This is a genomic window from Hansschlegelia plantiphila (genome assembly GCF_027922265.1).
In the GTDB taxonomy this organism is placed as follows: Bacteria; Pseudomonadota; Alphaproteobacteria; order Rhizobiales; family Methylopilaceae; genus Methylopila; species Methylopila plantiphila.
In genome coordinates this window covers 1-57671 of sequence record NZ_BSFI01000001.1, presented here as the reverse complement: position 1 = coordinate 57671, position 57671 = coordinate 1, and the positions used below count along the sequence as shown (strand labels likewise).

General features: G+C 66.0%; 48 protein-coding genes and 3 pseudogenes (1 of these 51 running past the window's edge). 14 read left to right on the top strand and 37 right to left on the bottom strand.

Annotated elements, in window-relative coordinates; all coding sequences use genetic code 11:
- The 3 genes from gyrB to dnaN form a co-directional block, all read right to left on the bottom strand.
- Positions 1 to 1322, bottom strand: partial view of a DNA topoisomerase (ATP-hydrolyzing) subunit B gene (gyrB, locus tag PKE75_RS00250; RefSeq protein ID WP_271166681.1) — the 5' portion only. The gene continues 1111 nt to the left of window position 1, outside the view; the window shows 1322 of its 2433 coding nt (coding positions 1-1322); it begins with the start codon at positions 1320 to 1322; its stop codon lies beyond the left edge, outside the window.
- Between the two features lie 263 nt (positions 1323 to 1585).
- Positions 1586 to 2752: a DNA replication/repair protein RecF gene (recF, locus tag PKE75_RS00245; protein WP_428979079.1), complete on the bottom strand. Its 1167-nt coding sequence runs from the start codon at positions 2750 to 2752 to the stop codon at positions 1586 to 1588.
- A gap of 168 nt (positions 2753 to 2920) precedes the next feature.
- The gene (gene dnaN / locus PKE75_RS00240; protein ID WP_271166680.1) at positions 2921 to 4039 is read right to left on the bottom strand and encodes a DNA polymerase III subunit beta; all 1119 of its coding nucleotides are present in this window, start codon (positions 4037 to 4039) and stop codon (positions 2921 to 2923) included.
- 294 nt (positions 4040 to 4333) lie between these two features.
- Between dnaN and PKE75_RS00235 the strand changes: the two genes are divergently transcribed.
- Entirely contained in the window at positions 4334 to 5125 is a 792-nt protein-coding gene (locus PKE75_RS00235) for a mechanosensitive ion channel family protein (RefSeq protein WP_271166679.1), read from the top strand.
- Between the two features lie 67 nt (positions 5126 to 5192).
- On the opposite strand, the gene dnaA is transcribed toward PKE75_RS00235, so the two are convergent.
- From dnaA to PKE75_RS00145, 18 genes are all read right to left on the bottom strand, one after another.
- Complete coding sequence (gene dnaA, locus PKE75_RS00230) at positions 5193 to 6671, bottom strand: chromosomal replication initiator protein DnaA (protein WP_271166678.1); 1479 nt, start codon at positions 6669 to 6671, stop codon at positions 5193 to 5195.
- A 60-nt stretch (positions 6672 to 6731) separates the two neighbouring features.
- Positions 6732 to 7175 (bottom strand): rhodanese-like domain-containing protein, encoded by a 444-nt coding sequence (locus PKE75_RS00225; RefSeq protein ID WP_271166677.1) that lies wholly within the window; start codon positions 7173 to 7175, stop codon positions 6732 to 6734.
- 686 nt (positions 7176 to 7861) lie between these two features.
- Complete coding sequence (gene rpsT / locus PKE75_RS00220; protein WP_271166676.1) at positions 7862 to 8128, bottom strand: 30S ribosomal protein S20; 267 nt, start codon at positions 8126 to 8128, stop codon at positions 7862 to 7864.
- Positions 8129 to 8263: 135 nt separating this feature from the next.
- Entirely contained in the window at positions 8264 to 9619 is a 1356-nt protein-coding gene (locus PKE75_RS00215) for an ActS/PrrB/RegB family redox-sensitive histidine kinase (protein ID WP_271166675.1), read from the bottom strand.
- A 103-nt stretch (positions 9620 to 9722) separates the two neighbouring features.
- Entirely contained in the window at positions 9723 to 10475 is a 753-nt protein-coding gene (locus tag PKE75_RS00210) for a metallophosphoesterase family protein (protein ID WP_271166674.1), read from the bottom strand.
- Between the two features lie 59 nt (positions 10476 to 10534).
- Positions 10535 to 10939: a penta-EF hand family protein gene (locus tag PKE75_RS00205; protein WP_271166673.1), complete on the bottom strand. Its 405-nt coding sequence runs from the start codon at positions 10937 to 10939 to the stop codon at positions 10535 to 10537.
- Between the two features lie 203 nt (positions 10940 to 11142).
- Positions 11143 to 12804 carry a polyhydroxyalkanoate depolymerase gene (gene phaZ, locus PKE75_RS00200; RefSeq protein ID WP_271166672.1) on the bottom strand — a complete coding sequence of 554 codons (1662 nt, stop codon included), beginning with the start codon at positions 12802 to 12804 and terminating at the stop codon, positions 11143 to 11145.
- 226 nt (positions 12805 to 13030) lie between these two features.
- Positions 13031 to 14161, bottom strand: coding sequence for an aminomethyl transferase family protein (locus PKE75_RS00195; protein ID WP_271166671.1), 1131 nt, complete (start codon positions 14159 to 14161; stop codon positions 13031 to 13033).
- A gap of 152 nt (positions 14162 to 14313) precedes the next feature.
- Entirely contained in the window at positions 14314 to 15354 is a 1041-nt protein-coding gene (locus tag PKE75_RS00190; protein WP_271166670.1) for a heme-dependent oxidative N-demethylase family protein, read from the bottom strand.
- Between the two features lie 108 nt (positions 15355 to 15462).
- On the bottom strand, positions 15463 to 16425 hold the full coding sequence (locus PKE75_RS00185) for a PDR/VanB family oxidoreductase (RefSeq protein WP_271166669.1): 963 nt from the start codon (positions 16423 to 16425) through the stop codon (positions 15463 to 15465).
- Positions 16422 to 17027, bottom strand: a complete 606-nt coding sequence (locus PKE75_RS00180; RefSeq protein ID WP_428979078.1) for a dimethylamine monooxygenase subunit DmmA family protein — start codon at positions 17025 to 17027, stop codon at positions 16422 to 16424. Before PKE75_RS00180 ends, PKE75_RS00185 begins: the two co-directional genes overlap by 4 nt.
- A gap of 67 nt (positions 17028 to 17094) precedes the next feature.
- Positions 17095 to 18717: a trimethylamine N-oxide permease gene (locus PKE75_RS00175; protein ID WP_271166668.1), complete on the bottom strand. Its 1623-nt coding sequence runs from the start codon at positions 18715 to 18717 to the stop codon at positions 17095 to 17097.
- Positions 18718 to 19053: 336 nt separating this feature from the next.
- Positions 19054 to 19314, bottom strand: coding sequence for a hypothetical protein (locus tag PKE75_RS00170; RefSeq protein ID WP_271166667.1), 261 nt, complete (start codon positions 19312 to 19314; stop codon positions 19054 to 19056).
- Positions 19298 to 19984 (bottom strand): hypothetical protein, encoded by a 687-nt coding sequence (locus PKE75_RS00165; RefSeq protein ID WP_271166666.1) that lies wholly within the window; start codon positions 19982 to 19984, stop codon positions 19298 to 19300. The genes PKE75_RS00170 and PKE75_RS00165 overlap by 17 nt, the downstream gene beginning before the upstream one ends.
- Before the next feature lie 5 nt (positions 19985 to 19989).
- Complete coding sequence (locus tag PKE75_RS00160) at positions 19990 to 21411, bottom strand: APC family permease (protein WP_271166665.1); 1422 nt, start codon at positions 21409 to 21411, stop codon at positions 19990 to 19992.
- Positions 21411 to 21581, bottom strand: coding sequence for a hypothetical protein (locus PKE75_RS00155; RefSeq protein WP_271166664.1), 171 nt, complete (start codon positions 21579 to 21581; stop codon positions 21411 to 21413). The genes PKE75_RS00160 and PKE75_RS00155 overlap by 1 nt, the downstream gene beginning before the upstream one ends.
- A 43-nt stretch (positions 21582 to 21624) precedes the next feature.
- Entirely contained in the window at positions 21625 to 22020 is a 396-nt protein-coding gene (locus PKE75_RS00150; protein ID WP_271166663.1) for a hypothetical protein, read from the bottom strand.
- Positions 22017 to 22313 carry a hypothetical protein gene (locus PKE75_RS00145; RefSeq protein ID WP_271166662.1) on the bottom strand — a complete coding sequence of 99 codons (297 nt, stop codon included), beginning with the start codon at positions 22311 to 22313 and terminating at the stop codon, positions 22017 to 22019. The genes PKE75_RS00150 and PKE75_RS00145 overlap by 4 nt, the downstream gene beginning before the upstream one ends.
- 472 nt (positions 22314 to 22785) lie before the next feature.
- On the opposite strand from PKE75_RS00145, the gene PKE75_RS00140 reads away from it, so the two are divergent.
- The 3 genes and pseudogenes from PKE75_RS00140 to PKE75_RS00130 all read left to right on the top strand — a co-directional run bounded on the left by PKE75_RS00140 (position 22786) and on the right by PKE75_RS00130 (position 28172).
- On the top strand, positions 22786 to 24147 hold the full coding sequence (locus tag PKE75_RS00140) for an NAD(P)-binding domain-containing protein (RefSeq protein WP_271166661.1): 1362 nt from the start codon (positions 22786 to 22788) through the stop codon (positions 24145 to 24147).
- A 203-nt stretch (positions 24148 to 24350) separates the two neighbouring features.
- Positions 24351 to 26600 (top strand): annotated as a pseudogene (locus tag PKE75_RS00135) (trimethylamine N-oxide demethylase); the annotation flags it as partial.
- 378 nt (positions 26601 to 26978) lie between these two features.
- Positions 26979 to 28172, top strand: a complete 1194-nt coding sequence (locus tag PKE75_RS00130; RefSeq protein ID WP_271166659.1) for an MFS transporter — start codon at positions 26979 to 26981, stop codon at positions 28170 to 28172.
- Positions 28173 to 28212: 40 nt separating this feature from the next.
- On the opposite strand, the gene PKE75_RS00125 is transcribed toward PKE75_RS00130, so the two are convergent.
- Entirely contained in the window at positions 28213 to 29748 is a 1536-nt protein-coding gene (locus PKE75_RS00125; protein ID WP_271166899.1) for an NADH-quinone oxidoreductase subunit M, read from the bottom strand.
- Between the two features lie 1379 nt (positions 29749 to 31127).
- On the opposite strand from PKE75_RS00125, the gene PKE75_RS00120 reads away from it, so the two are divergent.
- On the top strand, positions 31128 to 31334 hold the full coding sequence (locus PKE75_RS00120; RefSeq protein WP_271166658.1) for a hypothetical protein: 207 nt from the start codon (positions 31128 to 31130) through the stop codon (positions 31332 to 31334).
- Between the two features lie 129 nt (positions 31335 to 31463).
- On the opposite strand, the gene PKE75_RS17870 is transcribed toward PKE75_RS00120, so the two are convergent.
- A complete protein-coding gene (locus PKE75_RS17870; protein ID WP_428979086.1) occupies positions 31464 to 31889 on the bottom strand; it encodes a putative phage abortive infection protein in 426 nt (141 codons plus the stop codon).
- 50 nt (positions 31890 to 31939) lie between these two features.
- Positions 31940 to 32353 (bottom strand): hypothetical protein, encoded by a 414-nt coding sequence (locus tag PKE75_RS00115; protein WP_271166657.1) that lies wholly within the window; start codon positions 32351 to 32353, stop codon positions 31940 to 31942.
- 250 nt (positions 32354 to 32603) lie between these two features.
- Between PKE75_RS00115 and PKE75_RS00110 the strand changes: the two genes are divergently transcribed.
- Complete coding sequence (locus PKE75_RS00110; protein ID WP_271166656.1) at positions 32604 to 33848, top strand: flavin monoamine oxidase family protein; 1245 nt, start codon at positions 32604 to 32606, stop codon at positions 33846 to 33848.
- A gap of 88 nt (positions 33849 to 33936) precedes the next feature.
- Here PKE75_RS00110 and PKE75_RS00105 read toward each other — a convergent pair whose 3' ends face one another.
- Together PKE75_RS00105 and PKE75_RS00100 are read right to left on the bottom strand one after the other, a co-directional pair.
- Complete coding sequence (locus PKE75_RS00105) at positions 33937 to 35985, bottom strand: putative bifunctional diguanylate cyclase/phosphodiesterase (RefSeq protein WP_271166655.1); 2049 nt, start codon at positions 35983 to 35985, stop codon at positions 33937 to 33939.
- Positions 35986 to 36275: 290 nt separating this feature from the next.
- Entirely contained in the window at positions 36276 to 37202 is a 927-nt protein-coding gene (locus PKE75_RS00100) for a pirin family protein (protein ID WP_271166654.1), read from the bottom strand.
- Positions 37203 to 37640: 438 nt separating this feature from the next.
- Here PKE75_RS00100 and PKE75_RS00095 point away from each other — a divergent pair, with 438 nt between their 5' ends.
- The gene (locus PKE75_RS00095; protein WP_271166653.1) at positions 37641 to 38702 is read left to right on the top strand and encodes a GSCFA domain-containing protein; all 1062 of its coding nucleotides are present in this window, start codon (positions 37641 to 37643) and stop codon (positions 38700 to 38702) included.
- An 83-nt stretch (positions 38703 to 38785) separates the two neighbouring features.
- Positions 38786 to 39436 carry a hypothetical protein gene (locus PKE75_RS00090; RefSeq protein ID WP_271166652.1) on the top strand — a complete coding sequence of 217 codons (651 nt, stop codon included), beginning with the start codon at positions 38786 to 38788 and terminating at the stop codon, positions 39434 to 39436.
- Positions 39437 to 39816: 380 nt separating this feature from the next.
- On the opposite strand, the gene PKE75_RS00085 is transcribed toward PKE75_RS00090, so the two are convergent.
- The gene (locus tag PKE75_RS00085; RefSeq protein ID WP_271166898.1) at positions 39817 to 40551 is read right to left on the bottom strand and encodes an ABC transporter permease; all 735 of its coding nucleotides are present in this window, start codon (positions 40549 to 40551) and stop codon (positions 39817 to 39819) included.
- A 317-nt stretch (positions 40552 to 40868) separates the two neighbouring features.
- On the opposite strand from PKE75_RS00085, the gene PKE75_RS00080 reads away from it, so the two are divergent.
- Positions 40869 to 41756: a S1/P1 nuclease gene (locus tag PKE75_RS00080; RefSeq protein ID WP_271166651.1), complete on the top strand. Its 888-nt coding sequence runs from the start codon at positions 40869 to 40871 to the stop codon at positions 41754 to 41756.
- 1231 nt (positions 41757 to 42987) lie between these two features.
- Entirely contained in the window at positions 42988 to 43626 is a 639-nt protein-coding gene (locus tag PKE75_RS00075) for a hypothetical protein (RefSeq protein WP_271166650.1), read from the top strand.
- Between the two features lie 733 nt (positions 43627 to 44359).
- On the opposite strand, the pseudogene PKE75_RS00070 reads toward PKE75_RS00075, so the two are convergent.
- The 8 genes and pseudogenes from PKE75_RS00070 to PKE75_RS00035 form a co-directional block, all read right to left on the bottom strand.
- A pseudogene (locus PKE75_RS00070) lies at positions 44360 to 44710 on the bottom strand (cell wall hydrolase); the annotation flags it as partial.
- 522 nt (positions 44711 to 45232) lie between these two features.
- Positions 45233 to 45622 carry a DUF3597 domain-containing protein gene (locus PKE75_RS00065; RefSeq protein WP_271166649.1) on the bottom strand — a complete coding sequence of 130 codons (390 nt, stop codon included), beginning with the start codon at positions 45620 to 45622 and terminating at the stop codon, positions 45233 to 45235.
- 265 nt (positions 45623 to 45887) lie between these two features.
- Positions 45888 to 46133 (bottom strand): DUF333 domain-containing protein, encoded by a 246-nt coding sequence (locus PKE75_RS00060; RefSeq protein WP_271166648.1) that lies wholly within the window; start codon positions 46131 to 46133, stop codon positions 45888 to 45890.
- Positions 46134 to 46456: 323 nt separating this feature from the next.
- The gene (locus PKE75_RS00055; protein ID WP_271166647.1) at positions 46457 to 47842 is read right to left on the bottom strand and encodes an FAD-dependent oxidoreductase; all 1386 of its coding nucleotides are present in this window, start codon (positions 47840 to 47842) and stop codon (positions 46457 to 46459) included.
- Between the two features lie 10 nt (positions 47843 to 47852).
- On the bottom strand, positions 47853 to 48161 hold the full coding sequence (locus PKE75_RS00050) for a ferredoxin family protein (RefSeq protein ID WP_271166646.1): 309 nt from the start codon (positions 48159 to 48161) through the stop codon (positions 47853 to 47855).
- A gap of 70 nt (positions 48162 to 48231) precedes the next feature.
- A complete protein-coding gene (locus PKE75_RS00045) occupies positions 48232 to 50367 on the bottom strand; it encodes a molybdopterin-containing oxidoreductase family protein (RefSeq protein ID WP_271166645.1) in 2136 nt (711 codons plus the stop codon).
- Positions 50368 to 50782: 415 nt separating this feature from the next.
- Positions 50783 to 51448 (bottom strand): response regulator, encoded by a 666-nt coding sequence (locus tag PKE75_RS00040; RefSeq protein ID WP_271166644.1) that lies wholly within the window; start codon positions 51446 to 51448, stop codon positions 50783 to 50785.
- Positions 51445 to 52839 carry a HAMP domain-containing sensor histidine kinase gene (locus PKE75_RS00035; protein WP_271166643.1) on the bottom strand — a complete coding sequence of 465 codons (1395 nt, stop codon included), beginning with the start codon at positions 52837 to 52839 and terminating at the stop codon, positions 51445 to 51447. Before PKE75_RS00035 ends, PKE75_RS00040 begins: the two co-directional genes overlap by 4 nt.
- A 222-nt stretch (positions 52840 to 53061) precedes the next feature.
- Between PKE75_RS00035 and PKE75_RS00030 the strand changes: the two genes are divergently transcribed.
- Positions 53062 to 54849, top strand: a complete 1788-nt coding sequence (locus tag PKE75_RS00030) for a methanol/ethanol family PQQ-dependent dehydrogenase (protein ID WP_271166642.1) — start codon at positions 53062 to 53064, stop codon at positions 54847 to 54849.
- Positions 54850 to 54997: 148 nt separating this feature from the next.
- The gene (locus PKE75_RS17865) at positions 54998 to 55147 is read left to right on the top strand and encodes a hypothetical protein (protein WP_428979077.1); all 150 of its coding nucleotides are present in this window, start codon (positions 54998 to 55000) and stop codon (positions 55145 to 55147) included.
- Between the two features lie 97 nt (positions 55148 to 55244).
- On the opposite strand, the pseudogene PKE75_RS00020 reads toward PKE75_RS17865, so the two are convergent.
- Positions 55245 to 55364: pseudogene (locus PKE75_RS00020) on the bottom strand (formaldehyde-activating enzyme); the annotation flags it as partial.
- A gap of 190 nt (positions 55365 to 55554) precedes the next feature.
- On the opposite strand from PKE75_RS00020, the gene PKE75_RS00015 reads away from it, so the two are divergent.
- Positions 55555 to 56172 (top strand): TetR/AcrR family transcriptional regulator, encoded by a 618-nt coding sequence (locus PKE75_RS00015; protein ID WP_271166641.1) that lies wholly within the window; start codon positions 55555 to 55557, stop codon positions 56170 to 56172.
- Positions 56173 to 56176: 4 nt separating this feature from the next.
- Here the strand turns inward: PKE75_RS00015 and PKE75_RS00010 are convergent, their stop codons facing one another.
- Positions 56177 to 56422, bottom strand: coding sequence for a hypothetical protein (locus tag PKE75_RS00010; RefSeq protein ID WP_271166640.1), 246 nt, complete (start codon positions 56420 to 56422; stop codon positions 56177 to 56179).
- 159 nt (positions 56423 to 56581) lie between these two features.
- On the opposite strand from PKE75_RS00010, the gene PKE75_RS00005 reads away from it, so the two are divergent.
- Positions 56582 to 57671, top strand: a 1090-nt coding sequence (locus tag PKE75_RS00005; RefSeq protein ID WP_271166639.1) for a calcium-binding protein, incomplete at its 3' end; no start/stop codon positions are given.

The following is a 57671-nucleotide window of genomic DNA, read 5'->3' as shown; positions in this document are numbered from 1 at the left end:
CCGCCGGCCGAGTCGCCCTCGACGATGAACAGTTCGGCCTTGGCCGGGTCGCGCTCCTGGCAGTCGGCGAGCTTGCCGGGCAGCGACGCGATGTCGAGCGCGCCCTTGCGACGGGTGAGCTCGCGCGCCTTCTTGGCGGCCTCGCGGGCGGCCGCGGCCTCGACGACCTTCTGCACCACGATCTTGGCGTCCGCGGGATGCTCCTCGAGCCAACGGTTCAGCGCCTCGTTGACGAGGTTCTCGACCGCCGGCCGCACCTCGGACGAGACCAGCTTGTCCTTGGTCTGCGACGAGAATTTGGGGTCGGGAACCTTGACCGAGAGCACGCAGGTCAGGCCCTCGCGGGCGTCGTCGCCGGTGAGCGAGACCTTCTCGCGCTTGGCGACGCCGGAGGAATCCGCATAGCCGTTGATCTGGCGCGTCAGCGCGGCGCGGAAGCCCGCGAGATGCGTGCCGCCGTCGCGCTGGGGGATGTTGTTGGTGAAAACCAGCACGTTCTCGTGGTAGCTGTCGTTCCACCACATCGCGACCTCGACGCCGATGCCGTCCTTCTCGGACCGCAGCACGATCGGGGTGGTGATCAGCGGGTGCTTGGCGCGGTCGAGATAGCGCACAAAGGCCTCGACGCCGCCCTCGTAGAACAGCTCCTCGCGCTTCGGCTCAGGCCCCCGGGCGTCGGTCAGCACGATCTTGACGCCGGAGTTCAGGAAGGCGAGCTCGCGCAGCCGATGCTCCAGCGTGCCATAGTCGAACTCGCGCACCCCCGTGAAGGTCTCGAAGCTCGGCGTGAAGGTCACCTCTGTGCCGCGGCGGCCGTTGGAGGGGCCGTTCACCTTGAGCGGCGCGTCGGCGACGCCATGGGTGAACGACATCTCGTGCTCCTGGTCGTTCTGCCAGACGCGTAAGGTCAGCTTGGTCGAGAGCGCGTTGACGACAGAGACGCCGACGCCGTGCAGGCCGCCCGACACCTTGTAGGAGTTCTGGTCGAACTTACCGCCGGCGTGCAGCTGGGTCATGATGACCTCGGCCGCCGAGATGCCCTCTTCGGTGTGGATGCCGGTCGGGATGCCGCGGCCGTTGTCGGTGACGGTGCAGGAGCCGTCGGCGTTCAGCGTGACGCTGACCTCGTCCGCCCAGCCCGCCAGCGCCTCGTCGATGCCGTTGTCGATGACCTCGTAGACCATGTGGTGGAGGCCCGAGCCGTCATCGGTGTCGCCGATATACATGCCGGGTCGCTTCCGCACGGCGTCGAGCCCCTTGAGGACGCGGATCGAGTCCGCGCCATAATCTTCGGCGCCGCCGTTCGGGGTGATGTCGGTCATGAAGGTCTCTCGGTCGTCTTAAGGCTCGCCGCGAATTCAAGTCGGAGGCGTGGGATGTCGACCCATGCGAGCGGTGAGGAATCAGGAGATTCCCGATGGGCTTCTTCTACCCTGCGCGGCCGGGAAAAGCGAGTTTTCGGCCGTTCGCGGAGCGTTGCGGCGGGCGCCGCGCGGCGTCCGATTAACAGACTGAGAGATAATAACTTTTTTGCAATTTTCCACAGGGCGTTGCTGCGCGGCGCGCATGCCTCACGACAGACGGGTCACAAGTCGCGCGCGGCGCCGTCGGAAATCGCGAAAATCCGCGCGCGGTCGCCGAGTTCGGCGAAGGCCGCGGGATCGGCGCCCGTCAGCCAGACCTGGGCGCCGAGGGCGTCGAGGGCCGCATAGAGCGCCTCGCGGCGGAGCGGGTCGAGATGGGCCGCGACTTCGTCGAGCAGCAGCACGGGCGCCGCGCCGTCGAGCCGCGCGATCAGCCTGGCGTGCGCCAGAACCAGGCCGACCAGCAGGGCCTTCTGCTCGCCGGTGGAGCAGCGCTCCGCAGGCATGTCCTTCGGCGCGTGGCGGACCAGCAGGTCGCTCAGGTGCGGCCCCTCCAGCGTGCGACCAGCGGCGCGGTCGCGGCGGCGGGTCTGGGCCAGCCGCTGGCGGTAGCCGTCCTCGGCCTCGGTCGCCGGCCTGGTCGCCAGCTCCGCCTCGAGCGCGCCGTCGAGCGCGATGGCGGCCGAGGGGAACGGCGAGGCCGGGTCGTGGGTCTCCGCGATCAGCGCTCCGAGGCGGCCGACCGTCTCGGCGCGGGCGGCGGCGACCGCGACGGCGAGCTCGGCGAGCTCCCGCTCGATCGCGTCGAGCCAGCGCGGATCGGCGGCCTCGTCCTCCAGCAGGCGGTTGCGTGAGCGCAGCGCCCGCTCGAGGCCCGAGGCGCGGCCGGCGTGCTCGGGGTCGGCGGCCACCACCAGCCGGTCGAGAAACCGCCTGCGGTCGCCGGCGGGGCCGCGGAACAGGCCGTCGAGGTCGGGCGTCAGCCAGACGAGCCGCAGATGCTCGGCGAAGGCGCCGGCCGAGCCGACCGAGGCGCCGTCGATGCGGCAGCGCCTGCCGCCCTCGGCGCCCGGCTCGACGCCGGTGCCGAGCCGGGTCTCGCCGTCATCGCCTGCAAGCTCGGCGGCCACCGCCCATGAGCCGTCGCCCCCGACGCGCGCGAGCTCGCCATGCGGCGCGCGGCGCAGGCCGCGGCCTGGCGCGAGCAGCGAGATCGCCTCGAGGATGTTGGTCTTGCCCGCTCCGTTCGGCCCGACCAGCGCGACCGAGTTCGGGCCGCAGGCGAGGTCGAGCGCGGGATAAGAGCGGAAGTTCGTCAGCCGCAGCCGCGCGACGGCGACGCGGCGGGGCAGGGGCCGCTCGGTCTCCCTCGCCTCTCTTCGATCCAAGATAAACCTCCGTCGTCCTCCGGCTTGGCCGGAGGACCCATGCGTCAGCGTAGAGCTCGACGTCCGGCATGGGTGGTCCGGTCAAGCCGGACCACGACGGCGCGTTTTATGGCGAGGTGGAACGGCTCACTGGTCCCGGAGCGCACAGAGCGCCGCCCCGGCACGCGCTCACACCCGCATCGGCATCAGAACATAGAGCGCGGGCGCGTCGTCGCGGTCCTGGACCAGAGTGGGCGAGCCGGGGTCGGCCAATCGGATCAGCGCGGTGTCGCCCTCGAGCTGGCTCGCGATGTCGAGCAGGTAGCGCGAGTTGAAGCCGATATCGAGCGGCTCGGCTTCGTAGTCGACCTCGATCTCCTCCGTCGCGTTGCCTGAATCCGGATTGGTGACGGTGAGCACCAGCTTGCGGTCCGACAGCGACAGCTTCACGGCCCGGCCGCGCTCCGAAGAGATGGTCGAGACGCGGTCGACGGCGCTCGCGAACTCCGCGCGGTCGACGGTGAGGCGCTTGTCGTTGCCTGTCGGGATCACGCGGTTGTAATCGGGGAAGGTGCCGTCGATCAGCTTCGATGTCAGCACCGCGGCGCCGAGCGCGATGCGGATCTTCGACGGCGACAGCTCGACCGTGACCTCGCCCTCGGGGTCTTCGACCAGCCGCTGGATTTCGGCGACGGTCTTGCGCGGAACGATCACGCCCGGCATGCCCTTGGCGCCGGCCGGCGCCGGGATCTCGATGCGGGCGAGGCGGTGGCCGTCGGTCGCGACCGCGCGCAGCACCGAAACGCCGCCGCTTTCGGCGACGTGGAGATAGATTCCGTTGAGGTAGTAGCGGGTCTCCTCGTTGGAGATCGCGAACTGGGTCTTTTCGATCAGGCGGCGCAGATCCGCCGCCCCGATCTTGAAGCTCACCGGCAGTTCGCCCGCCGCGAGGTCCGGGAAGTCGCTGTCCGGCAGGGTCTGCAGCGTGAAGCGCGACCGGCCGGCGCGGATCACCAGCGTGCCGCGCTCGCCGCCCATCTCGAGCGAGACCTGGGACCCGTCCGGCAGCTTGCGGACGATGTCGTAGAACGTGTGGGCGGGCACGGTGGTCGCGCCGGCCTGCGCGACGTCCGCCGCGGCCGTCTCCACGATCTCGAGGTCGAGGTCGGTCGCCTGCAGCTTCAGCCCGCCTTCGCCGGCGCGCAGCAGGACGTTCGCGAGGATGGGAATCGTGTTGCGCCGTTCGACGACGCGGTGGACATGGGCGAGAGCCTTCAACAGGGCCGCTCGCTCGAGGGTCGCTCGCATTTTTCGTCCCGCTCCGTGGGGAATTCCACCGGTCGTTCGGCGCCTGGGATCGCCCTGCCGGCCCCGCGGCGCAGGGGGGACCCGCGCCGGGGCTGGCGACCTTATCAGGCCGCTTTCCCGTGACAAGCCGCGGCTTCGCGGGACGGGCCTATTCCGGCGCGTCGAGACCAGGAAACTTGGCGCGGGCGCCGTGACGCTGGCCGAAACCGTCCTATCTCAGTCCGTTCGCCGAACGCTCCGCGGGCCTTCGCGTTTGTGAGCCAAGCCTGCGCTCAAGCGAGAGGAGAGCAGATCATGCCTCATATACCCGTTGATTTCTCCATGCTGACCGGCCTCGCCGTGACCTACGGCGTCAGCGCCCTCGGCGCGATTTTCCTCGCCGTCATCGGCTTCTGGCTGTCGAACGTGGCCGAGCGCGGGGCGCATAGCCTGCTGCTTGCGACCAAGCATATGGACGTGACCGTCGCCGGCTTCCTGTCGAGCCTCGTGCGCTACGCCGTTCTCGCGATCGTGCTCGTCGCGATTCTGCAGGTCGTCGGCATTCAGGCCACCAGCCTCATCGCGGTGCTGGGCGCCGCGTCTCTGGCCATCGGCCTCGCCCTGCAGGGGACCCTGTCGAACATGGCGGCGGGGGTCATGCTGCTGCTGTTCCGGCCGTTCCGCGTCGGCGATCGCATCGAGGTCGGCGGCAAGAACGGCGAGGTCCGCGACCTCAATCTGTTCTTCACCGAGGTCGCGACCGCCGACAACGTCCAGGTGCTGATCCCGAACGGCTCGGTCTGGGGCAACGCCATGACCAACTTCTCGAAATATCCGAACCGCTTCGTCGAGACGACCATCACGGCCCACAACGGCGACGCCGACGCCACGGCCGCGGACGTCTCGCAGTTCCTGAGGGACAATCCACGGGCGCTGGACGAGCCGCCGCCTGTGGTGAAGAAGGTCGGATACGGCGACGACATCGAGCTCAGCGTGAAGGCCTGGACGCCTGCGAACGACACGGCGGCGCTGAAATACGAGATCAGCCGCTTCGTGCGGGAGCGGGCGCTGGCCAAGCAGCAGGAGCAGCCACAGGCGGCGGAGTAGCGCCCGCCGATCAGGGCGCTGCATCCTCCGAGACTGTCGCCGATGCTGGAGCCGGCGACGGCGCCGCTTACTCCAGAAGCATGCGCTTCAGCAGTTCGACCTCGTCGAACAGCGCGCCGTCGCGCTTGACCAGATCGTCGATCTTGCGGACGGCGTGCAGCACCGTGGTGTGGTCGCGGCCGCCGAAGCGCCGGCCGATCTCGGGCAGCGAGCGCAGCGTGAGCTGCTTCGACAGGTACATCGCGACCTGCCGCGGACGCACCACCGTCTGGGTCCGGCGCGAGGACAGGATGTCGGCGCGGCTGACCTGATAGTGCCGCGCGACGATGCGCTGGATCTCCTCGATCTTGACGCGCTTGGGCTCGACCTGGCGGACGAGGTCGCGCAAGGCCGTCTCGGCCATCTCCACCGTGATCGGCGCGCCGGTCAGCGTGTTGTGCGCGATAAGCCGGTTGATCGCCCCGTCGAGGTCGCGGCCGTTCGCCGTCACGGTCCGCGCGACATAGGCGACGACCTCCGCCGGCGGGTCGAACTTGGGGTGGGCGAGGCGGGCCGCCGCCACCCGCACGTCGAGGATCTTCTGGCGCAGCTCCTCGTCGAGGCCGCCCATCTCCAGCGTCAGGCCGCCGGCGAGCCGCGAGCGCAGGCGTTCGTCGATCGCCTCGAGCTCGGCGGGAGCGCGGTCGGCTGCGATGATCACCTGCTGGCGGCCGTCGAGCAGCGCGTTCAGCGTGTGGCCGAACTCCTGCTGAACCGTCTTGCCTTGAAGGAACTGCAGGTCGTCGATGATCAGGACGTCGATCGCCCGCAGCCGCTCCTTGAAGGCGAGCGCCGTCTGGGCGCGCAGCGCCGCCACGAAGTCGAACATGAACTTCTCGGCTGTGAGGTAGGTGACGCGCCGGCCGGAGGCCTCGGCCGCATGGGCGGTGGCCTGCAGCAGGTGGGTCTTGCCGAGCCCGACCGCGGAATGGATCACGAGCGGGTTGAAGGTCACGGGGTCGCCGGGCCTGGCGTCGGCGATCTGGCGGGCCGCTGCGTAGGCGAGCGCGTTCGAGCGGCCGGAGAGGAAGGTGTCGAAGGTCAGGCGCTTGTCGAGCGGCGAGCCGGACAGCCGGTTCGCCTCGATCCGCTGGCCGAACGAGACCGCGGCGGGCTGGGGAGCGGGGAAATCGAGGAAGCGGGTCGCGTCCGGCACCGGCGCCGCGATCACCGAATCCCGGCTCGGCGCCGCGAGCTTCGGGGAGGCGACGCGTACGCCGATCGAAACCGTCCGGACCTCCGGGTTCGCCTCGGCGAACACGGCGGCGATCCGGTCGGCGTAATGGGCCTGGATCCACGATTTCAGGAAGCGGGTCGGCACCGTGAGATAGGCGATCCCGTCGTCGACGCGGTCGAGCACGATGCGGGTGAACCAGCTCGTGAAGACGTCCTCGCCATATTCCGATCGCAGCCGCTGCGTGACGCCCTCCCAGGCGGGATCGCGCTCGGTGCGGTCGTCATTGGCGGCAAACGCGCTGGAACGGGCTGCCGACTGAGCACCAAGCATGGGACCTCTCCGGGAGTTCGACGTCTGAAGGCAAGGCGAGTGCAGGAAAGCCGCAGCCCGTCAGGACTGGGACCAGGGCAGTCCATCGGCTTTCCAGCCGGCGGAGGCGCCTCTGTGGCGGTCTGGACCGAGCGGGCCCTCGAACCCGCCCGCGATATTGAAGCAGCGGCTCCACCCCCGGGCCGCCATCGCCGCCGCGGCCGCCTGGCTACGGGCGCCGCTGCGGCAGAGGAAGTAGACCGGCGTGTCGGAACCGGCCCCCGCGGCGGAGAGCGCCCCCGCCACCTTGTCGACGAAGGCCGTGTCGACCTGCATCGAGGGGAAGGTTTGCCACTCCTGGAACACCGGGCGCTTCGACAGGCCCGAGAGGTCCGGCGTGCCGACGAAGTTCCATTCGACCACGGTCCGCACGTCGACAAGCGCGGCGGCGGGGTCGCTTTCGAGCGCGGACCACGCCTCGGCGGGCGAAACGTCGCCCGCATAAGGGGCCGTTGATTGAGACATGCTCTTCCGTTCGCCGAACAGCGTCCGGCGCCTCATTTCACCCGATTGAAAAGAACGTCCCCGACTTCAACGCAACGCAGTCCAGACGCCACCAAGAATTGCCCGGATGGCATTTACGCAACTTCGGCCTACCGAGCGAATACGCGCCCGGCAGATCTGTCCACAACTTGGGATTTCAGAGATTCTGGCCGATCAGTTCGCTTGCAGAAACAAGGTTTATCTCGGCCGTCTCCATGGCTCGGAAGATACCCAGAGCCTGTGGGCGACGCAATGGTCGAGCTTGAACGAATCGATTCGATCGTGGCGGAGCGCCCGTCCCGCTGTGAGACTCCGTTTCCGGATGCTCCGGCAAAGCCCTGCATAGCCAGCAAATTTGTCGCCGCCGCCGGATCGTCGGACACCCGTCTCAGGCGGCCAAGATTCTTTTCGCGGGGAGGAAGGCTGCCTGCCTCCGAATGGCCGGATTCCGGGTCCGCCTCGCTGTCTAAGCTCTAAGCATATGATTTTTATATGGTTTTTCTGCTCGGAAACGTCACGTAGACTCGTATGGGTTGCGCAAGAGCGCTTTCGGCGAGTCAAGCCGGATTCGACATCCGCAGAAACACTGACTTGCGCGTCGCGCGGGCGCCACAAACGAAAAAACCCGGCGCAGGGCCGGGTTTTCGATCGTCGTGGGACAGTCGCGTTCAGGCCGAGATGGAGCGCACCCTGGCGGCGAGACGCGACACCTTCCGGGACGCGGTGTTCTTGTGCAGAACGCCCTTCTGGGCGGCGCGCATGATCTCCGGCTCGGCGGCCGACAGCGCGGACTTGGCGCTTTCGGCGTTGCCGGAGGCGATCGCCTCCTCGACCTTCCGCAGGAAGGTGCGGACGCGGCTTCGGCGCGCGCCGTTCACCACGGTGCGGCGGGCGATCTTGCGGGCGGCCTTCTTGGCCGACGGCGTGTTGGCCATGGATGCGATTCCTCGGTCGGTCGGCGATGCGGGCGCCGCGTCGCGCGGGCCGGGCCGTAAAAGCACGAGCGGCGGACTTCTCAAGCCCGCCGCGAGAGCCGGTCACCTACCAAGCAACGCCCGTTCCGTCAACGCTCAAGACGGCGCCGGACGCGCGACAGGGGCCGAAGCGGGGCCGGCGGCGGCGGCCGCCGGCGGCGCCGCGAAGCGGGCGCGCGGCCAGGAGACCCGGATCCGGGCGCCGTGGGCCGGCGGCGGCGCGTTCGACAGCGAGACCTGCGCCCCCGAGCGCTCGAGCAGCGTCTTCGCGATGAAGAAGCCGAGGCCGAGCCCGCCGGCCTCGTGCGGCGTGTCGCGCCCCGCCGAGCGGGTGGAGACATAAGGCTCGCCCAGCCGGCCGATGATCTCCGGCGCGAAGCCGGGGCCGTCGTCGTCGATCGCGACGTCGACGCGGTCGGCGCTCCAGCGTCCGGCGACGCTGACGCGCGCCTCGGCGAAGTCGACCGCGTTCTCCACCAGATTGCCGACGCCATAGAGCACGCTCGGGTTGCGCAGCCATGCGGGCTCGAGCGCGGGGTCGCCCTGCGCGGTGACCTCGAGCGCCACGCCGAAGTTCCGGTGCGGCTCGGCGATCTCCTCCAGCATGTGCCGCAGCGCCATGCGCTCGAACGGCGCGCCGCCCTCGTCCAGCGAGGTCAGCGTCTTCAGGATCTCACGGCAGCGCGCGACCTGCTCTCGCAGCAGCTTGAAATCGTCCTCGTGCGGGCCGGGGGTCAGCGCCCGCTCGAGCTCCTTGGCGACCAGCGCGATGGTGGCGAGCGGCGTGCCGAGCTCGTGGGCGGCGGCCGCCGCCAGCCCGTCGAGCGCGGAAAGATGCTGCTCGCGGGCGAGCACCAGCTCGGTCGCCGCGAGCGCCTGGCTGAGCTCGCGCGCCTCCTCCGCCACCCGCCAGGCGTAGACGCCGATGAACACCAGCGCGAGCATCAGCGCGACCCAGACGCCGAGCACGTAGAGGAACGGCAGGTCGATCAGGCTGGGGCCGGGCCATGGCAGCGGCCGGTGATGGGAGGCGAGGAACGTCGCGAGGCCGACGACGACCGCCCCGAGCAGCGCCGTCACCCGCGGCGGCAGCGCGGTGGCCGAGATCATCACCGGCGCGAGGAACAGAACCGCGAACGGATTCTCAAGCCCGCCGGTCAGATAGAGCAGGGCGGCGAGCTGAAGCAGGTCGTAGCCGAGCAGCAGCCCGGCCGCCGGGACCTTCAGCCGGTAGTTGATCGGAAAAAGCAGCCGCAGCGCGACGTTGAGGCCGGCGGAGCAGGCGATGACGGCGAGGCAGGCCGCGATCGGCAGCGGGGCGGCCAGCCCGACATGAACGACCACCACCGCCAGGCTCTGGCCAGCGACTGCGAGCCAGCGCAGCCGGACCAGAGTGTCGAGCCTCAGATGCCGCTGCGTCAGCAGGCGGTCGGGGATGCTGTCGAGATCCAACGGCGCTCAGCCCTTCGCTGGGGAAGCCGGATCGCGCCTTCGGGCAGGCGCGCGGCGGGCGCAGGCTACGGTCGGCGCCCTCGGGGCCGCAAGCGGATCCGTCTCACGGATCGCGGAGCGCCTGCACGATCTGCATCCTGTCGCCCTCGACGAGCAGCCCGCTGAGCACGCCGGTGCGGAAGGCGCCCGTGTCGAGGTTGATGCGGTGCGGGTGGTCGAGCGCGACGGCGGGCTGGGGCGTGTGCCCATGGATCACCGCGACGTTCCCAGGATAGGGGCCCGGGCTCTGCAGGAACGGTTTCCGCACCCACATCAGCGTCTCGCCGTCCTGACGGTCGAGCGGAACGGAGGGGTCGATCCCGGCGTGGACGAACAGCAGGTCGCCGACGCGGTGGGCCTGCGGCAGCCCGACCAGCCAGTCCATCATGCGCGCGCCGAGAGCCTGCCGCAGCCGACCGCGCCAGTCGGGGTCGGCTGCGCTGAGGCCGGTTTCGGCGAGCGTCGCGCCGCCGCCGAAGTCGAGCCAGAGGGCGGCCTCCCTGTCGTCGCCGGTCATCAGCGCGCGCAGCATGCGGTCTTCATGGTTTCCCATGAGCGTGACGCATTCGACGCCCGGCAGCCCCTGCCGTGCGCGACGGAGCGCCGCCAGCGATCGGGGGCCGCGGTCGACGACGTCGCCGAGCTGGAGGAAGGTGGCCTGCGCGGCCCTGGAAAGATCTCGCGCGAGCTCCGCGCGCAGCGCGGCGAACAGGTCGTCCTGGCCGTGGACGTCTCCGATGGCGGCGACAGCCTGATCTGGCGCGAGGGGGCGGATCGCCTGGACCCATTCCCCCCGCGTCAGTCGGACGGCCGTCACTTAGGCGCCGACATGCGCCGACGAGGCGGCGCGGCCGCGGCCGTTCGAGCCGTCAGCCTTCACTTCACGATCATGAGGATGACGGCCTGGCCCGCCTTGGTGTCGAGCTCCTTGGCGTCGAGCGTGCCGTCCTTGTCCGGATCCGCCTTCGTGAAGCGCGCGCGCAGGATCTTCAGCCATTCGTCCATCTCGAGGGTCTGGTCGCCGTCGCGGTTGGCCCTCTTCCAGTCGGCCGCTGTCAGGCGACCCTTGGTCTCGCCGCTTTCGAGCGTCGTGTCGCCGTCGGGGTTGATGGCGATGAAGGTCTTCACGCCGGCGTTGATCACTTCGGCGATGTCGAGCGTGCCGTCCTTGTCGCCGTCGATGGCCGCGATGACTTCGGCGCCGGTCGCGGCGTAAGACGCGGTCGGGGCGAAGGCGGCGGCGAGCAGCGCGGCGGCGCCGGCCAAGGTGCGATAATTCATGGCGATCTCCTGTCTAATAATAAGACTATTCGGTACTTGACGAGACTGGAACGCGAAGAACGATGCTTTCGCTCCACACGAGAGCGCGTCATATGACATAAAAAATTAATAAGAAATACCAAAGTGAGGGGCTATTCACGCTGTCGCGGCGCGGGCTGGACTTTTCAGCGCGAGAACGAATCGGCTGTCGCCGGACCCGCCGTCTAGGACGAGCGTGACAATGCGACCGCCTGCTCCACCCATCTGTCACGAGAGATCCGGCCCGGCGGCGTGAACCGCTCGTCGAGCCTTGCGATCTCGGCTTTGGTCAGCTTGGCGATCTGCCAGAAATGGAAGATTCCGGCCTCGTTGAGCTGGCCCTGGATCTTCGGCCCGACGCCGACGATCTTCGTGAGGTCGTCGGCGGGAGAGCGGACGTCGGCGGCGGGCTTGGTTTTCGTCGTTCCGGTCTTCGCGCGCGGCGCGACGGTCGCGACCTCCTCGGCGGGAGCCGCGCCGTTTCCCGAAGTCGAGCGGGCGGCGGGCGCGGCGGGCGCCGCCTTCGGGGCGCGCGGCTCGTTCCAGTTGATGAAGTCGCGGATGCGCGGCGCGATCTCGGAGCGGAAGCGGGAGCCGTTGAACACGCCGTAATGGCCGACGCTGTCCTGGAGATAATGGACGCGCTTGTCGTCGGCGAGGCCGGTGCAGAGCGTGTGGGCGGCCCGGGTCTGGCCGACGCCCGAAATGTCGTCGCGCTCGCCTTCCACCGTCATCAGCGCGCAGCGCGTGATCTTCGAGCAGTCGACCTTCTTGCCGCGGTGGGTCATCTGGCCCTTCGGCAGCGCCTGGCGGACGAACACGGTGTCGACGGTCTGGAGGTAGAACTCCGCCGTCAGGTCCATCACGGCGAGATACTCGTCGTAGAACTCGCGGTGCTTGCCGGCGGAGTCGCCGTCGCCCTGGATCAGGTGGTTGAAGAAGTCCTTGTGGGCCGTGACATGGCGGTCGAGGTTCATGCTGACGAAGCCGGTGAGCTGCAGGAAGCCCGGATAGACCTGCCGCATCACGCCGGGGTTCGGCCACGGCACCACGGTGATGACATGGCTCTGGAACCACTCGGTCCCCTTGTCGATCGCGACCTGGTTCACCGCCGTCGGGTTCTCGCGGGTGTCGATCGGGCCGCCCATCAGCGTCATCGAGCGCGGCGCGTAGGGATCGCCCTCGGCCTCCATGCGCGCGACCGCCGCGAGCACCGGCACCGCCGGCTGGCACACCGCCATCACATGCACGTCGCCGCTCATGAAGTGGAAGATCGAGATCAGGTAGTCGATGTAATCGTCGAGGTCGAACGTGCCGTCCGCCACCGGCACCAGCCGGGCGTCGGTCCAGTCGGTGATGTAGACGTCGTGGTCCTGCACCATCGCCTCGACCGTGCCGCGCAGCAGGGTGGCGTAGTGGCCGGACATCGGCGCGACGATCAGCAGCTTCGGCTGCCGGCGCGCGCCCGAGCGGAGCGTCTTGCGGAAATGCAGCAGGCTGCAGAACGGCCTCGTCCAGACGACCTCTTCCGTGACGGCGACGCGCTCGCCGCGCACCAGCGTGGACTTGATCCCGAATTCCGGCTTGCCGTAGCGGCGGGTGGCGCGCTCGAACACCTCGCACATCGCGCCGATCTTGCGGCCCCATTCGGTGTGCGAGGCCGGATTGACCGGGTTCTTGAAGTAGAGCTTCCCCGCGTCGGCGAGCGCCCGGGCCGGTCCGAGAGACGCCTGCGCGGCCTCGAACAGCCAGTACATCGGCATGGCCGCGGCCGAGCCGCCCCAGTCCGTGACCGCCGGCGCGCCGCCGAACTCGCCAATGCCCGCCGTCTTGCTGTCCCGTGGCATCGTCCGCCTTTCGATGTTGCGTCGCAACAGGGCCGAACGATTCTCCCTCAGCCGCCCGCCGTCAATGCCGCGATGGTCGGGGAGGGGCGGTTTTTGAACGAGGGATGACGGCGGGGGGCGAAGCCTGACGCCTGAAGCTCCCCTCCCCGCAAGGGGAAGGGAGGGAGGCGCCATGCCTCCGTCCCCCTCCCCTCTGCTGGAGAGAGCGGGGGACGAAAGGCGAGACTCACCCCCGCTCGTCGAGCGGGTGGGTGCGGATTCTGTGCGGGTCGTAGAACGGGGTGCGCACGACATGGGCCGGGAAGGTCCCGAGCGCGGAGACCACTTCGAAGGTGGTGCCCCAGCCCTTGAGCTCCGGCGGCACGGAGCCGAGCGCGATCGATTTCATCAGGTAGTCGCTGTAGGTCGTCGAATTGACTGTGCCGACTTGCCTGCCGTCCTTCACCAGCTTGGCGCCCGGCTCGATCGCCTCGTGCGCGTCGATCTCCAGGCCGACATTGGCGCTGCGGATCTCTTGTCTGCGGCGCACCAGCGCTTCCTTGCCGTGGAAGTCGGGCTTCGAGAGATCGACCGTCCAGTCGGCGCCGACCTCCCAGGGCGTCTCGTCGCCCTTCGGCATGTCGAAGGGGAAGAACAGCAGCGCGCCTTCCATGCGGACGGTGTCGAGGCAGGACCACGAGGTCGCGATCGCGCCGTAGGGCGCGCCGGCCTCCAGGATCTTGTCCCAGATCTCGACGGAGTCCGCGGCTGACGCGAACACTTCGTAGCCGCGCTCGGCCGAATAGCCGCCGCGGGCGAGCGTCACCGACTTGCCGAACAGCTCGCCCGGCGCGTGCTCGAAATACTTGATCGTCGAGAGGTCGATCGAGGCGTGCGGGTTGAGGATCTCAAGCGCCTTCGGCCCCTGCAGCGAGAGCACATGGGTGTCGTCGTCCTTCGCCCAGGTCGCGTCCACACCCTGGAAGAACGGGTCGATGACGTCCTCCAGCGAGCCGCCGCCATGGCTCAGGCGGAAGTCGTCGGGGCCGTTGCGATAGACCAGCACGTCGTCGATCAGCGAGCCGTTCTCGTCGACGAGGTTGGAGATCGCCGACTGGCCGGGCTTCAGCTTCGCCATGTCGGAGGTGAGCATGGCGTTGAGCGCCTTCTCGGCGTCGGGCCCCTTCACGTTGATGAGGCGCAGCGCCGACACGTCGATCAGGCCAGCCTTCGTGCGGGTCGCGACGACCTCTTCGGCGGTGCTGGTCGCGTATGTCTGCGCGAGCGGCATGCCGTTCCACTCGCCGTCGAGCTTGGAGCCCAGCGCCTTGTGACGCTCGTTCAGGATCGACTGGCGCGGATAGTCTTCGGGCTTCATGGGGTTCCCCTCTCCTTATGTCGATGTTCGCAGGTCTGGTCTTGCGTCATGCCCGGCGAAGCCGGGTATCCACGACTTTGGCGTGACGCAGCCGGCGATCGGTCAAGTCGTGGATGCCCGCGAAGGCGGGCATGACGGCGTGCGCGTAATCTTCAGTCCGGGAAGAAGCCCGGCGAGGTCGGCGCGCCGTCGTCGAACTGCTCGAGATACTTGATCGTCATGTCGCGGTAGCGCGTGAGGCCCTTGTACTCGGCGAGTTCGGGCGGAAGGCCCTTCAGGATCCGCGGGAAGCGGCGGCCCCATTTGGGGATGGTGACGAGCTCGCTCATCTTGATGAGGTAGCAGCGGATCGAGAACACGATCGCGTTCGAGCGCGGCAGCCGCCACAGCGCCTGCAGCTCGACCCGGAGATGCACCTTGTCGCCGACGTTCTCCGGCGTCACCGTGGTCCGGTCGACGCCCCATTTGTGGTAGTTCTCCGGCGAGGTGTCGAGCCGCGGATTGACCGTCATCGTCCAGTTCAGGCGGCGCACCGGCCGGCCCTGCTGGAGGTTCAGCAGGAACTTCAGCGCGCGGTCCATGATGCCGAGATCATGCGCGAGCGGCACGGGCCCGTGCCATTCGGTCCAACTCATGCCGATGTCGAAGTCGAGCGACCAGTCCGCCTGCGTGGTGATCATGCCGGCGTCCATGAACAGCATGTCGTTGCGCTGGTCGATCAGGGCGAAATCGCCCTGGCACTGTCGGGTGACGTACTCCATCGGGGGATAGGGCAGCGTGGCCGTGTCGCCGAAGGTGAAGCGCTGGTCGATCCCGAGCGGGCGGTTGACCCAATGCCACCGGTCGCCGTCCTTGGTCAGCGAGAAGTGCTCGGGATAGTGCTTCGACATCGACTCCATCAGGAGCTCGACGAGGTCCCACTCCGCGGTCAGCATATGCGGCAGCGCCTGGCAGCGCAGCGGGTCCTCCTTGAGCACCATGGCGCGGTCCTGCATCTCGGCGACGTAGTGCTCGTCGATGTCGATCGGGAACTCGACATGCGACTTCGGCGGCCCGGGCATATGCTGCTCGATGTTCACCGAATACATGTAGCTGTCGCTGTCGAACGGGAACGGAAAGCGGTGGATCGCCTCCGGACTGTTCGAGAAGGTGAAGTCGTCGCGGAACGTTTCGGTCTTGAACTGGAGGCCCATTCTTCTTCTCCGGCGTTCAGTTCGTGAAGGTGATGAGGCGCGCGCCGCCGCACTTCACCTCTGCCCGGCGGGGAGAGGTGAAGACCGACGCCTCGTTCTGGAGGGCTCTCACAGGTCGAGCACCAGTTCGCGGCCGTTCAGCCGCGAGACGCAGGTCATGATCTTGGTCCCCGACGCCTTCTCCTCGTCGGTGAGGTAGTGGTCGTTGTGGATCAGCTCGCCCTCGAACGAGAGGACGGTCGTCACGCACTGCCCGCAGGCGCCGCCGCGGCAAAGATACGGCGCGTCGACTCCGGCCTCCTCGATCGCCTCGAGCAGGCTCTGATGCGGGCCGACCTCGGCCGTGATGCCGGCCTTGGCCAGCGCCACGCTGAACGGCGCGCCGCCGGGCGGCGCCAGGAAGCGCTCGGAATGCAGGTTCTCGACCGGCCAGCCCGCCGCGCGGCCGCCGGCGAGGATGGCGTTGATCATGCCCTCCGGCCCGCAGACGTAGAGATGCGTGCCGAGCGGCTGGTTGGGCAGCATCTCCTCGACGCGGATGATCTCGCGGGCGTCGTCGCGGTAGAGCCGGACCTTGTCGCCGTGGCGCTCGACCAGCTCGGCCGCGAAGGCGCCGTTCGCCTCGTCGCGCATCGCGTAATGCACCTCGTAAGGCGCGTTCTGGCTGCGGAGCTCGTCGGCCATCGCGTAGATCGGCGTCACGCCGATGCCGCCCGCGACCAGCACGTGCTTGCGGCCGGTGCGGATCAGCGGGAACAGGTTCACCGGCATGGTGATGACGAGCTCCGAGCCGACGCTCACCCGCTCGTGCATGAAGATCGAGCCGCCGCGGGAGTTCGGGGTCCGCAGCACGCCGATGCGGTAGCTCAGGCCGTCCGGCGCGCGGTCGATCAGCGAATAGGGGTTCCGGATGCGGTGGCCGCCGTCGTCCATGCTGACGACGACGTGCGATCCGGCGGAGAACACCGGCAGCGGCTCGCCCGAGGCGGAGGCCAGCCGGAAGCGCTTCACGCTCGCCGTCGCCTGCTCGATCTCGGCGACGCGGACCGTGATCTCGACGCCGCCGCTCATTTGTAGAGCTCCTCGACCGGAGGAATCACGCCCGGCTCCTCGGCGTCGACGCAGACGCCCTGGAAGGCGCCGAGCCTTCGGGAATAGTGGTCGCGCACGAACAGGGTCAGCCCGCAATGCGAACAGGTGAAGGGCGTCGCGGTGACGTTCTCCGTCATGCCCTTGCAGTGCACGCACTGAACCCGGCGGGCGAGCGAGCCGCGGTGCTCGGTGTAGATCGAGTGATGGTCGACGCCGAAGGGAAGGGCGGCCGCGATCACCGCGCCGATGAAGCCTTCGGTGCCCGTGGCGTAGAGCCTCGTGCCCATGGTCGCGGTGGAGAGCATGACGTTGAGGCGCACCAGAAGCGTCTGGGGCGAGGGCGCCAGATGGAAGACGTCCGGATTGAGGTCGGCGAGCGCCGTGTCGTGGCCCATCGCGGCGGAGCCTGCGGGGCAATAGAGGATCGTGGTGCGGTCGAGCGCGTCGGGAGCCCTGCTGAAGGCCTCGATCACCGCGAGCGCGCCTTCGCCCTCGGCCGCGACCAGGTGCCGGCGGGCCATGTCGTCGACCTTCAGTCCTGCGTAGATCGGCCGGCTTTTGATGTCTGAGAGCGTCGTCACGAGCCTGTCCGCGTCTTGAAACAAAAAGCCCCGGCGCGCGGTTGGCGCGCCGGGGCGGGCTGCATGGTCAGAGGTGGAAGACGGCGTTGGCGATCAGCACCACCGCGACGCCCGCGATCAGCGTCAGGTAGGGCAGGATGCCCGCCTTCGGCCTGACCATCGCGCCGTCGGGGCCGACGCCGAGATCCTCCAGCATCCGGGCGGGGAACTTGCCCTTGTCCTGGATGTAGTGCCGGAAGAAGAACACCGGGACGATGAGCGCCGCGGTGATCAGGCCGGCCCACAGCGCCATCGGGTTCCAGACCTTCGCGCCGGCGCCCATGAAGGCGGCGTTGACGAAGGCGAAGATCGCGCCGAGGGCGATGATGAAGGTCGGCGCCTTGTACGGCCGGTCGATGTGGCCCGAGTCGATGCGGTGGATCCAGCCCGAGTTCAGGTTGAGGAAGTTGAAGATGATGTAGCCGCAGTTCGACACCGCCAGGATGAAGAAGAACGAGGTGGCGTCGGCGCAGGCGATCGCGAGCAGGATCAGGTTGAAGATCAGGTCGGTCCACATCGCGCTGACCGGCGCGCCGTGGTGGTTGACGTAGGAGAGATAGCGCGGGAGCCAGCCGTCGACGGAGCCCTGGTAGAGGGTGCGCGAGGAGCCGGCCATCGCCGTCATGATGCACAGCAGCAGCGCGAGGATCATGAGCATGACCAGCGCGTTCTCGATGATCGGTCCGCCGCCGACCATGTGGGCCATCGCGGCTGCGACGCCGGAGCCGTCGACGACCGGGGTCGCCAGCATGCCCGTGAGGCCGAGCTCGCTCTGGAAGGTGAAGGGCACGATCACGAAGAAGGCGATGCAGAGCAGGCCGGAATAGAAGATCGCCTTGAAGGTGTCGGTCGCGGGATTCTTGAATTCGCTGGTGTAGCAGACCGCCGTCTCGAAGCCGTAGGTCGACCAGGCCGCGATGAACATGCCGCCGAGCACCAGGGTCCAGCCGGGAATGTTCCACGCGCCGGGCTCGGGGGCGTAGGCGGCGGCGAGCGGCACGAAGGGCGAGAAGTTCGACCAGTTCACGCCGTGCGTGAGAAGCGGGACGACGCCGACGATTGCGAGCGGCACGATGACCAGGACGCCGATCCACTTCTGGACGGAGGCGGTGCCGAGGATGCCGCGATGCTGGATCGCGAAGGTGAGCAGCATCAGCGCGGCGCCGATGAAGAACGCCGAGTTCAGCGAGAACGACACCGGACCGAGCGTGCCCGTGACCAGCGTCCAGGTGCGCAGCGAGGAGGCGGCGTCGGGCGCGATCGCGGTCAGGATGTAGCCCGCCGCGATCGACGAGCCGAGCGAGAGCACCGGCGACCAGGCGAACCAGTTGCACCACACCGAGAGCGGCGCGATCGGCTTTGCGTAGCGCACCCAGGCGGCCGCTCCGTAGATCGAGGCGCCGCCGGACTTGTTGGGAAAGAGGCCTGCGATCTCCGCGTAAACGAACGACTGGAGGAAGCCCATGAACATGGACGCCGCCCAGATCGCGAAGGCGACCGTGCCGGTGGTGCCGGCGATGCCGCCGATCGAGAACAGCACGAGGGCCGGCACGCCGCTCGCCACCCAGAAGGCGCCCGTCCAGTTGATGCTTCGCCGCAGCTGATGCGTGTCGTCAGCCGAGACCGGCGTTTCGGTCATTGCGATCGTCATGGTGAACCCCGTTATGTCAATGCGCGTCAGTCGTCCGTGAGACGTCGCCCGCGCTGTCGGGCCGGGAGCGGCGGACCGACGGGCGCGGCTTCGCGTTCCGGGGATCTGAGTCCGTCCGGCGAGGCCTCCGACGGATCGGAAGCTTCCGGAGCCCGCCTCGGTCGGCGATCAGGCTTCGACTTGGACATCGAGGCTTTCCGCCGGGACGATGCATGCGAGATCGCGTCCCCACGCGACCTCGCCGGGATCATGCAACAGTTTCAATTGTTGTCAAAAGTTTTTCTTGGGAAGAAAATTTAATCGGAGCGCCTAATTCTTGGGCAATCGATGAACAAGTCATCGTCGGCCCAGCGCAACGTCCATGCGCGCGCTTCGATAAGCATCGGGAAGCGAAATCGCCCAGACGAGAAAGCCGCCGGCGTGGCGGCCGATGACGCCCGCGTCGGGGGCGGCGAACTTCGTGGTGAGCCAGCCCAGCACGAGGGCGAACAGCGCGAAGCCCAGCCCGCGCGCGGCGCGGCCGATCATGACGTGGCCCATGCCGGGCAGCGCCATGGCGATCAGAAGCACGAGGCGGGGATCAGGCGGCGATCGCATCGCGCCGCTCCGGAATCGCGCCTGCGGCCGTGCTGAGCTCGAGCGCGAGCCCGAGAGCCCGGGCGGCTTCGTCGGGCGTCGCGCGGGCGCCTGCGAACACGCTGTCGCGGAAGATCAGATAGGAGCCGCGCTCCCCCTGCCGGAGCTGGCTGACGACGCGGACGCCGCCCGGAGCGACGAACACGTCCTTGATCCGGGGATCGGCGAGCGTCGCCGCCAGCGGCGCCTCGAGCCGGGCGAGCAGCGCGGCGCAGCCGGCCGAGCCTCGCACCCGCGCGTCCTGCGGCCAAGAGGCCGGTGGCGCGACGCGCTCCGGAAGGCCTTCGCCGGGCGAGTAGAACTCGGTCCCCGTCGGCCTGCGCAGCACGTCGATCGAGGCGGCGGTCTCAATCGGGGTCCTGACGGTCGTGACCAGCCAGAGCTGCGGCAGCCGGCGGAAGGCGAGCTGTTCGGCGAACGGCCGGAGCGCGACCTCCCGCCCGGCGAAGCGTCCGCGCAGAACGCCGTAGCCGGCCTGATCGACCGTGAGGGCGCCGCCGTCGAGCAGCGCGGCGCAGTCGGCGAGGACGTCGCGCCGGGCCGCCCGCTCGGCGCGGGCGCTCCGGCGGAAGAGGGCGACCGCGGCGGCGAGCGCCGCCGCGGAAGCCGAGAGCGCGAGGGCCTCGATCATCGCGCTCAGTACCCGACCGGCTTCGGCCAGGGCATCGTGAACTGCTCGCCCCGCCGGCAGTATTTGTAGCGGTGAACCACGAACCACACCGACGCGCCGATGTAGAAGGTCATCATCGCAAGCAACTGTGTGCCGTAGCCCAGGAACACCGCGAAATAGGTCACGGTGCAGAGCAGCAGCAGAAGCAGCGCCGGCAGCGGATGCAGCGGGTGGACATAGCCCCGCGAGATCATGCCGAGCGGCCATTTGCGGCGGAAGATGATCACGCTGATCGCCATGATGGTGTAGCCGAGGAGGCCCGACAGGATCGACAGCGTGATGGTCTGGTCGAGCGGGGTGGAGACCGCGAACAGGATCGCGATCGGCACGAAGAACACGATCGAGCGGAACGGCGTGCGGTAGTTCGGATGCACCGCCCCGAACCAGACCGGCATGTAGCGGTCGCGGCCCATCGCGAACCAGGCCCGCGAGGCGTCGTTGATGCAGCCGTTGGCCGAGGCCAGCGTCGCGAACAGCGTGCCGACGAACAGCAGCACCTCGAGATACGGGTTCCCCGTCAGCCGGGCGGCGTCGTAGAGCGGGGTGATCGCCTGGCCGAGATACTCCCAGGGCATCAGGCCGGAGCCGATGTACCAGGTCAGCGTCGCCGCGATCAGCAGCGTCATGATGCCGGTGAGCGTGCCGAGCGGCAGCGAACGGGCGGGCGAGCGCACCTCCTCCGCGGCCTGCGTCGTGCCCTCGATGCCGAGATAGTACCAGAGCCCGAAATGCATCGCGGCGAGGATGCCGAGCCCGCCATAGGGCAGGCCGGTGAGCAGGCCGTCATGCTTCAGCACGTCGCCCGGCGCCCAGGGCTTCACGTAGAAGAACAGGATCAGGATCGCGGTGAAGGCGATCGCGGTGATGATGTAGTTGACGGTGAGCGTCGCCAGCACGCCGCGGTAGTTGAGCCACGACAGGAAGACGATCGTCAGCACCATGTAGGCGCGTTTGTCGACGTCGCCGACGAGGCCCATGTTGTGGGCGAAAGCGTCGATCAGGTCGCCGGTGACGATGGCGTTGGAGACCTCGAGCATGGTGTAGGCCATGACGAGGTAGAGCCCGACGTTGAAGGCCGCGAGCGGCCCGATGATGTGTTTTGCCTGCGCGTATTGCCCGCCTGCGGCGGCGACCGTCGATGTCACCTCCGAGTCGATCATCGCGACGCAGGTGTAGAGGATTCCGGCGAGCCAGCAGGCGGTGAGGGCTGCGATCGCGCCGCCTTTGCCGACCGCGAAGTTCCATCCCATGAACTCGCCGACCAGCACGATGCCGACGCCGAGCCCCCACACATGGGCGGGGCCCAGCACGCGCTTCAGCGCGACGCGCTTGGAGGCTGCGGGGGCGGTCGCGCCGACAGCCGGGCCGGTATGGGTCACGTCCACCATCACGACCTCGCCGCCGTCTCGCCGACCTCGGCGTCGATGATCTCGCCCTCGGCGGACGAGGTCAGGTAGGTCTCGGAATAGGACCGGTTGGTCTTGAGCATGTCCCAGAGCATCCAGAGCGCGAGCGCGGCGGCGGCCGCCCAGGCGCAGATATTCATCGCCGAAATCATCGGAGCGTCTCCTGAAGGGCGGGAACTCGTCGGAAATGAAGGATCAGCGCGCCGGGCCGCTATCGTCGAAGCGCTCAGCGATGACGTCGCGGTATTCCTTGTCGGACCAGCGGATCATCGCGACGAAGTAGCCGACGATCACGACGCCGGTGACGACCAGCGCGACGGTCGAGAACGAGTAGTCGAACTTCACCCCGATGATCGCGGCGGCCGATGTGGGGTCGAAGCCGAGCTTCTCCCATTGCGCGGCCATGGTCGGGTTCTGGCCGAGCGTCTCCCAGGTCGGGTTGTCGAACGTCCTGGTCGTCGTGCCGCCGCCCGCGAGCTTCAGCAGCAGCGGGAGGTAGAGCGTGACCAGCACCAGCGCGAGCATCAGGAAGGCGTCGACGATCTGGCCGAAGACGGACTGCGCCGGCGGCTCGTAAGGCGCCTTCCTCATCGGGCGGCCCTCCGGTCGGCGGCGATGCGGTCGAGATAGTAGATGTCCGTGCCGTAGATCGCGGCCTTGTCCTCCTGGTAGTGGCGGATCAGGGCGACGACGGCGGCGGTGTTGAGCAGCAGAACGAGGCCGGCCAGCGCCGCCATCAGCAGCGTCACGCCGCTCGCCGCGAACTGGTCCGCCATGCGCCAGAACACGAAGGCGTAGACCGCCCAGACCGCCGCCACGCAGATGAATGCCGCCATCCGGTCGCGGCCGAACATGGCCTCGACGCGGGGATCGCGTTCGATCATTGCTTCCTCCCAATCTTCTTACGAAGAAATTTTTGCTCTTATGGAGAAAGTGTCAGCCTAAATTGTAGACGTCAACAGCCTATTCACTGTGCAGTGCGGCATTTTCTTGGGCAATGCAGCGATGCAAGCTCGGGGTCTTGGACTTTGGTCAAGCGCGCCGCTTACCCAAGATCGCAAGCGATAACGCCTGCTTCGCTTCTGAGACGGCGACGCGCGCGCGGCGATCAAGTCTTTGAGGAATTGACCTAAAAGCGCAGAATCGAGACGCTCGCCAAGATCTCGGCGGCGCCGCCGGCTTCTCATTCCTCGGCATGCGCGATACGCTTCTCCCCTGAGGACTTTGCCGGCAGCGTTTCACAGAAAGAAACTATATTGACACTAAGGAAATAGCTGCTTTAGCTCCGTTGGTCTGGACGGCTTTCGGGGAACGGGCGCGCGGACAGGCGGACCAGGGCTGGGGAGGACTTATCGCGTGACCAAGCGGATCGCAGTCATCGGCGCCGGCCCGAGCGGCCTTGCGGCGCTCAGGGCCTTCGAGTCGGCCGCGAAGGCCGGGGCCGAGGTTCCCGAGATCGTCTGCTACGAGAAGCAGGCGAACTGGGGCGGCCTCTGGAACTACACGTGGCGCACCGGGCTCGACGAGTTCGGCGAGCCCGTCCACGGCTCGATGTACCGCTACCTCTGGTCGAACGGCCCGAAGGAGTGCCTGGAGTTCGCCGACTACTCCTTCGAGGAGCATTTCGGCCGGCCGATCCCCTCTTATCCGCCGCGCGCCGTGCTGCACGACTACATCGCCGGGCGGGTCGAAAAGTCGGGCGTGCGCAAATACGTCAAGTTCAACACCGTCGTCCGCGACGTCACCTATGACGCCGGGACCGAGACCTTCACCGTCACGGTGAAGGACCTGATCGCCAAGAAGCACTCGTCGGAAGAATTCGACTACGTCATCGTCGCGAACGGCCACTTCTCCACGCCGAACGTGCCGTATTTCGAGGGAATCGAGAAGTTCCTCGGACGCGTCATGCACGCCCACGACTTCCGCTGCGCCGACGAGTTCGCGGGCAAGCACGTGCTGCTGATCGGCTCGAGCTATTCGGCCGAGGACATCGGCACCCAGTGCCACAAATACGGCGCGTCGCGCATCACCTTCAGCTACCGCACCAAGCCGATGGGCTTCGACTGGCCGGAGGGCTTCGAGGAGAAGCCGCTGCTGCAGAAGGTCGTCGGCAGGACCTGCCACTTCAAGGACGGCACGACTGCCGACGTCGACGCCATCGTGTTCTGCACGGGCTACCTCAACCACTACCCGTTCCTGCCGGACGAGCTCAGGCTCGACACCCGCAACCGGCTGTTCCCGCCGAACCTCTACAAGGGGATCTTCTGGGAGCCGAACCCCAAGCTCATGTATATCGGGGCGCAGGACCAGTACTACACCTTCAACATGTTCGACGCGCAGGCCTGGTACGCCCGCGACGTCGTGCTCGGCCGCATCGCGCTGCCGGACCGCGCGACCATGCACGCCGACAGCGAGGCCTGGGTGCGTCGCGAGGAGGCGCTGGAGAATCCCTATCAGGCGATCGATTTCCAGTCCGACTACATGCGCGACATGTTGCCGGCGACCGACTACCCGCATCTCGACATCGACAAGGTGACCGAGCTGTTCAAGGAATGGGAGCACCACAAGGTCGAGGGCATCCTGACCTATCGCGACCGCTCCTATCCCTCGACGATCACCGGAACGGTCGCGCCGACGCACCACACCACCTGGATGAAGGCGATGGACGACTCGCTCGAGGCGTTCCTGAACCAGCCGGCCCAGCAGGCCGCGGAGTAGAACTGCGTCGTCCTCCGGCTTGACCGGAGGACCCATGTCCGAGCGTCGCGCTCCACGCCCGAGATGGGTGGTCCGGTCAAGCCGGACCACGACGGCTTCGGGGGCGTCTTGATCCCTTCACGCCAAGCGCGGGGGACTTCTGCGTCGCGGAACGTCCGAAACGCCGCGTCGACTGGCGTTGCTCACTTTCAGGGAACACGCACATGGACGCCCCTTTCCCCGCCGATCCCGCCCGCACCACCCGGCTCGTCGCCCGTGGCGGCGAGGCGCTGGTGTTCGGCCTCGGCGCCGGCGACCGCTGCCGCGTGTCGGACCCGGAAGGCCGCCAGCCCGGCCTGCTGTTCGTCGAGGACGGCGCCCTGACGGGGACCGGCCTCGCGCCGCTCGACGACCGCGATATCGCGGAAGCCGCCGCCGCCCGCGCTGCGCTCGCGGCCCGCGGGATCGACGTCTCACGGCTCGCGGGCTTCCGGCTGTTTCCCGACGACGCCGCGCCCGGCGCGACGGTGGCGTTCGAGGCCGTCTCGCCCGCCACCTTCGCGCTGGTTCCGACAGGCGCCGCGATGGCGCCGGACGAGCAGACGCCGCCGACAGACCTGAAGATCGAGATCGAATCGCTTCAGCCCTCCGGCGGCGAGGCGCCGGCGCCGCTCGCCGAGCCCAAGCTCGACCTGCGGATCAAGGCGGCCACCGCGTCCGCCTACCGGGTCAAGGCCGGCGACTACATCCAGATCATCGACGTCGACGGACGGCAGTGCTCGGACTTCCTCGCCTTCGACGCCGCGGCGCTGGAGCGCGGCAAGGAGTTCGGCCTCGACCCGACCGTGACGCGCACGCTGATGGGCACGGCGAATCCCGGCCCCGGCCTGCACTCCAAATATTTCGACGCCCGCATGACTCCGCTGGTCGAGATCGTGCGCGACACCGTCGGCCGGCACGACGCCTTCCTGCTCGCCTGCTCGGCGAAATATTACGAGGACATGGGCTATCCCGGCCACGACAACTGCACGGACAACTTCAATCGCGCGCTGAAACCGTTCGACATCGAGCCGCGGGCGGGCTGGCCGGCGATCAACTTCTTCTACAACACCTTCGTCGGCCCGGACGATTCGATCGGCATGGACGAGCCCTGGTCGCGGCCCGGCGATTACGTGCTGCTGCGCGCGTTGACCGACCTCGTCTGCGCCTCGTCGTCCTGCGCCGACGACATCGACGTCGCCAACGCCTGGGCGCCGACCGACATCCATGTCCGCGTCTATGACGCCTCCGAGAATTTCTCCAAAGGCTTGGCCCACCGCATGACGCCAGACGCAGAGCCCCGCCTCACCCGCGAAAGCGGCTTCCACCCGCGCACCTCGGCGCTCACCCGCAAGTTCGTGGAGTATCGCGGCTTCTGGCTCGCCGACTGCTATTCCGACGAGGGCCCGATCGCCGAATACTGGGCCTGCCGCGAGCGCGCCGCGATCATGGACCTGTCGCCGCTCCGCAAGTTCGAGGTTCTGGGCCCCGACGCCGAGGACCTGCTGCAGCTCGCCGTCACCCGCAACATGAAGAAGCTCGCCGTCGGCCAGGTGGTCTACACCGCGATGTGCTACGAGCACGGCGGCATGATCGACGACGGCACGGTGTTCCGCCTCGGCGAGCACAATTTCCGCTGGATCTGCGGCGACGACTATTGCGGCGTCCACCTGCGCAAGCTCGCGGCCGAGCACGGCCTCAAGGCCTGGGTGAAGACCGCGACCGACCAGCTCCACAACGTCGCCGTGCAGGGCCCGCGCTCGCGCGAGATCCTCGCCGCGATCACCGTCACGCCCGCCCACCAGCCGACGCTGAACGAGCTGAAGTGGTTCCGCTTCACCGTCGGCCGCATCGCCGGCGCGCCCGTCGTGATCTCGCGCACCGGCTACACTGGGGAACTGGGCTACGAGGTCTGGTGCCACCCCGACCAGGCGCCGGCGGTGTGGGACGCGATCATGGCGGCGGGCGAGCCGCACGGCATCGCGCCGCTCGGCCTGAAGGCGCTCGACATGGTGCGCATCGAGGCCGGCCTCGCCTTCGCCGGCTACGAGTTCTGCGACCAGACCGACCCGTTCGAGGCCGGCATCGGCTTCGCAGTTCCGAAGGAGAAGGCCGACCCCTATGTCGGCTCCGAGGCGCTGAAGCGCCGGCGCGAGACCCCGTCGAAGAAGCTCGTCGGCCTCGACGTCACGGGCAACGAGCATATCGGCCACGGCGACTGCGTCCATGTCGGCCGCGCCCAGATCGGGGTGGTGACGAGCGCGACCAAGTCGCCGATCCTCGGCAAGACGATCGCGCTCGCGAGGCTCGACGTGACCTACGCCGAGCTCGGAACCGAGGTCGAGATCGGCAAGCTCGACGGCCAGCAGAAGCGCATCCCGGCCGTTGTGGTCGGCTTCCCGCATTACGATCCGCAGAAGACGCGGGTGCGCGCCGAAGCCGCGCCGGAGGCCGCGGCGAAAGCCCCCGCCGCCTCGCCCGACGCCGTGTCCTCGATGGAGCCGCGCGGCGCGGAGACGCGGGCGTAAAGCGCCGGCGCCGCGTGATGGCCGCCGTCGCGGGCTCCAAGCCCTTGGCGTAAGGCGCCGCGATCCCGGCAAGGCCCGGCTGTCCGGCGGCAAGACCCCTGTTCCGGACCATTGAAGCGATGCGGCGTCGTCTCGCGGGCGTGAACGTGCGCGCCGCATGCAGGCGGGAGGGCCTTGCGATCCGCAGGGCAGCCAGCCGCGGATCGGAGGTTGCTTTTTCGTCGTCCGATGAGCGTTCTGCCGCGTCCTGCGGAACGCCGCCCAGCGGCGAACGAAAGCGTCTCCATGCCTCTCCGAGTAAACGTGCGCAGCCGCCGGTTCGCGTTCTGGACGTCGGCCGCGGTCGTCATGCACACGATCTGGACCAGCGCCGCTCCGGTGATGACCTATCCGCTCTACGCGTCGGAATGGGGCCTCTCGCATGTCGCGACGACCTCGATCTTCGCGATCTATCCCTGCCTCGTCGTCTTCATGCTCGTCATGTTCGGCGACGTCTCCGACTTCATCGGACGCCGGGCGGCGATGCTCATGGGGCTGGCGGCCTCGCTCGCCGGCGTCTTCCTGTTCGCGGTCGCGTCCGACATCGACTGGATCTTCGTCGGCCGCGCGCTGATGGGGATCGGCGTGGGCCTGTCGGCGAGCCCCTCGACGGCGGCCGTGGTCGAATTCAGCGCTCCTGGCGAGGCGGCGCGGGCGGGCGCGGTCACCGCTGTGGCGCAGGGCGTCGGCCTCGGGCTCGCCGTTCTCGTCGGCGGCGCGCTGATCGAATACGCGCCGTTCCCGACGCGCCTGAACTTCTGGGTCCTGCTCCTGGTCATCGCCGGCATGCTGGTCGCGGCCTGGTTTCTGCCCCGCCACACCGCGGCGGAGGCCGCCGGGCGCTGGCGGCCGAAGCTGCCCTCGGTCTCCCGAAGCGTCTTCGCGGTCTTCCTGACGTCGACGGTTGCGGTGACGACGGCCTACGCCGTGGGCGCCATGATGCTGTCGCTCGGCGCCCAGATCGCGCGGGAGCTGATCGACTCCCGCAACACGCTCGTCAGCGCCGCCGCCATCGCGGCGTTCGCGGCCGTGACCGCAGCCGGCGCGATCGCCGGGCGGCGAACCGGGGCGAGACGGGCGATCGCGATCGGCGGCGGCGCGACGATCGTCGGCGTCGGCCTGCTCGCCCTGGCCGCGTGGCGCCATTCCCTGCCGGCGTTCTTCTCGTCGTCGGCCTTTATCGGCGTCGGCTACAGCCTGCTGTTTTCCGGCGGGCTGAATTACCTCAACGCCAACGCGCCGGCGCACCATCGCGCGGGAACGCTCTCCGCGCTCTATCTCGTCGCCTATGTCATGCAGGCCGCCGTCGCGCTGTCGCTCGGCGTCATGGCCACGCTGTGGGGTCTCGGCCGGTCGATCGAAATCGGTTGCGGCGGCCTCGCCATCTTCGCAGCTCTGGCAGTCGCGTTGTCTTTCAGGCGCCCCGCGCCCGAGCGCTGACGCCGATTCCGCCTTCGAAACGCCGTAGCCGCGGGCGCCTTCAGCGCACCATGGCGGCGGGCGCGATCTGCGCCGAGGCCGTGCCGAGCGTCTTCGCCTCGTTCAGCGCGACCTGCGCGCCGTGGAGGATGCCGTCGACGGACGCCGCCGACATGTCGAGCACGGCGTTCGGCCACACGCCCAGAACGATGGTCACCGCCGCGAGCGGCGCGAGCAGCGCGACCTCGCGGCGGGACAGGTCGGGCGCGCCCTCGAGCCCCGGTCTGATCGCCCCGAAGATGACGCGGCGGTAGAGCCAGAGCGCGTAGGCCGCGGACAGCACCATGCCGGTCGCCGCGAAGAACGCGACCCAGCTGTTGGCGCGGAACGCGCCGAGAAGGGTCAGGAACTCGCCGACGAAGCCCGACGTGCCGGGCAGGCCGATATTGCCCATGGTGAACACCATGAACGCCGCCGCATACCACGGCATCCGGCTTGCGAGGCCGCCGAAGGCGGCGATCTCGCGGGTGTGCGCCCGGTCGACGATCATGCCCGCGCAGAGGAACATCGCGGCCGTCACGACGCCGTGCGACACCATCTGGAACACTGCGCCCTGCATGCCTTCCGGCGTCATCGAGAAGATGCCGATCGTCACGAAGCCCATATGGGCGATCGAGGAATAGGCGATCAGCTTCTTGATGTCCTCCTGCCGCAGGGCGACGAGCGAGGCGTAGACGATCGCGACCACCGACAGGGTGTCGACCATCGCCGTGAACCCGGCGCTCGCGAGCGGGAACATCGGCACCGAGAAGCGCAGCAGGCCGTAGCCGCCCATCTTCAGCAGGACGCCGGAGAGGATCACCGTGCCGGCGGTGGGCGCCTCGGAATAGGCCACGGGCTGCCAGGTGTGCAGCGGCCAGACCGGCAGCTTGACCGCGAAGGCCGCGAAGAAGCCGATCCACAGCCAGGTCTGTGCGCCCGCCGGGAACTTGTAGGCGAGCAACTGCTCGATGTCCGTCGTTCCGGTGAGCGCGTAGATCGCGATGACCGCGACCAGCATCGGCAGCGAGCCGGCCAGCGTGTAGAGGAAGAACTTGAAGCTGGCGTAGATCCGCCGCTCCCCGCCCCAGATCCCGATGATCAGGAACATCGGGATCAGCCCGCCCTCGAAGCACAGGTAGAACAGCACGAGATCGAGCGTGGAGAACACGCCGACCATGAGCGTCTCCAGCACCAGGAAGGCGATCATGAACTCCTTCACGCGGAAGCTGATCGACCGCCACGAGGCGAGCACGCAGAACGGCGTCAGGAAGGTGGTCAGCACCACGAACGGCATGGAGACGCCGTCGACGCCCGCGCGATAGCTGATCGCGCCGCCGAGCCATTCCGGCCGCTCCACGAACTGGAACCCGGTGCGGGACGCATCGAACCCGGCCCACAGCGCCAGCCCGACGGCGAATTCGATGAGGGTGGTCCAGAGCGCGACCTGCCGCACCCGCGCCACGGCCGCGTCGTCCTCTCCCTTGATCGTCAGCAGCAGGCCGACGCCCGCAAGCGGCAGGAAGGTCAGGAGCGCAAGGATCGGGACGTCGGAGATCATTCGGCCGGGACCACGTGCAGGGCCGGCGCGGAACGGCGCGGCCGCGCCCCGTCGGGCGCCGCGGCGCGGGAAAGGCCCGGCCCGCCGGCCCCATTTTTTGCGACTGCGAAGGTCATGCTGTTGCGCGGCGGAAGCCGTTCAGCGGAGGTTGCAACAGTCGTCATAGCGCTTACCGATGATGATCGTCGCCGCGCCGTGGGCGGGCGCGGTCGCTCTCTACGCCCGGTTTCTTCTGTTATCAAGCGAAGTCATGCACTTAAGGCGTATGGCGGAAGCGATGACCTGATAGAAAAGGCCAATGAGTGGACGGGAGGCTTACAGCCTCAAAGCGGACGCCCGCCCGCTGTCCGCGAGCGCCGCGTCGTTGCGCGCCGCATCAATTGCTGCGATGCGGCCGCTCGTTGCGCTCATGCACGCAGTGGCTGGGGGGGGAAGGGTTCGAAGCGGCGCTACGGTCAAAAACGGGTCGTGTGACCGTCCGCCGTCATCCCGGGCTTGTCCCGGGATCCAGACGCACGGACGCCGCCGGACTGGACTGAGGTGATGGCTCTGGACTCCGGCACTTCGGCCGGAGTGACGGGGCGGTTGACCCGATCGTTGCGCTGCTTGCGCCGTTACGACACCGAAACCTGCAGCACCGCAGTTCGTGCTTCGAGACGCGCCCAAAGGCAGGGCTCTTCGGGCCATGAGGCATGTTTGCGCTTTTGCTTCGGCCTGCACCAACACAACCGCGCCTCATGGCTTGAGGAGCCCGCGTCAGCGGGCGTCTCGAAGCACGCACCCCAAAGCCCGTCATGCCCGCCTTCGCGGGCATCCACGCCTTTGGCGTCGAGCGTCACGATCCCAGGCAGTCGTGGATGCCCGGCTCCGCCGGGCATGACGGAGAGCTGGGTGTGGCGAAACGCTCGAAGTCGTTCCGCGGGCAAATTTTTGAAACGAGCGAAGCCCCTCACCCGCCATGGCTGACGCCATGTCGACCTCTCCCCGCCGGGGCGAGGTGAAGCAAGAGGCGCTGGCCTACACCTCTCCGCAGCGGGGAGAGGTCCTGAGCGAAGCGAGCGGGTGAGGGGGCCTCGCGTTCGGCGAAAAGCCCGGTCTCAGAAGCCATCTGCAGGGTTTTCGGACCTAATCGAGTTCTGCCCAGAATCGACGGACTCATCGATGTATGCTACGTAATCGTACCGAGGGGCATCGGTTGCCATGCCGACGAATACACAATCTCCGGCCGCAGCAAAGCAACTCGCCAAAATTCCACAATACCGCCCGCCAGCTGGACACGGACGGCGATCCCGAGCGGTTGCGGAGACGGTGAGTAAGCTGGCGAAGGCGCCACCAGCGGCGGCCGAGAAGCGACGTGAGACGACATTGGGGACCAAATGACGACGGTGAAAACGCCGTGGTTTCGTTCAATTGTTCGAACGATCGTCGCCGGGCTAATCGCGCTCGTGGCGATCGCCCTCACGATCACGGTCCACACGTGCATCGCGATTAACGACGAGATCGACCGTTGCGCCGACGACTCGTCGAGCGAATACATCATCGATCCCGCCCAGAGAGCGAAAGAGTGCGCGGATCGGCGCTAGTTCGCATCGGGTTCGTGCAAATCGTGCAATCGGCGGCCGACCAGTGAAGCAGACTCCCGGCCCGATCCATTTGCGTCGACAGCGAAAAAGGCCAAAAAAGCCAGAAGGCTGGCGGCGGGATAAGGTGCGCTAACCCCGACCTTCAAAGGCTTCTTGCGGGTAACAGCGCCTAAGGGTGACACGTCGCTCGCCTTCTGGGGCGTATTTTAAGAAATGAAAATGATTTAAATAGTCTGAAAGATCTTTTGATACTGGAGCGAGGCCATTGATGCCAATCATGGTCAATTCGAAGCTGGATACTTGGCATCTAAATAAATTCGCAAACTTATTTTTGTCTTCTTCTGATAAGTATCTATCGTGCTTTATTCGGTAAAGAATAGTGTATACTATACGAAAATAAGGACCGAAAGTGCTTTCATATCTGTTGTGAACCTCATTAATATAGGAATTTGCTACTTCTATCTTAAACAGATCGTCATCTAATTGGGCGAAGCGCTCGATGTGATAGCTGATCTCTCTCCAGCATGACCTAAACGCAAGTAACCCTTGCCGCATCTTCTGGGTCACGGGGGCTTCACCCTCGTCGAGAAGGCCATTTTTCCAAATCAAATACTCGGTCGTATACCGAAAGCGCACCTCTCCGCGAACTTCACGAAACAACTTAAGCAGTTCAAAAAGGACGCTTCAAACTGTTCCTTATTTCTGTCTTTCGATGCTTCGATCAAAGCTAGCCGCTGGCTTTCAGATTCTTTTTGCTCGTGCTGTATTTGTTGGTATTGGAAATACAACGTCAGAATAATTGCAGAGAAACCTAGTGCGGAAAACAATGCGGTCAAGCCACCAAAGCTATCGCCCCACTGTCCACGCTCCGCCATGCCCCAAGCTAGCTCTCCTTTGTCGCCGAAGTCAGCGGCGTATTTGAAGAATGATTTAGCGAGCAGGAACGCCCAGGCGCTCCAGACGGCCACAACGACCGCAGCAATCGCTATCCAGATGCGAACTACCTGATTTACGCGCACGACAACTCCTACGTGTATCAATTAGCTGACGCTACCCCATGGCGGAAAGTTTACAAGCCATAATCGCCGTTCGATGGCGGTAACAAACAATGGTCGAAGCTTGAGCGTGTTCGGTGGGCCTAGCGAGGAAGCCGGCTCCTCCAGGTCTCCACCGTAGAGCAAGCATCCGATCGCCTTCGTTCGAAATCGGCCGATTATGGGATAAGGCAGGCGACCACCCCGCCAATCCCACCCCAGCCGGTCCCCCCGCATGCCAAAATCCGATATCGAGGTCGCCGTCATCGGCGCCGGCGCGGCCGGGATCGGGGCGGCGCGCAGGCTTCACGACGCGGGCGTCGACGTGCTGCTCATCGAGGCGCGCGACCGGATCGGCGGGCGGAGCTGGACGGTGTCGGACCCGATCGGGGGCGGGCTCGATCTCGGCTGCGGCTGGCTGCATTCGGGCGACCGCAACCCCTGGACCACGCTCGCGGAAGAGGACGGTTTTCGCGTCGACCGCTCGCCGCCGCCCTGGTCGCGGCGGGCGCTCGACGTCGGGTTTCCGCCCGCCGACCAGGAGGCGTTCCAGCGCGCCAATCAGGCGTTCCACGATCGGCTGGCCGAAGTCGCGCAGATCAGGCCAGACCCGCCGGCTTCGGCTGCGCTCGATCCCGCCTCGCGCTGGAACGGGCTGATCGACGCCATCAGCACCTATATCAGCGGGGCGGAGCTCGAGCGGGTCTCGGCCTTCGACCTCTGGAACTACGCCGACACCGAGGTGAACTGGCGGGTCGCCGAGGGCTACGGCGCCGCGATCGCCGGCCACGGCCGGGGGCTTCCCGTCGCGCTCGGCGCCGCGGTCGGCGCGATCGACCACAGCGGCCCCCGCGTCCGGATCGAGACCGCGAAGGGCGCGATCCTCGCCGACCAGGCGATCGTCACTTTGCCGGCTTCGCTGATCGCTGAGGAGGCGGTGCGGTTCTCGCCCCAGCTGCCCGGCAAGGTGGAGGCCGCCCGCGCGCTGCCGCTCGGCCTCGCCGACAAGCTCTACATGGCGCTCGACGGCGCGGACGAGTTCGAGGCGGACGGGAGGGTGTTCGGCCGCACCGACAGCGTCGCGACCGGCGCCTACCATTTTCGCCCGTTGGGCAAGCCGATCGTCGAAGGCTACTTCGGGGGACGTCTGGCGGCGGAGCTCGAGCAGGCCGGGGAGGGAGCGTTCTTCGACTTCGCGGCGCGCGAACTCGCCGGCCTGTTCGGCGAAGCCTTCGCCCGCCGGCTGCGCCCGCTCGCGACCCATGGCTGGCTCGCCGACCCGTTCGCGCGCGGGTCCTATTCCTTCGCCGTTCCCGGAGGGGCGGGGCGGCGCGAGGCGCTGGCGGCCCCGGTCGGCGAAAAGCTGTTCTTCGCGGGCGAGGCCTGCTCGGCGCGCGACTATTCGACCGCGCACGGCGCGCTGCTGACCGGATGGGCGGCGGCCGACGCCGTCATCAACCGGCGATCATCCCGCAATTAACCCGCATTGATCGCCGGTTACCCCGGATTAACTCCCGATCAACCCGCGTTCGGGCGTCGTCGATCTCGCCGCGCGTCTTCCGAGCGGTTTACGCTGCGGCGTCGTCCGGGGTCGCCCGGGGAAGCAGCATCGCGCCGACGTCCCGGGCCGGTCTCGGCGGGCTGAATAGGAACCCCTGAACCTGCTGCGCGCCATCGGCCCGGACCGAAGCAAGCTGATCCTCGGTCTCGATGCCTTCGACGAGAGTTGTGATGCCAAGGCTCGCGCCGAGCCCAACCAACGCCCGGATGATGGCGCCGCCATCCGCGGCCGTCTCGGCGTTGCGCACAAAGGACTGGTCGATCTTGATCTTGTCGAAGGGGAAGCGCCGGAGATAACTCAGCGACGAGTAGCCGGTTCCGAAATCGTCCATAGCAATGCGGATGCCGGTACGACGAAGCAGATGCAGGGTCTCAAGGTTAGCCTCCGTGTCATCCAGCAGGACGCTTTCCGTGATCTCAAGCTCCAGCCGGTCGGGCTTTAGGCCGCTCGAGGCGAGGGCGAGGAGCACCACTTGCGCGAAGGTTCGATGGCGCAATTGCACGGCGGAAACGTTCACGGCGACGCTGACGTCTGACGGCCAGGTCGCGGCGTCGCGACAGGCCTGATTGAGTATCCATTCGCCGAGAGGCACGATCAGCCCGGTTTCCTCGGCCATCGGGATGAAGGTCGCCGGGCTGATCAGCCCCTTTTGCGGATGCCGCCATCGGACCAGCGCCTCCAGGCCTTTGACCTTTCCGCTGCCAAGCTCGACCAGCGGCTGATAGTGCAGCTCGAACAATTCGTTGGCGAGCGCCTCGCGAAGATCGCGCTCGAGCGCGATGCGCGCCTGCGCGGTTTCGTCCATCTGAGGATCGAACACGCGGGCGGCCCCGCGGCCGGCTGACTTGGCGTGATAAAGCGCCATGTCGGCGTTCTTGAGCAGACGCTCGATGTCCTCGCCGCCTTCGGTGTCGAGCGCGACGCCGACGCTCGCGCCGATCTCCACCGGCAGGCCGTCGAGGTCGTAGGGCGCGCTGACCACATCGATGAGCCGATGCGCAAGCGCCACTGCGGACCCTTCGTCGTGCACACGATTCAGAACGGCGAACTCGTCGCCTCCAAGACGCACGACGAGGTCCACATCCCGTACGCTCGACCGCAGCCGATCGGCGATCGCCCGCAGCAGGCCGTCGCCCACTGCATGGCCATGAGCGTCGTTGACCGCCTTGAAGCGATCGAGGTCGAGGCAGAGAACGGCCAGCACGTCACCCGCGTCGCCCCTCGGGCTCGTCCGCGCCTCGCGGAGCGAGACGCGGTTGGGCAGGTCGGTGAGCGGGTCATGCCGGGCCATATGCGCGATCCGCGCTTCCGTACGGCGGCGCTCAGTGACGTCCTCGAAAGTCGCGACCCAGCCGCCGCCGGCCATCGGCCGATGACTGACGGCGATCACGCGCCCGTCCGCGAGTTCGCGATGGACCGGCACAGCGTGGTCGATGGCGAGCGAGGTGCGCGTTCCTTCGCATAGCTTGTCGACAGTCAGACCTTTCTGATAGCGCCCGAGCCGAACAAGCTCCTCGACGACCTCCCGCTGCGTCATTCCGAGGCTCAGGTGCTCCTTGCCCAGCCGGAACATCTCGCAATAGCGGTTGTTGAAGACGACGAGCCGCGAATCCGCGTCGAACATGCAAAGCCCCTGGCTCATGTTCTCCAGCGCGGCGTTGAAGCGGCGGACCTGCTCGAACAGCGCCAGCCGCGTTTCGTACTGCGACGTGACCTCGCTGCCGACGCCGCGATAGCCCCGGAACCGTCCGTCCTCAAAGAACGGGCTTCCGCTGACGTTGAACCATCGCGGCTCTCCGTCCGGATGCGCATAAGGATAGACGAAGTCACGAAACGGCGTCCGCGCTTCGAGCGCCGCGTCGTAAGCGCTCCAGAAACTCGTGTCCGACCCGTTGTTGGAAATTGTGTGTCGGTCGCGTCCGAACATCTCGGCCTGGCCGAGGCCGAAAATTTTGTCTGCGTTGGGCGAGAGGAAGACGAAACGATGAGACTCATCGGTCTCCCAGAACCAGTCGGAGCTCACGCAAGCGAAATCTTCAAGGCGACGTTCCCGCATCAACCTACCATCCTCAAGCCGGCTCCATATAGGAACTGGGGCGTGAAATTTACGTAAACGTTGGAACAGGAAGGCTTTTCCCGCTTTCGGTTCTTAGTCCGCCTGGTCCATATCCGATCAGATAACGAAGGCGCCACCGCCGCCTCCAAAAGATCTGTGGTGGAGCGGAAGTGGCTTGATATGGGATCAGCTTCGCGCACCGGCGGCGTTTCGCCCCGCTCGCCTAGCCGCGGCGCTGTTGGAATTGGCGCGCCGCCAAATGCATTCGCCCGATTGTCGACCTCGTCGGTTTAAGGGTAGCGAACGGGGACGCTCGACTGCTCCTTGGGAAGCGGTATGAATTCGCTCTCGTCTGGGACCGGAGCGAAGCGTCCATCCTGCCAGTCGCGTTTCGCCTGTTCTATCCGGTCGAGCGAGCTCGAGACGAAGTTCCAGTAGATGTGGCGCTTCTCGGGAAATGGCTCGCCTCCGATCAACATCAGCCGCGCGCTTCCTTTGGCCTTCAGCACGATTTCGGCTTCGGGCTTGAAAATCACGAGCTCGCCAGAAGCGAAGCCGCCGGTCTGTCCGAGGACCTCCACTTCGCCTGACACAATGAAGACTGCGCGTTCCACATGCTCGGCGCGCAGCTGGTAGCGGGCGCCGTCCGTGAGCTCGATGTCGGCGTAGACCATGTCCGAAAAGGTCGGGATCGGGGAGCGCAGGCCGTCCGAGGCCCCCGCGATCAGCGTCAGCCTGACGCCATCGGCGTCGATGAAAGGGATCTTGTGGGCCTCGTGGTGCGCGAAGGCCGGGTCGGTCTCCTCGCGCGCCGTTGGGAGGGCGACCCAGGCCTGCAGGCCGAACAGCTTGCCGCCGGTCGCCCGGGCTTCCGCGCCGGTGCGCTCGGAATGCACGACGCCAGAACCCGCCGTCATCCAGTTGACCTCACCTGGTCGGATCGGCTGAACGCTGCCGACGCTGTCGCGGTGGTGGATTTCTCCCTCCAGCAGATAGGTCACGGTGGCGAGCCCGATATGGGGATGCGGACGGACGTCGAGGCCTTCGCCCGATCGGAATACGGCCTCGCCCATCTGATCGAAGAAGATGAAGGGCCCGACCATACGGCGATGCGCGGAGGGAAGCGCGCGACGGACGCGGAAGCCGTCGCCGAGATCGCGCACCGGCGGCAGGATGATGAGATCGACGCCTTCGACCTCGCTGGACCGCAACGTCATGACGGCGCCCTTCAGCTATGCCCCGCGTCGCGAACTGCGCCCGGCTCGCTACGCCGCCGCATTTCCTGGCCGGGGCCGTTTGCGCCGGCATAATACGCCCCAGGCGGACGCCGCGACAGGGTCGTCGCAACTGCGTTTTCCCGAACACTCTCCCCATCGGGTCAGTCATGAGCGTCGCGCGTCAGCGTCTGGCGATTTTCCCGCTCCAGTCTTTCGCGGCGCGGTATTCCAAGCAAGAGATCAGACCGGCGATGCTCGGCCGCGGCGGGATCAATTCCGCGAAGTCTGATGCTTGTGTCAGTGTCCCCGTGGTCGCGACTGGCGCAGTAGACCAGGCGACGCTCCGTCTGACCAGGTTCGAGACGCGACCGGAATGTGCTTCCCAAGCTTCGTCGATAGCCCTATCCATTAGAAGGATGAAACCCAAAGGGGGCGGTAATGCTAGACAAAACCGCAAAGCAAAACTGGCACCCCTATCGCGGGTTGCCGCAGCGCGCCTTCTGGAAGAACATGGCGCGGCAGCATCCGCTCGCCATCGATTTCTTGTACCAGAAGAAGTTCTCGATAGACGCCGACACAAAGATCGCTTCCGCAGGAAGCTGCTTCGCTCAGCACGTCGGGCGGGCGCTAAGACAATCTGGTTTCAATTATCTGGACTATGAGCCGGCGCCAAGTTTGTTGCCGGAAGCGGAGCGCTCACGTTTCGGATACGGGATGTTTTCAGCGCGGTATGGCAATGTCTACACCGCCCGACAATTGCGCCAGCTCTTTGCGCGGGCGTTCGGCAAGTTCAAGCCGGTCGATGAGTTCTGGGAAGCGGGCGGCAGGTTCTTTGATCCGTATCGGCCAACGATCGAAGAAGGCGGCTTCTCGAGCCTCGACGAACTGAGGGCGATGCGCGATCATCACCTTAAGCAAGTCCGCAAGCTGTTCAAGGATGTCGATCTCTTTGTCTTCACGCTGGGATTGACCGAGACGTGGTTGAACAAGAACGACGGCGCTGCGTATCAGATTTGTCCTGGCACGACAGCCGGTCAGTTCGACCCCGACAACCATGTCTTCGAAAACGCGTCATTTGTCAGCGTGCTGCGCGACATGGAGACATTCATCATCAAGTTCCGCGCGGTGAACCCCGATGTGAAGATGCTGCTGACGGTGTCTCCCGTCCCGCTCGCTGCGACGGCCACGCCGCACCATGTTCTGACGGCGACGTCATATTCCAAAGCGACGCTAAGGGCAGTCGCCGGCTACCTCGCTGAGAAGTACGAGTGCGTTGACTACTTCCCCTCCTATGAAATCGTATCGTCCCATCCGTTCCACGGTTTCTTCTTCGAAAGGGATCTCCGGAACGTTAACGACAAAGGGGTCGATTTCGTGATGAGCCACTTCTTCGGGGAGCACAAGCTAAAGGCGGCCAAGCCTAGGACGAGCATAAAGAAAGTGCGCAAGTCGGACGAAGACGTCTGGTGCGATGAGAAGGTTTTGGAGAGATATGCGTGAAAGTATATGTTACTGGTGACTCTCATACGCGCGCATATAGAGCGGCTCTAGATCGGGCGCCAAGGGAAAATGTCGATTGTATAATGCTTGGAAGCGGCACCCACACCAAGCGTGTATTTTTCAAGCGGGTGGGATCGATAGTAACGTTCTCGGAGCCGTCATATATTGAAGCCTGGAACACACTTTCGGGTCGGGACGATATTCTGCCGCATCCGGGAGAAGCGCTCGGACTGGTGATGGGCCTGCATTCCGCCCCGAACTTCCGAAGTCGAGACTGGGCTAAATTCGCCCCGGCCACGATGCCGGGGGTATCGAACAAAGCTCCGATCAGCGCCGCGGTGCAGGACGCGATAGCCCGTCGGGGCGGCGGCTACACCCGTCAGTTCGTCGAGGAACTGGTGACCGCCTGGCGGCACGGAGGCGGCAGGGACGTGCCGCCGATCTTCATCCTCTCGGCCCCTCCGCCCTATAGAGATCACGCCATCATACGAAGGGCGAAAGCGCCTCCGGCGGTCGTGGTCGAGGCGCATCGGAGGTTTAATGCAAGCGCCACCCAGTTTTTTACAGAATTGGGGGTAACAGTTATCGGTTACCCGCAGTCTGTGCACGACGATGAAGGTTTTCTTCTCCCTGAATATCGGGAGGGAATCGACCCTCTCGACCCACATCACGCGAACTCCAGGTTCGCGGGTCTGATGCTGGACGAACTCGAACGGCGCGTCGCCGCTCTATAGCAAGCCGCCAAAGACCCGATCCGGATGCGCCGAGATCCAATCGAGCTGACGATCTCACCGAGCGTCGGTTTCTCTTCGATTGCAGCGCGGCGCCTGTTCAATAATGGTCCTCAAGCCCTCCACGAGCGCCAACCCCGCCGTTTTCCTGAGGGTCATATCTCTGGCCTCAGAAGTCGATCATTGCGTCTGGGAGGAACGCCGTCCGAGCTATGCTGGACGGATGACAGCCCAAGGCGGCAAGCCGCTCGCGACCATCGCCGTCGCCATGCCTCGGCGGGCTTTCGTACCCAGCCATCCGGCCAGCTTGCATTGGCTTGAAATCGTAGAGCGATAGAACCTGGTCGAATTCCGGAAACGTCGCCCGGATCGGCCGGTCGGGCCTATCTCTTTCGCTGCGGATTGTGGTTGCGCAGAGCGCGCTCGCCCACAAGACCTATAGCCAGAAACAGCATTGTGACCGTGAGTAGATAGCTCCGATCCAGAGACGCGCAGACATAGCCGGCGTAAAATCCCTCTCGGAACCATTCCACGCAGTGCAATACGGGATTCCACAAGAATATCTCGCGGATCCTCGGCGGGACCCGATCGATAATCATGTGAAATCCGGAACTCATGAAGATCGCGAGCATGAAGATATGCTGGAAATGCGTGAGGCCGGGCGCGAGCGTAAGGATGAGCGAAAGCACGAGGCCGAACGCCAAAGCAAATAAGGCCATCGCGCCGAAAGCGACGAAGCAGGTGAGGGGGTCTGCGGGCGCCGCGTCGAAACCGAACAGCCCGAGCGCCGCCAGGACGATGGTCATGGCGACCGCGCCCGTCGTCAGTTCCAGAATCCATGCGGCGTAGGCTGCGTCCAGGCGGTGGATCGCCGTCAGAGCTGACCGCTTTGGGCGGCGCACCGTGCGCGCGACCACCTGGGCTGTCGTCCGCCACGTTCGGGCCACGATCACGCCGTTCGCATAAAACACCTCATAGCTCGTGCCGATCGGCGGTTGATGATCAGCCGCTCCGCGAATGCCGAACTTCAGGATGAACACCCAGCAGATCGGCTCCACGATCGCCCAGAGGTAGCCTGCCCGCGAATTCGCATACCGCGTCCGGATGCGCCGGAGCATCAGCGCGAAGATCGTGCGCGCCTGGAGGGAGGCTGAGGCGGAGAGGTTCACGGGAGGGACTGTCCTGCGGCGGTTCGAGGGATCCGGCGATCGAGGAGCCCGCCAAATTCGGTCGAATCATGGCGAAAAGCAAACTCCGAGCGATGGATTCTCGGAAGCGCCTCTTGCAGCGTCGGTAATCGCGGGGGGCGATCCGGCGTTCACCCTCCCTATGTGGATTGGACGCGGCCTTTTTTGCGTTTGCGAAGTCCGCATGATTCAAATGTCGAACATATCCGAGGAAGCCGACGGGCGGGTGCCGTCCGCAGGAGCGTCGCATGACATCCACGAATGCGCTCGTCGCACCGTCCGGGATTATTGGAATGGCCAGGGCGGTCAAACGCTCGCTGTCGAACGGGCGGCGGCTGTCGGCGTTGCTCGTCATCGGACTCGGATCCGTTTTATGGGCGCCGGCCTGTTTGGCGTGGGGCGGCGAGGGACATCGAGTCGTCGCCATCATCGCCCAGCAGCGGCTGGAGCCCAGGGCCTTGGCTGTCGTCGAAGACCTGCTCAAGGTCGAAGGCGAGACTGATCTTGCCGAGATCGCCAACTGGGCGGACATGGTGAAGCGAACCGAGCCAATGGCGCCGGTGCATAGCACCAGGCTGCCTCTCGATCATTCCGCCCTCGATTTCGGAAAGGTGTGCGGAAAGGTGAGGGCCTGCGCGACGCGGGGAATCACCGAACAGGCCGCGATATTGAGCGACTCAAGCCGTTCGCCGGAGGAGCGACTGAAGGCGCTCAAGTTCGTCGTCCATTTGGTCGGCGACGTTCACCAGCCGCTGCACGCCTCGGCCGACACGGGCCGGGAACAAGTGAGAATCGGCAAGCGGATCACGATAATCCACAAGGTTTGGGACACGCTCATCATCCGCTTCACCGGCCTGAGCCCGGCGGCTCTGGCGCAGAAGCTCGTGGAGAGGCCCGAATATCGTACCCTTCAGTACGGCGGCTCCCCGGCGGACTGGACGGTCGAAAGCCGCGACATAGCGCGCGACGTCATCTTTCCTGATTTGGCCCGGAGCCCAGAGGTCAACGGCGCAAGGCAACTGCCGAAGGGCTATACCGTCGACATGCGTCCAATCGTATTCAACCGGCTAACCCAGGCCGGCGTTCGCTTGGCCGATTTGCTGAACGCCAAGTTAAAAGACAGTCAACAAAAGTAGGCCCCGCTGGAATCTCGAGATGTCCGTGGCCGCAGGCGCTGAAATTTGCGCAGCATTCGGCGCGAAGAATGATCGCGGGGCATGCCGCACTGCGGGCGTCCGATCGACGACGCGAATCTAGCGGTGAAACGCGCCGGGCGCCGGGCAACCCTTCTCCCGCATGGCGACGTACATCGGATCGTCCTGCCATCTTGAGCGCAGTCCGCTATTCAGCGCCATCCCGGCGTATGAGCACCAATCTGCAAGCGATGTCCTTCTCCCCTCCACGCACTCCGCGTATCTGCCGCCTTCAGAATCGTATGAATTCGAACATTCGATCACGCGCCTGAAGCTGTTCGGCGGCGAACTCATCGGTATGCCTTGCGCATGCGAATTTTGAATTTCTAGAATTATAATGATCAAGACGATCAATGGCTGAATGTACAACTATTCTAACCTTTTATTTATATTCTGATTAACTAAACCGCACTGACGTCGCTCGGCAAGCTCAAAAAACGGCCGCTTTTGAACGGGCGTTTCTCCAGCCCCGCCAGCAGGCCCCAAAGACGGAGCCGACCTTTGGCCGATCAGTCAGACGTGCTTCCGGGCGCGATCGCCGACGCGGGGGGCCGCGCGCTCCTTGCCGGCGCAGACGAAGTCGAGGTCGTGCAGGTGGCGCTCGCCGCGGCGCTTCCGCCGAAGGGGGAGAACTCCAGGCCTGCCTTCGCGGCCGCGCGAGTTTACGATCGGGCTGGATCGGCGCTGATGGCGCTTGCATGCCGGACGAGGTGCGCGCCGCGGCGCCGATCGCGGTCGAACAGAACGCGCGGGACGCGGAGACCATGGCAAGGCGGTTCGCGCAGCAAGGCGAAGGGCTATGACCCGCGGCGGCTACGTTGGCGCGGCGTTCCGGCCGGTATTCCGCGCGTGCCGCGTCCGACAGGCGCGTCGAGCGCAACCAGCGCGAGCACGCACGAATATGAGTAGCCCGTAGGCTGGACTAAGAGGCTGGTCTAAGGCGTAGCGACGTGCGGGATCGAGGAGGTGATGTCGGCGCGGTCAGGGACGGGGCGGGGCTGAAGCATCTCGATCACTCGCGCCTCCGCCTCTTGTTGAACATTCTCGTTCCAGGCCCGCGCGCCGAGCCCGTATCCCAGAACGCCGCTTAGAAACGCCGCGAACGCTCCCGCAGCAAGGACAGATCTCGTCTTAAGAGTCGCCATCCGATTCTCCCCACATGCCCCGAGGGGCAGTGAAGTTCAGTTTCGTTGACGAAGTCTTACCAACTATCTCGGCCCCTCTCAGGCATAGGCTGACCAGCTCGAAGAGCGGACAGGTCGGCTTCGAGCTTTGGTTCGATGGCGAGGCATCGAACATCTTCTGGCGCGCCCGCGATCTTGAGGGACCGCACCGCTTCGGTGCGGTCTATGCCAAGTTCTCGGGCCGCAGCATTGACGCCGCCAGTGAGGTTAGGAGCAACCTTCATAAAAACCGGCGCAAGTTGCGCCGGTTTATCTCCGGCCGCCTTCTTCTCGGTCGTCAGCCGAATCCACTCGGCCTGCCGCAGCTTGCGGTCAAAACGGATACCGTGTCCCGCCGTCTCGTCGCAACAGGCGACCCAACGCCCCAAACGTCAGTAGGCCTGGACTGGACCGTCCTATTCGCCGGAGCAGACCCGAACCTTCTTCACCACGGTTTGGGCGCCGCTTTTAATCCGGCGGTTTTCCGTCCAGCATTTTTCGGCGTCAGCTCTCCGATCAGCCTCGGCTTGTTGGTTCGCCGCTGCGGCCCCCGCAATGGTCCCAAGCAAACCGCCCGTGAGATCCATCGCGTCGTTCATCTTGGCTCGCCGGCTCCAATAGTCGGCGTGAGCAGAGCTCGACGCCACTAATAAGCTAAAAGTAAGACCGGAAAGACAGCCATATACTGCACGTGAGCGCCCTGACATTATCAACCTTACCCCCGTAATGTAGGATATTTTTCACTATAAGTTGCAATGGGGCGCTCATCCGAGCGACCAACCGAGGGCATATTTATCAAGCGTAAACCTGTGTGGCAACATCGGGGCGGAAATTTGTTCGTCGGCTACAACGGATGCACTCAGCGACCTGCGTTCCGGCTCCGCAAGTCTGGCCAAAGCGTTCAGTCCGCGCCTTTATCGAGCGACGTCCTGTCCAGCAGACGAATGTCCGGATCGCTGATCTCGGCTGTCGCCCTAGTGAAGCGGTCTGTGTGGGTTAGCCATAATGGCGAACCCCAGCGCGCCGGTAGCGGCGGCCGTTGCGGCCGTGAACGCAGGCGTCACAATGGAGCTTGCGCCGCGTTGGGCGCGGTTGCCGCGCGGGCGCCGCAAGGCGCTGTTCCGGATGCGCACACCCGTACAGGATCTTCCTCCGGCTGTCCGGTCAGCTCGGCTGCCCTTCAGCTTCTCGTCGATGGCGGCGAGGTCGGCGGTCGGCCCGACCGTTTCAACGACGGCGGCTCGTATCTTCCATCGCGACGTTCCGGGTCAGAGACGCGAGCATGATCGGCCGACCCGCGCCGAGACCATCCGTCTTGGCGTAGGCCAGCGCGATCGCCCGCGACCGGGCGTTCTCGGCGGCGGTCGCCAGGCTGATGACCGACCGTTTCTCGTAGAAGGCGTTCCCGCCGGCGATCAGCACATAGCGCATGTTGGGGTATGGAAACCGAAGGCCGGCCGTGTGGAAGAACATCGCGTTCCTCACCGCCGGATGCCGCCTGCCGCTGGCGATTTGATCTGCGACGCGACCCGCGCGCTCCGCCGCCTCGCCCTGCATGGGGCGCGTCAGGACGCCCGGGGCGAATTGCCCCTTCTGGCCGACCACATCGCAATACGAAGAGCCGTACCTGCCGGATCGCAGGCGGTTCTGAACCACCGTTCCGACCGCGAGCATGCCGTCCTCGCTGTTGCGGCGCGCCTCGAAATACATGGCGCGCGCGAGGCACGTCCGCTCGGTCGTCGACAGGCCGACATTCATCGCCGGCATCGTCGACCTAGGCTTCGGGGTCTGCGCACAACCGGCGCCGAGCGTCGCCAGAACCACGGCGCCCAAGTGAAATATGCGTTTCGCCATTCGCGGCCTCCTGAACGTACAGGCTCCGCGCTGTCGTTCGATCACAGTGCCCTTACAGGCGCCAACCTTGGTTAAAGCTTTCTTAATCGGAGCAGATCCGATCGGGCCCGCCACACTGGCGTCGAGAGGGCAGATTGGTTGGCGTGGAGACCTGCCGGGGCCTCCGCTGGAGCTGCGATCTTGAGTGATCGCCGCGCTTCGGTGGGATCTACGCCGAATTCCCGCGCCGCATCGAGATGGACGGACTGATTGTTGTTCAGGCCCAGATCTCGACCGAGTTCACGCGCCTCCTCGCCGGAGGCTGCGCTCCCCCGCCGTAAGATCGGCTCTGTTCAGGTTCTCCGAGATTTCCCGGCGCTCGGCGCGCTCGAGGTCGCCGAGGGCGCCGAGCTGGAGGGAGCCTCAGCCCAGGTCGGCTGGGACCTTGCCACCGTTCGCCTTCAGCTTCGCGATGACCTGCTTGTGCAGCCAGACGTTCATTGTCGCGCTGTCGTTGGCGTCGCCCGTGTAGCCGAGCTCCTTGGCGAGCTCCTGCCGTTTCGCGAGACTGCTGTCGAGGCCGAGCGCCTTCATCAGATCGACGATGGACGTCTTCCAGTGGAGCGTCTGGCCGCTCTTGGCGACGGCGGCGTCAAGCACCGCGGCGACGTCGACATCAGCGGCGGGCGTGGCCCCTGTCGCCGACGACGCGGGCGTTCCTGAGGCGTCTCCGGCCGGAGTCGATGTGGGCGCTTCCGCGGCCTTCGCCTCGGAACCGAAGATCGCGTTCTTGATAGTCTCGAAAATGCTCATTGGCATCGCCTCGATTGGATAGAAGGTGGAGCAAGCTAGGGCGCCGCGCCGCCGCGCTCAACGGAACGCTGCCGCACCGCAAGCGCCACGATGGCCAGCGCCAGCGCCGCCGTCCCGAACGCCGTTCCGATAATCCCGAAGGTCACCGCGGTTCGGGCCGAGGGCTACGCCCGTCGCAGCGGCTTGCAGGTTAGTGAATTCGGCGTCTGGCTCGCCTCGGACGACCCGTTCAGTCATGTCCATTCGGTCCTGCCCGTCGCCCCGACTACCGGAACGGATTCTTATCCGCAGCAGGCCTCTTACCTTCAAGCATACGATAGAGCGTCCACTCCTCGATGATCTTGCGCTTGGTCAGGTAACAGAGGCCAATCTCATCGCCCGACGGAAGCTTTGCCAGAACCGATCGTCCGCCCATCTCCGTGCAGAAGACAGAGGCGGGGTTGGGAATCGCGACCGCAACAGACGGGACGCCGACGACTGCGGCGGCGGCTAGCAACGACTTCGCCTTCATAAGGCCTCCTGTGCGCTCAAGGGGCTGAATGACTGGTGTCGGGTGTTCAGGAGGATACAAGCGCTCCAACATGGCCAATCGTCACGTGCGTAAACTTTGAAATGAACTAGGTATCGCACGGCATGATTGGCCAATACCAGCGGGAGGAGGGAGGCCGTAAGGTGCGGCGGGGCATGACGGGGGTGATCAAAAGTGGCCCCCATGCGGGCGGTCGCGCCTACGGCCACCTCCCCGTTCCGGACCGTCCAGGCGTCGTTCTGCACATCTTCGAGGCGTACGCCGCCGGCGTCCCGCCGCGGTCAATGGCGGCCACTGTCAAACCATCATGCGCAGCACGGCTGCGAAACGGTCTCCACGCCGCCGAACGCGGTCGCGAGCATCGTGTCCACCGAGGTGAACTTCTCCCGAGGCTTCCCAAGCGCGGCTCCGGCGGCCACTTCAGCCGCATCGATCCGCGACCAGGATGTGAAGTCGACCGGCCGCACGCCGCGGGCGGCGAGCGATGACCGCAACGCTGCGCGACCAGGCGCCTGCGATGGCCGATCGGCGAAGTCCGCCAGCATCGACTCGACGGTTTCGAGGCTGCACGCCCGGTTGACGCCGATCACGCCCGAGGGGCCGCGCTTGATCCATCCAGCCACGTACAGCCCAGGCGCCGGCGCCGCGCCGTCCATGACGCGACCGCGCTGGTGCGGGATGGTGCCGGAACGGCCGTCGAACGGCACGCCGTCGGTCGCGACGCCCTTGTAGCCAACGCTTCTGAACACGGCCCCGGCCGTCAACGACACCGTCTCGCCCGTCGGCTCGGCGACTTGGGAGAAGGCGCCGCCTGAAAGGCTGCAGCGATCGAAGACCGCACGCTCGACGTGGCCGGCGCCCTCGATGGCGCGGGGGCTGAGATTGAAATGAAGGTGGATCGCCTTGGCGCGTTCGCGCTGTCGCCCCTCAAAGGTGCGCAGTATCTTGAAGCTTTGCGCTGCGGCGACTCCCCGCAGATCGGCGAGTTCGGCCTCACAGGTGGCGCCCAGGGCGAGATCGGACTCGCCGAGCACGACGTCGGCCTCGGACAACATGCCGATCTCGCGCAGTTCCTTGGCCGTCCACTTCGCCTGCGCCGGGCCGCGCCGGCCGACGAGATGGACGTCGCGGATGCGGCTTTCCGCAAGCGCCTCCAGCGCATGCGCGCAGATGTCGGTCTGACGAAGCTCGTCGACGGATTTCGACAGGATCCGGCAGACGTCGATCGCGACGTTGCCATGCCCGAGGATCACCGCCGCGTCGCATGAAAGGTCGAAGGTCCGGCCCCTGAAGTCCGGATGCCCATTGTACCAGGACACGAACTCGGTCGCGGACCAGCTTCCGCGAAGATCCTCGCCAGGCACGCCGAGCTTGCGGTCCGTGGACGAGCCGCTCGCAATCACGACCGCGTCGTAGAAGCCCCGCAACTCGTCGACCGTCACGTCCCTGCCGAGCGTCACGTTGCCGAAAAAGGCGAAGCGCTCGTGGCCGGCGATCTGGGTGAAGTTCTGGCAAACGGATTTGAGCTTCGGGTGGTCGGGGGCGACGCCGAACCGGACGAGGCCGAAAGGCGTCGGCAGGCGCTCGATGAGGTCGACTTCGGCCCCCGCCTCGAGCAGCGCCTCGGATGCGTAGAAGCCGCTCGGGCCGCTGCCGATCACGGCGACTTTGCGGGCTGATGTAGCGGTCATGTCGGCGTCCTCAGTTCAGTCCGAGCTCGCTTCTGCGCGCGTCAGCCGTCGGGAGCGGCGGCTGCTTCGACCGGATGACTGGCAGGTCCGACGCTTTCTCTGCGTTGATCTGGATCCACTCCTCTTCGTCGCCGGAGAGGTCGAACTCCTCCTTGATCGCGCCGACCGGACAGGCCGGGATGCAGGCGCTGCAGTCCACGCAGACGTCCGGATCAATATAGAGCCGCTCCTCGTCGCCGTGGAAGCAGGCGACGGGGCATACGGTCACGCAGTCGGTGAAGCGGCAGGCCTGGCAGTTCGCGGTGACGACGTGGGTCATGCTGGCATCCTCATGCGCATTCGAACGAGGTCGGCCGCGGCGCGCCGGACTGCGCGCCGCGGCGTCCGTCTCAGGCGGCGACGTGTTCGACCTGGACGAGGTTGTCCGAGTAGCTGCCGGCCATCCCCATGCCGCAGTGGGCGTCGGAACTGATCGAGTTCACGGCGGTGCCCGACTTCGTGAAGCTCGGCCAATGGCCGAGATTGGCCATCACGAGGCCTGGCATCAGCGCGTCGACGATCTCGGCGCGGCCGTCGAAATGCCCGCGCTCGTTGAACACACGCACCGTTGACCCGGTGACGATCTGGCGGGCAGCCGCGTCGTCGGGATGCATGAACACGGTCTGCTCGCCCTGGCGTTTCTGCTTGGGAGCCTCGTTCGCGTACTGAGAGTTCAGGAAGGCGTGGGCCTTCGGGGACACGATCGAGAGCGGGAAGCGCTTGGCGAGCTCGGGATTCGTTTCGCGCGACTCGTGGGGCGCGATGTAGTCCGGAAGCGGATCGATCGGCTCGCCCGGCTGCATGTCCTCGTACATCGACCGCCAGACCGGCACGACGAAGTTCGCGGTGACGCTCGACTTGAACTCGCACTTGCCGGACGGGGTCTTGAAGTTGCCCTCAGCGTGCGGCTTGCGCTCGTGCGGCAGGCCGACATTGATGCGCGCCCAGCCGGTCTCCTTCAGCGTCTCGAGCGTGATGCCTTCAAGCGCCGGCGAATCCCAGTCGTAGAAGTCCTGCAGCATCTCCCAGTCGCTGCGGTCCCAATAGTCGTCGTTGAACGCCATCGCCTTCGCCAGGCGACGGAACATCTCGACGTTCGGCACGCAGTCCGGCGGAGGTGAGATCGCGGGCTGGTTGAGGCTGATGTAGAGGTGGCCCCACGTCACCATGACGTCGAGCTGCTCACCCTGCATCGCGGACGGCAGGATGATGTCGGCGTACTTCGCCGTGTCGGTGATGAAGAGCTCGCTGACGACCGTGAACAGGTCTTCGCGCTCGAGGCCTTTGGCGATCTTCGCCTGCGCGGGCGCCTGGCTCATCGGGTTGGAGTTGTAGACGAACAGCGACTTGATCGGCGGATCGAGCTGGAGTTCGCCCGTCAGCGCGGCGCCGAGATCGAGCTCATTGACCACGCGCGTGCCCGGGCGGATCCAGTCCGGGCGGCAGATCCGGTCGAAGTTGGTCGGGAACTCCCAGATCGGCATTTCCATGGCGCCGCCGCCGACATGCCGCCAGGCTCCGATCAGCGCCGGAAGGCAGGTGATGGCGCGGATCGCCTGGCCGCCGCCGCGGCTGCGCTCGATCGCGACGCCTTCGCGGATCGCGGCCGGCGGGGTCGTGGCGTACTCACGCGCGAGCGTGATGATGTCGTCCGCCGGGATGCCGGTGATCCCGGAGACGCGCTCCGGCGTGAAGAGAGCCGCGCGCTCCTTCAGCTCCTCGTAGCCGAGCGTGTATTTCTCCACATAGTCGTGGTCGACGAGGTCCTCGGCGATGATGACGTTCATCATGCCGAGCGCGAGCGCGCCGTCGGTGCCCGGATTGATCTGGACATGCCAGTCGGCGGCCTTCGCGGTCCGGGTCCGGACGGGGTCGATGACCACGACCTTCGCCCCAGCCTCCTGCGCCTTCACGATGAACGGCCAGCCGTGGATGTTCGTCGAGGTCATGTTCATGCCCCAGACGATGATGTACTTGGCGTGTACGAAGCTCTCGATGTCGAGTCCGCCGGACGGGCCGACCGTCATGATCCAGGCGGTCGACGATCCGCTCTCGCAGTAGGTCTTCTCCGCGACCGTCGACCCCAGACGGTTGAAGAAGGCGTCGCCGGACGTGAGGCCGTTCAGCGTGCCCTGATGCCCCAGATACGCATGGGGCATGATGGCCTGCCCGCCGTATTCGGCGATGATCCCGTTCCACTTGTCGCGGATCGTGGACAGCGCCTCGTCCCATGTGATGGGCTCGAACTGGCGCGACCCCTTCGGTCCGACGCGCTTCAGCGGCGTTAAGATCCGGTCGGGGTTGTAGTGGTGGCTCGCGAAATCCTTGAGCTTCACGCAGAGGCGGCCCTGCGTCATGGGATGGTTCTTGTCGCCCGTGACCTCGACGAGCTTCCCGCCTTTCACGTGGTACTCGAATGCGCAGGTGTCGGGGCAGTCGTGGGGGCAGGCGCCGCGCACGATTCCCGTATCGATCTCAGCGTTCATGGCTTGCTCCGTCGTTCCCGGACGTTGCGAACGCCGCCGCCCATCGGCGACGGCGGGACGATTGCTTGGAACGATATCAAGGAGCGGGACGGCATAAATAGTACGGCCGTCCTAAATGGCCTATATGATGTGCGTTTTAGTACGGTTGTCTGCAAAAATGATGGGCGGACTTGAACGCATCATTGGCGCTCGCAGCTTTCGAGCCACTTTGGCCAATGCAACCCTGGGACCAAAACCCCTTGATCCTCAGAGTGATCATCGATTCCATTGCAGAGTGAGGCTGCTGTCTCGCAATTCTGCAACACTGGCCGGACGAGGCTTCGGCAAACTGGCGAAATCTCTCTCGCCAGCGCCGCTCTCGCAGTCAGATCTTGGGGAAGAGCGGCTGATAAGGCTACGGCCGAGCGACGTCCCTCTACTCGTTCATGTCGCCGGTCTCGGTCGCCTTGAGCAGACCCGCGGCGATCGAGATCCAGACCAGCTTGGCGTCGTTCGACGCGTTGAGCTTGGACCGGATCGTGGAATGATAGTTCTGGACGGTCTTGTGGCTGAGCTGCAGCAGCTTCGACGCCTCTTCTGTCGAGTTTCCCGCCGCGAGCAGCTTAAGGACCTCGACTTCCCGGGGCCCGAGATCGTCAATCGGAGAGCTTCGTCCAGACACGCGCTCGGCGGCGATCATTCGAGAGATGTCGTCGCTTAAGGCCTGCCCGCCACGAAGCACGGCGCCCATGCAGCCGATGAGTTCGCTGGAGGGGCTGCTCTTGGTGACGTATCCGGCCGCTCCCGCCTCGAACGCCTTGAGCGCGTAGTTGACGCTCTGGTGCATCGTGAAGATCAGGATCTTGGCCTTGCGGTCATAGGCCTTGATCCGGCGCACCCCTTCAAGGCCGCTGGAGCCGGGCATGGAGATGTCCATGAGCGTAATGTTCGGTTCCGTCCTCTTGTAGAGCTCGTAACCGTCCTTGGCGGTATTGGCCTCGCCGAGGATCTTGTATTCGGCCTGCCGCTCCAGCAGTTTACGGTAGCCGGCCCGCACCACCGGATGGTCGTCGATCAGAATAGCGGTGTGCTTTCCGCTCATGCCGCGACCTCAGGCGCCGGGCCAAATGGGATGAGCGCTGACACCCGCACGCCCCGCGGCGCGGCGTCCGCCGCGAACTTTCCTCCAAGAGCCGCGAGCCGCTCGCGGATGCCCAAGATGCCATGGCCCGTCCGGGTGTGGAGATCGGCGGGATCGCCGCCGCCGTCGTCCTCGACCGACAATTCCACGGCGTTGGAGGAGGACCTGGCGTTCACGCGGACCCGGACCTCGCTTGGACGCCCGTGGCGCGTCGCGTTGGTCAGGCACTCCTGCGCGATGCGGTAGATGCTCAAAGCCGCCTGCGCTGGAACCCTCGACAGTTCGCCGACGATGTCGAGCTTGTAGACCGGCGCCGCGGCGGTGGAGTGGGGCCCGGCGAGGCGCGTATTCCAGGTCGAGACCAACTGGTCGAGGCATTGCTCCAGCCCCGCGTCGTCAAGCTCCGGCGGCCGCAGCCGCGCCAGCGCGCCGCGCAGGGTTGACATCATTCTGTCGGTGATCTCGACGATCTCCTCGACTTCGTAGGCGAGCTCCGGCTCACGCTTCCTGAGCGCGGCCGCGACTGCGCCCGACATCGCGCTCACAGCCGTTAGGCATTGGCCGAACTCATCGTGCAGATCGCGCGCGAGGTTGCCGCGCTCCTCCTCCTGGACCTGAAACAGCCGCCAGGTGAGCGCGGCGCGTTCGGCCGTGGTCTGGCTCAAGCGTCCCGACAGGTCGTTGAAAGCGCGGGCAATGTGGGCGAACTCCTCCGACCGGAATGTTGGCAGCCGCGCGGCAAGGTCGCCCTGTTCGAGCTTTCGCAGACCCCTGACGATCGTCTCGGCGGGAAGGAGCGCATGCCCGATCACGAGGGTCGCGAGCGCGCCGATCGCGGCCGCCATCGCGGCTGAGACGCCGACCACAACGCTGACCTGCCGCCACGCCTGCCGCGCGGCCGATCCCTCATCCGCTTCGGCGCGGACGTGTCCCGCAGTCTGCATGTAGAGAGTGATCATCCGGCTCGATGGCTCGATGGGTCCGAACATCCATTCGTTCAGCCGAGTGAACCAGTCGGGCGGGGTCGCGCCGCCGCTCGCGACGCCGCACAGGCGGCTCGGCGCCCGATCCGCCCAGGCGACGCTGACACAGTAGCCGGGACTGATCACGCGCAGCGTGTCGGAGCTTCGCCAGTCGGGGAAAGCGAAATCGTTCTGCGGATTGATGGTCCCGCGGAACGTCATCTCGCGCCACGCGAGCGAGACCGCTTCCCGCTGGACGCGGGCCGCCGACGCCTCGAGCTCGGAATGGATCGTTCGGTTCACGTCGACCATCACCCAAGCGGCGGCGCCCAACAGGCAAAGCAGCACGACCCCCACGACCCTCAGGATCGTTCCGACCAGAAGCCTCATGGCTCATCTCCAAGCGCGCCAGACGGCACTCGATCGAACCTTCGTTCGGAACTCAAGATGTCCCTTGGAATCGCGGGCAAAACTCCCACGGTCGCGGGGGAGCTGCGCTCTTCATCGGCGTGCGTTTCTTAGATTTTTATGAGGAATCCCAGGCGTCGGACTTGGGCTAACAAGAAAATCTCGGAGGACGCAGTGAAGCCTTCTTCTCTCTTGAGACTCGGGATGGGTCTCGGCGTGGGCTGTGTGGTCGGACTTGGCTCCGCTCAGGCCAACGAGGACGTCCTGAAGCGCAGCGCCGATCCCACGGGGCAGGTCCTGCAGACGATCGACTACGCGAACACGCGTTACTCGAAGCTCGACCAGATCAATCTCGACACCGTGAAGAAGCTGCAGGTGCAGTGGACCTTTTCGACGGGTGTTCTGCGCGGCCATGAAGGCTCGCCGCTGGTCGTGGATGGCGTCATGTACGTGCACACCCCGTTCCCGAACAACGTCTTCGCGCTGGACCTCAACAACGAAGGCAAGATTATCTGGAGGTATGAGCCGAAGCAGGATCCGGCCGTCATTCCGATCATGTGCTGCGACGTCGTCAACCGCGGGCTCGCGTACGCAGACGGCGTGATCTTCCTGCATCAGGCCGATACGACCGTCGTCGCGCTCGACGCCAAGACCGGCCAGAAGAAGTGGTCGGTCGTGAATGGCGATCCCAAGGTTGGAGAGTCGAACACCGCCACGGTTCTCCCCGTGAAGGACAAGCTGATCGTCGGGATCTCGGGCGCCGAGTTCGGCATCCGCGGTCACCTCACCGCCTATAACATCAAGGACGGAAAGCTCGCCTGGCGCGCCTACAGCGTTGGTCCGGACGAAGATCTGCTGGTCGATCCCGAGAAGACCACGGAACTCGGCAAGCCGATCGGCAAGGATTCTTCGCTGAAGACCTGGCAGGGCGATCAATGGAAGATCGGCGGCGGTTCGACCTGGGGCTGGTACTCGTACGATCCCAAGCTGAACCTAGTCTACTACGGCACCGCCAACCCCTCGACCTGGAACCCCAAACAGCGGCCCGGCGACAACAAGTGGTCGATGGCGATCTTCGCCCGCGACGTCGACACCGGCGTCGCCAAATGGGTCTACCAGATAACGCCTCACGACCAGTGGGACTACGACGGCATCAATGAGATGATCCTCACGGACCAAACCATTGACGGCAAGAAGCAGCCTCTGCTGACGCATTTCGACCGTAACGGCTTCGGCTACACGCTGAACCGCGAGACGGGCGCCCTTCTCGTCGCCGAGAAGTACGATCCCGCGGTGAACTGGGCCTCGAAGATCGACATGGACAAGTCGTCCAAGACCTACGGGCGTCCGCTGGTCGCGGCCAAGTACTCGACAGACCAGAACGGCGAGGACGTGAACTCGCAGGGCATCTGCCCGGCGGCTCTCGGCACCAAGGACCAGCAGCCTGCGGCCTACTCGCCGGAGACCGAGCTGTTCTACGTCCCCACCAATCACGTCTGCATGGACTACGAGCCGTTCCGCGTCACCTACACGGCCGGTCAGCCCTACGTCGGCGCAACCCTCTCGATGTACGCCGCGCCCAACAGCCATGGCGGCATGGGCAACTTCATCGCCTGGGACGGCAAGAAGGGTAAGATCGTCTGGTCCAACAAGGAGCAGTTCTCGGTGTGGTCGGGCGCTCTCGCGACCGCAGGCGGCGTCGTGTTCTACGGCACGCTCGAAGGCTACCTGAAGGCCGTCGACGCCAAGACCGGCAAGGAGCTCTACAAGTTCAAGACGCCGTCCGGCATCATTGGCAACGTCATGACCTATGAGCACAAGGGCAAGCAGTTCATCGCGGTGCTCTCGGGCGTCGGCGGCTGGGCCGGCATCGGCCTCGCGGCCGGTCTCGCCAACCCGGCCGACGGTCTCGGCGCGGTCGGCGGATATTCGGCGCTCGCCAACTACACGGCGCTCGGCGGCCAGCTCACCGTCTTCGGTCTTCCGAACTAACCGAGACCTATGATCCGGAGGGGGCGACTGCTCCCCCCGGCTTTCTTCCGCGAAGCCTGGTCTGCTCCCTCTTTCCAGGCAGTCCGTGGGGCGGCGAGCTTTGTGCTCGCCGCTTTTTTTGGTCCATTGGGCATGGCTGGGTTCAGACATGCTGACTAGAAAACGTGCGGTCACGCTGCCGGTCGCGCTCGCCACATCCGCCGGGCGTCCGCTCGCGACGATGCGGGCGCCAGCCTCTCCCGCGCCCGGCCCGATGTCGATCACCCAGTCGCCGGCCGCCGCGACGCTCATGTCGTGATCGACGACCACGAGCGTTCCTCCGGCCTCCTCCAGCGCGCGCAGTTGCGTGACGAGGCGCTCCACGTCGGGTGGGTGAGGGCCCGTCATCGGCTCGTCGAGCAGAACGCGGACTCGGCCGTCGAGCCGCGCGGCCCGATGATCAGGTCGATGTGAGCGACCTCGTTGCCGTCGCCGACCAGCGACTCGCCGATAAGGGTCTTGGTGATCTTTGCCATTGTCGTTCTCTCCAGAAGGGAACCGGCGCCGCATGACGCCAGGCCGGCGATATTAGGACGCTCGTACCAGATATGATTGCAGGCCCTTGCAAGTCCGTCGGCGGAGATGTTTCTTGGACAGTCGTACGACATTCGCGTGACCGGCCCTCGCCGCGCGGTCACTGTCTCCCATGGAGATCAGGAGCCGTAGATGACCCAGCCGGAGCACGCCGTCCGCGCGTCGACGACCAAGGGCAACGACCGAGTGGGGACCATTCTGGTCGCGGCGAAAGACATCCTGGTGACGCAGGGCTTCGCAAACCTGTCCTACCGCAACATCGCCAAGGGCGCTGGCATCGCGGTCGGCAACGTCAACTACTACTACCCGTCAAAAGACGACCTCATGGTCGACCTCGCCCACTACATCTTCGATCAATGGGACACGCGGTTTCGGAAGCGCGTGCCGGCGAAGCTGAAGGACGACCGCGAGATCTTCCGGTTCTCGGTGGAATTCATGATCTCCGAGAACAAACGCGACAGGACGGTCAATCTGCTGATGGAGATGTGGGCGATGGCCAACCATTCGCCGTCGGTCTCAAAAATGCTCGGCGCTTTTTATGAGAAGATGCGGACCTGGATCAGCGAGATGATCGGGCGCGTCAGGCCCCAGCTGTCGAAGGACAGCCGCGACCTGAGGGCTGCCCTCATCACCGCGCAGATCGAAGGATTGATGATTTTGATCGGGCCAAAACGCGTTCGATACAGCGAACTGGCCGGTCTCGAGCGCGCCGCGGTTTTCCAGATCGAGCGACTGGCCTTCTCTGACTGAACCGTCAGTTTGAGCATGACGCCAGCACGCTCACGAGCCGCTCATAGGCGATGTCGAGATTGGACGACGCCGCGACCATCCGGCCGAACTGCCCGCCCGGCCATTCCTCCACGACGAAGTTCGGCTCAAGGTCGCGCGTGGCGCGCTCGGGCTCCGGCTCGGCCTGCGAGGCTCCGCCCGGCCCAGGCGGCGAGAACACGACCGTCACCCGGCAGGACCCGCACTCCGGGCACATCATCCGCTCGCTCAAGCCCGAGCGCGCCGGCCGCGCGTCCAGGTGATCGAAGCGAGATCCAGCGCCTCGCTAGCTCCTCAGTTCTAAATTCCGTCGGGACTCTTATCGTAAAACGTGCATGGAATCCCACCCTGCACGCGGCCATGGGAGCGCCGCACATCGGGAGAAGTCACCATGGCTACGATCAACGATGACGATGAAGGTCACACGATCAGTGGCGATCTTGAAAAGACGAATTTTATCTCTGGCAAAGGCGGCAATGATACCATCTATGGCGGGTATCTATCCGATGTCCTGAGAGGAGGGACCGGCGACGATTACGTCTCGGCGCTAGACGGCTCAGATTCAGTCTCTGACGAATCGGGCAACAATGAGCTGCATGCGGGGGCCGGCGACGACATCGTCAATGTGGGCTTTGCAGGCCTCGGGCTGGGGGCGACCAACCAAATCTTCGCTGAGGCTGGTGACGACCTGATCTATGCGGGCGGTCAGATCGATCACATCGACGGCGGCCTGGGCGAAGACCTCGTCAGCTACGCCATCATCTCGGATTCGGTTGGTGTGACGGTGAACCTCCTCACCGGCAAGGGCTCGGGCGGTTGGGCCGAGGGCGACACCTACAAGGGCGTCGAAGACGTCAACGGGTCCTTCTATGCCGACGTGATCATCGGCAACGGCGCCTATAACGTGCTCGACGGCGGGGGCGGCGACGACCGCATTCAGGGCCGTTCCGGCGGCGATTACCTCGACGGCGGCGATGATTTCGACACGCTCGACTATCGCGACAGCACGGCGGGCGTCAGCATCGATCTGCTCAACGGGTCGGCCGCGGGCGGCGCGGCCCAGGACGACCAGATCGTCAACTTCGAGGCGGTCTGGGGCAGCGACTTCGCTGATACGCTCCAGGGCGACGGCGGCGGAAATGCGCTGAACGGCTTCGCCGGCGGCGACCAGCTCGATGGCGGCGCGGGCGCCGACACCCTGACCGGCGGCGCCGGGGACGACGTCTATGTCGTCGACGACGCGGGCGACCGGGTGGTCGAGGCGAACGGCGAAGGGACGGACGCGGTCATGAGCTCCGTCTCGTTCTCGCTCGCGGGACAATACGTCGAGAAGATTACCCTCACCGGCTCAGCCGACATCAATGGGACCGGCAACAGCCTCGCCAATACGATCGTCGGAAACAGCGGCGTGAACATTCTGAACGGCGCGAGCGGCGCCGACACGATGTCAGGCGGCAAGGGAAACGACGACTATTACGTCG

What these genes read in the sequence shown, in the direction of transcription:
- PKE75_RS17865 (WP_428979077.1), top strand. Translation starts at nt 54,998, where the DNA reads ATGCTGACTAGAAAACGTGCGGTCACGCTGCCGGTCGCGCTCGCCACA.
- PKE75_RS00165 (WP_271166666.1), bottom strand. Translation starts at nt 19,984, where the DNA reads ATGATCGAGGCCCTCGCGCTCTCGGCTTCCGCGGCGGCGCTCGCCGCC.
- PKE75_RS00225 (WP_271166677.1), bottom strand. Translation starts at nt 7,175, where the DNA reads ATGTCTCAATCAACGGCCCCTTATGCGGGCGACGTTTCGCCCGCCGAG.
- PKE75_RS00105 (WP_271166655.1), bottom strand. Translation starts at nt 35,985, where the DNA reads ATGCGGGAACGTCGCCTTGAAGATTTCGCTTGCGTGAGCTCCGACTGG.
- PKE75_RS00095 (WP_271166653.1), top strand. Translation starts at nt 37,641, where the DNA reads ATGCTAGACAAAACCGCAAAGCAAAACTGGCACCCCTATCGCGGGTTG.
- PKE75_RS00055 (WP_271166647.1), bottom strand. Translation starts at nt 47,842, where the DNA reads ATGACCGCTACATCAGCCCGCAAAGTCGCCGTGATCGGCAGCGGCCCG.
- PKE75_RS00050 (WP_271166646.1), bottom strand. Translation starts at nt 48,161, where the DNA reads ATGACCCACGTCGTCACCGCGAACTGCCAGGCCTGCCGCTTCACCGAC.
- PKE75_RS00045 (WP_271166645.1), bottom strand. Translation starts at nt 50,367, where the DNA reads ATGAACGCTGAGATCGATACGGGAATCGTGCGCGGCGCCTGCCCCCAC.
- PKE75_RS00195 (WP_271166671.1), bottom strand. Translation starts at nt 14,161, where the DNA reads ATGAAGCCCGAAGACTATCCGCGCCAGTCGATCCTGAACGAGCGTCAC.
- PKE75_RS00015 (WP_271166641.1), top strand. Translation starts at nt 55,555, where the DNA reads ATGACCCAGCCGGAGCACGCCGTCCGCGCGTCGACGACCAAGGGCAAC.
- PKE75_RS00160 (WP_271166665.1), bottom strand. Translation starts at nt 21,411, where the DNA reads ATGGTGGACGTGACCCATACCGGCCCGGCTGTCGGCGCGACCGCCCCC.
- PKE75_RS00175 (WP_271166668.1), bottom strand. Translation starts at nt 18,717, where the DNA reads ATGACGATCGCAATGACCGAAACGCCGGTCTCGGCTGACGACACGCAT.
- PKE75_RS00155 (WP_271166664.1), bottom strand. Translation starts at nt 21,581, where the DNA reads ATGATTTCGGCGATGAATATCTGCGCCTGGGCGGCCGCCGCCGCGCTC.
- rpsT (WP_271166676.1), bottom strand. Translation starts at nt 8,128, where the DNA reads ATGGCCAACACGCCGTCGGCCAAGAAGGCCGCCCGCAAGATCGCCCGC.
- PKE75_RS00185 (WP_271166669.1), bottom strand. Translation starts at nt 16,425, where the DNA reads ATGAGCGGCGGCGTCGAGATCACGGTCCGCGTCGCCGAGATCGAGCAG.
- PKE75_RS00120 (WP_271166658.1), top strand. Translation starts at nt 31,128, where the DNA reads ATGACGACGGTGAAAACGCCGTGGTTTCGTTCAATTGTTCGAACGATC.
- PKE75_RS00110 (WP_271166656.1), top strand. Translation starts at nt 32,604, where the DNA reads ATGCCAAAATCCGATATCGAGGTCGCCGTCATCGGCGCCGGCGCGGCC.
- PKE75_RS00145 (WP_271166662.1), bottom strand. Translation starts at nt 22,313, where the DNA reads ATGATCGAACGCGATCCCCGCGTCGAGGCCATGTTCGGCCGCGACCGG.
- PKE75_RS00090 (WP_271166652.1), top strand. Translation starts at nt 38,786, where the DNA reads ATGCTTGGAAGCGGCACCCACACCAAGCGTGTATTTTTCAAGCGGGTG.
- PKE75_RS00100 (WP_271166654.1), bottom strand. Translation starts at nt 37,202, where the DNA reads ATGACGTTGCGGTCCAGCGAGGTCGAAGGCGTCGATCTCATCATCCTG.
- PKE75_RS00170 (WP_271166667.1), bottom strand. Translation starts at nt 19,314, where the DNA reads ATGCGATCGCCGCCTGATCCCCGCCTCGTGCTTCTGATCGCCATGGCG.
- PKE75_RS00205 (WP_271166673.1), bottom strand. Translation starts at nt 10,939, where the DNA reads ATGAATTATCGCACCTTGGCCGGCGCCGCCGCGCTGCTCGCCGCCGCC.
- dnaN (WP_271166680.1), bottom strand. Translation starts at nt 4,039, where the DNA reads ATGCGAGCGACCCTCGAGCGAGCGGCCCTGTTGAAGGCTCTCGCCCAT.
- dnaA (WP_271166678.1), bottom strand. Translation starts at nt 6,671, where the DNA reads ATGCTTGGTGCTCAGTCGGCAGCCCGTTCCAGCGCGTTTGCCGCCAAT.
- PKE75_RS00235 (WP_271166679.1), top strand. Translation starts at nt 4,334, where the DNA reads ATGCCTCATATACCCGTTGATTTCTCCATGCTGACCGGCCTCGCCGTG.
- PKE75_RS00085 (WP_271166898.1), bottom strand. Translation starts at nt 40,551, where the DNA reads ATGCTCCGGCGCATCCGGACGCGGTATGCGAATTCGCGGGCAGGCTAC.
- PKE75_RS00190 (WP_271166670.1), bottom strand. Translation starts at nt 15,354, where the DNA reads ATGGGCCTCCAGTTCAAGACCGAAACGTTCCGCGACGACTTCACCTTC.
- PKE75_RS00035 (WP_271166643.1), bottom strand. Translation starts at nt 52,839, where the DNA reads ATGAGGCTTCTGGTCGGAACGATCCTGAGGGTCGTGGGGGTCGTGCTG.
- PKE75_RS00030 (WP_271166642.1), top strand. Translation starts at nt 53,062, where the DNA reads ATGGGTCTCGGCGTGGGCTGTGTGGTCGGACTTGGCTCCGCTCAGGCC.
- PKE75_RS00065 (WP_271166649.1), bottom strand. Translation starts at nt 45,622, where the DNA reads ATGAGCATTTTCGAGACTATCAAGAACGCGATCTTCGGTTCCGAGGCG.
- PKE75_RS00060 (WP_271166648.1), bottom strand. Translation starts at nt 46,133, where the DNA reads ATGAAGGCGAAGTCGTTGCTAGCCGCCGCCGCAGTCGTCGGCGTCCCG.
- PKE75_RS00150 (WP_271166663.1), bottom strand. Translation starts at nt 22,020, where the DNA reads ATGAGGAAGGCGCCTTACGAGCCGCCGGCGCAGTCCGTCTTCGGCCAG.
- PKE75_RS00130 (WP_271166659.1), top strand. Translation starts at nt 26,979, where the DNA reads ATGCCTCTCCGAGTAAACGTGCGCAGCCGCCGGTTCGCGTTCTGGACG.
- PKE75_RS00040 (WP_271166644.1), bottom strand. Translation starts at nt 51,448, where the DNA reads ATGAGCGGAAAGCACACCGCTATTCTGATCGACGACCATCCGGTGGTG.
- phaZ (WP_271166672.1), bottom strand. Translation starts at nt 12,804, where the DNA reads ATGCCACGGGACAGCAAGACGGCGGGCATTGGCGAGTTCGGCGGCGCG.
- PKE75_RS17870 (WP_428979086.1), bottom strand. Translation starts at nt 31,889, where the DNA reads ATGCGGCAAGGGTTACTTGCGTTTAGGTCATGCTGGAGAGAGATCAGC.
- PKE75_RS00080 (WP_271166651.1), top strand. Translation starts at nt 40,869, where the DNA reads ATGACATCCACGAATGCGCTCGTCGCACCGTCCGGGATTATTGGAATG.